At 66.0% G+C, this 57671-nt stretch carries 53 protein-coding genes and 2 pseudogenes (2 of these 55 only partly in view); 17 read left to right on the forward strand and 38 right to left on the reverse strand.

Annotation, left to right across the window (positions count from 1 at the left end):
- Together BST13_RS15725 and BST13_RS15730 are read left to right on the forward strand one after the other, a co-directional pair.
- Nucleotides 1-150 carry the end of a carotenoid oxygenase family protein gene (locus BST13_RS15725; RefSeq protein ID WP_083165033.1) on the forward strand. Its footprint begins 1350 nt before the window's first position, so only the last 150 of its 1500 coding nucleotides appear in the window; its start codon lies off the left edge, out of view; its stop codon occupies nt 148-150.
- A gap of 24 nt (nt 151-174) precedes the next feature.
- Nucleotides 175-1044, forward strand: a complete 870-nt coding sequence (locus BST13_RS15730; RefSeq protein ID WP_083165034.1) for a winged helix-turn-helix transcriptional regulator — start codon at nt 175-177, stop codon at nt 1042-1044.
- Here BST13_RS15730 and BST13_RS15735 read toward each other — a convergent pair.
- The gene (locus BST13_RS15735; protein ID WP_083164957.1) at nt 1029-1628 is read right to left on the reverse strand and encodes a GNAT family N-acetyltransferase; all 600 of its coding nucleotides are present in this window, start codon (nt 1626-1628) and stop codon (nt 1029-1031) included. The two genes, BST13_RS15730 and BST13_RS15735, sit on opposite strands and share 16 nt — an antisense overlap.
- Nucleotides 1625-2044 carry a hypothetical protein gene (locus BST13_RS15740; protein WP_083164958.1) on the reverse strand — a complete coding sequence of 140 codons (420 nt, stop codon included), beginning with the start codon at nt 2042-2044 and terminating at the stop codon, nt 1625-1627. The genes BST13_RS15735 and BST13_RS15740 overlap by 4 nt, the downstream gene beginning before the upstream one ends.
- Nucleotides 2045-2063: 19 nt before the next feature.
- On the opposite strand from BST13_RS15740, the pseudogene BST13_RS15745 reads away from it, so the two are divergent.
- Nucleotides 2064-2516, forward strand: a pseudogene (locus BST13_RS15745) (cupin domain-containing protein).
- On the opposite strand, the gene BST13_RS15750 reads toward BST13_RS15745, so the two are convergent.
- The 16 genes from BST13_RS15750 to BST13_RS15825 all read right to left on the reverse strand — a co-directional run bounded on the left by BST13_RS15750 (nt 2491) and on the right by BST13_RS15825 (nt 20929).
- Nucleotides 2491-3264, reverse strand: coding sequence for a VOC family protein (locus BST13_RS15750; RefSeq protein ID WP_083164959.1), 774 nt, complete (start codon nt 3262-3264; stop codon nt 2491-2493). The pseudogene BST13_RS15745 and the gene BST13_RS15750 sit on opposite strands and share 26 nt — an antisense overlap.
- 72 nt (nt 3265-3336) lie before the next feature.
- Nucleotides 3337-4536: a dihydrolipoamide acetyltransferase family protein gene (locus tag BST13_RS15755; protein WP_211296101.1), complete on the reverse strand. Its 1200-nt coding sequence runs from the start codon at nt 4534-4536 to the stop codon at nt 3337-3339.
- 19 nt (nt 4537-4555) lie between these two features.
- On the reverse strand, nt 4556-5539 hold the full coding sequence (locus tag BST13_RS15760; protein ID WP_211296102.1) for an alpha-ketoacid dehydrogenase subunit beta: 984 nt from the start codon (nt 5537-5539) through the stop codon (nt 4556-4558).
- A 34-nt stretch (nt 5540-5573) separates the two neighbouring features.
- On the reverse strand, nt 5574-6611 hold the full coding sequence (gene pdhA / locus BST13_RS15765; protein WP_083164962.1) for a pyruvate dehydrogenase (acetyl-transferring) E1 component subunit alpha: 1038 nt from the start codon (nt 6609-6611) through the stop codon (nt 5574-5576).
- 10 nt (nt 6612-6621) lie between these two features.
- On the reverse strand, nt 6622-8058 hold the full coding sequence (gene lpdA, locus BST13_RS15770; protein WP_083164963.1) for a dihydrolipoyl dehydrogenase: 1437 nt from the start codon (nt 8056-8058) through the stop codon (nt 6622-6624).
- A 58-nt stretch (nt 8059-8116) separates the two neighbouring features.
- Nucleotides 8117-9340, reverse strand: a complete 1224-nt coding sequence (locus BST13_RS15775) for a PucR family transcriptional regulator (protein ID WP_083164964.1) — start codon at nt 9338-9340, stop codon at nt 8117-8119.
- Nucleotides 9341-9349: 9 nt separating this feature from the next.
- Nucleotides 9350-10369: an acyl-CoA dehydrogenase family protein gene (locus BST13_RS15780; protein WP_083164965.1), complete on the reverse strand. Its 1020-nt coding sequence runs from the start codon at nt 10367-10369 to the stop codon at nt 9350-9352.
- A complete protein-coding gene (locus BST13_RS15785) occupies nt 10366-11544 on the reverse strand; it encodes an acyl-CoA dehydrogenase family protein (RefSeq protein WP_083164966.1) in 1179 nt (392 codons plus the stop codon). Before BST13_RS15785 ends, BST13_RS15780 begins: the two co-directional genes overlap by 4 nt.
- Nucleotides 11541-12431, reverse strand: a complete 891-nt coding sequence (locus tag BST13_RS15790; protein WP_083164967.1) for an acyl-CoA dehydrogenase family protein — start codon at nt 12429-12431, stop codon at nt 11541-11543. Before BST13_RS15790 ends, BST13_RS15785 begins: the two co-directional genes overlap by 4 nt.
- Complete coding sequence (locus BST13_RS15795) at nt 12428-13576, reverse strand: acyl-CoA dehydrogenase family protein (protein WP_083164968.1); 1149 nt, start codon at nt 13574-13576, stop codon at nt 12428-12430. The genes BST13_RS15790 and BST13_RS15795 overlap by 4 nt, the downstream gene beginning before the upstream one ends.
- Before the next feature lie 10 nt (nt 13577-13586).
- Nucleotides 13587-14738 carry a CaiB/BaiF CoA transferase family protein gene (locus BST13_RS15800; protein ID WP_083164969.1) on the reverse strand — a complete coding sequence of 384 codons (1152 nt, stop codon included), beginning with the start codon at nt 14736-14738 and terminating at the stop codon, nt 13587-13589.
- On the reverse strand, nt 14731-15663 hold the full coding sequence (locus tag BST13_RS15805) for an SDR family NAD(P)-dependent oxidoreductase (RefSeq protein ID WP_245839648.1): 933 nt from the start codon (nt 15661-15663) through the stop codon (nt 14731-14733). The genes BST13_RS15800 and BST13_RS15805 overlap by 8 nt, the downstream gene beginning before the upstream one ends.
- Nucleotides 15660-17504 (reverse strand): flavin-containing monooxygenase, encoded by a 1845-nt coding sequence (locus tag BST13_RS15810; RefSeq protein WP_083164971.1) that lies wholly within the window; start codon nt 17502-17504, stop codon nt 15660-15662. Before BST13_RS15810 ends, BST13_RS15805 begins: the two co-directional genes overlap by 4 nt.
- Nucleotides 17501-18673: an LLM class flavin-dependent oxidoreductase gene (locus tag BST13_RS15815; RefSeq protein ID WP_083164972.1), complete on the reverse strand. Its 1173-nt coding sequence runs from the start codon at nt 18671-18673 to the stop codon at nt 17501-17503. Before BST13_RS15815 ends, BST13_RS15810 begins: the two co-directional genes overlap by 4 nt.
- 67 nt (nt 18674-18740) lie before the next feature.
- Nucleotides 18741-20060 carry an aromatic ring-hydroxylating oxygenase subunit alpha gene (locus BST13_RS15820; protein WP_083164973.1) on the reverse strand — a complete coding sequence of 440 codons (1320 nt, stop codon included), beginning with the start codon at nt 20058-20060 and terminating at the stop codon, nt 18741-18743.
- 20 nt (nt 20061-20080) lie between these two features.
- Complete coding sequence (locus tag BST13_RS15825) at nt 20081-20929, reverse strand: SDR family NAD(P)-dependent oxidoreductase (protein WP_083164974.1); 849 nt, start codon at nt 20927-20929, stop codon at nt 20081-20083.
- A gap of 144 nt (nt 20930-21073) precedes the next feature.
- Here BST13_RS15825 and BST13_RS15830 point away from each other — a divergent pair, with 144 nt between their 5' ends.
- The 10 genes from BST13_RS15830 to frdD all read left to right on the forward strand — a co-directional run bounded on the left by BST13_RS15830 (nt 21074) and on the right by frdD (nt 30684).
- Nucleotides 21074-22663, forward strand: coding sequence for an NHL repeat-containing protein (locus tag BST13_RS15830; RefSeq protein ID WP_083164975.1), 1590 nt, complete (start codon nt 21074-21076; stop codon nt 22661-22663).
- Nucleotides 22660-23397 carry a GntR family transcriptional regulator gene (locus BST13_RS15835; RefSeq protein WP_083164976.1) on the forward strand — a complete coding sequence of 246 codons (738 nt, stop codon included), beginning with the start codon at nt 22660-22662 and terminating at the stop codon, nt 23395-23397. Before BST13_RS15830 ends, BST13_RS15835 begins: the two co-directional genes overlap by 4 nt.
- A complete protein-coding gene (locus tag BST13_RS15840; protein ID WP_245839649.1) occupies nt 23394-24881 on the forward strand; it encodes an AMP-binding protein in 1488 nt (495 codons plus the stop codon). The genes BST13_RS15835 and BST13_RS15840 overlap by 4 nt, the downstream gene beginning before the upstream one ends.
- Before the next feature lies 1 nt (nt 24882).
- Nucleotides 24883-25656 carry an SDR family NAD(P)-dependent oxidoreductase gene (locus BST13_RS15845; protein WP_083164977.1) on the forward strand — a complete coding sequence of 258 codons (774 nt, stop codon included), beginning with the start codon at nt 24883-24885 and terminating at the stop codon, nt 25654-25656.
- On the forward strand, nt 25653-27116 hold the full coding sequence (locus tag BST13_RS15850) for an acyl-CoA synthetase (RefSeq protein WP_083164978.1): 1464 nt from the start codon (nt 25653-25655) through the stop codon (nt 27114-27116). Before BST13_RS15845 ends, BST13_RS15850 begins: the two co-directional genes overlap by 4 nt.
- 77 nt (nt 27117-27193) lie before the next feature.
- The gene (locus tag BST13_RS15855; protein WP_083164979.1) at nt 27194-27436 is read left to right on the forward strand and encodes a hypothetical protein; all 243 of its coding nucleotides are present in this window, start codon (nt 27194-27196) and stop codon (nt 27434-27436) included.
- Nucleotides 27437-27458: 22 nt separating this feature from the next.
- Complete coding sequence (gene frdA, locus BST13_RS15860) at nt 27459-29198, forward strand: fumarate reductase (quinol) flavoprotein subunit (protein WP_083164980.1); 1740 nt, start codon at nt 27459-27461, stop codon at nt 29196-29198.
- 6 nt (nt 29199-29204) lie between these two features.
- On the forward strand, nt 29205-29957 hold the full coding sequence (locus tag BST13_RS15865) for a succinate dehydrogenase/fumarate reductase iron-sulfur subunit (RefSeq protein WP_083164981.1): 753 nt from the start codon (nt 29205-29207) through the stop codon (nt 29955-29957).
- A complete protein-coding gene (locus BST13_RS15870; protein ID WP_083164982.1) occupies nt 29954-30328 on the forward strand; it encodes a fumarate reductase subunit C in 375 nt (124 codons plus the stop codon). The genes BST13_RS15865 and BST13_RS15870 overlap by 4 nt, the downstream gene beginning before the upstream one ends.
- Complete coding sequence (frdD, locus tag BST13_RS15875) at nt 30325-30684, forward strand: fumarate reductase subunit FrdD (RefSeq protein ID WP_083164983.1); 360 nt, start codon at nt 30325-30327, stop codon at nt 30682-30684. The genes BST13_RS15870 and frdD overlap by 4 nt, the downstream gene beginning before the upstream one ends.
- A 12-nt stretch (nt 30685-30696) precedes the next feature.
- Here the strand turns inward: frdD and BST13_RS15880 are convergent.
- From BST13_RS15880 to BST13_RS15895, 4 genes and pseudogenes are all read right to left on the reverse strand, one after another.
- Nucleotides 30697-31722, reverse strand: a pseudogene (locus BST13_RS15880) (ABC transporter permease).
- Between the two features lie 4 nt (nt 31723-31726).
- Nucleotides 31727-33250 carry a sugar ABC transporter ATP-binding protein gene (locus tag BST13_RS15885; protein WP_083164984.1) on the reverse strand — a complete coding sequence of 508 codons (1524 nt, stop codon included), beginning with the start codon at nt 33248-33250 and terminating at the stop codon, nt 31727-31729.
- Nucleotides 33250-34263 carry a substrate-binding domain-containing protein gene (locus BST13_RS15890; RefSeq protein ID WP_245839650.1) on the reverse strand — a complete coding sequence of 338 codons (1014 nt, stop codon included), beginning with the start codon at nt 34261-34263 and terminating at the stop codon, nt 33250-33252. The genes BST13_RS15885 and BST13_RS15890 overlap by 1 nt, the downstream gene beginning before the upstream one ends.
- Before the next feature lie 390 nt (nt 34264-34653).
- Entirely contained in the window at nt 34654-36084 is a 1431-nt protein-coding gene (locus BST13_RS15895) for an aldehyde dehydrogenase family protein (protein ID WP_245839651.1), read from the reverse strand.
- Between the two features lie 159 nt (nt 36085-36243).
- On the opposite strand from BST13_RS15895, the gene BST13_RS15900 reads away from it, so the two are divergent.
- Nucleotides 36244-37452: an ROK family transcriptional regulator gene (locus BST13_RS15900; RefSeq protein WP_083164986.1), complete on the forward strand. Its 1209-nt coding sequence runs from the start codon at nt 36244-36246 to the stop codon at nt 37450-37452.
- Between the two features lie 119 nt (nt 37453-37571).
- On the opposite strand, the gene BST13_RS15905 is transcribed toward BST13_RS15900, so the two are convergent.
- Genes BST13_RS15905 through BST13_RS15925 form a run of 5 tightly spaced genes read right to left on the reverse strand, consistent with a single transcriptional unit; the run spans nt 37572 to nt 42380 of the window.
- Nucleotides 37572-38384: a mycofactocin-coupled SDR family oxidoreductase gene (locus tag BST13_RS15905; protein ID WP_083164987.1), complete on the reverse strand. Its 813-nt coding sequence runs from the start codon at nt 38382-38384 to the stop codon at nt 37572-37574.
- A 23-nt stretch (nt 38385-38407) separates the two neighbouring features.
- Entirely contained in the window at nt 38408-39430 is a 1023-nt protein-coding gene (locus tag BST13_RS15910) for a Gfo/Idh/MocA family protein (protein ID WP_083164988.1), read from the reverse strand.
- 6 nt (nt 39431-39436) lie between these two features.
- Nucleotides 39437-40708, reverse strand: a complete 1272-nt coding sequence (locus BST13_RS15915) for a Tm-1-like ATP-binding domain-containing protein (protein WP_083164989.1) — start codon at nt 40706-40708, stop codon at nt 39437-39439.
- Entirely contained in the window at nt 40708-41517 is an 810-nt protein-coding gene (locus BST13_RS15920; RefSeq protein ID WP_083164990.1) for an SDR family NAD(P)-dependent oxidoreductase, read from the reverse strand. The genes BST13_RS15915 and BST13_RS15920 overlap by 1 nt, the downstream gene beginning before the upstream one ends.
- 26 nt (nt 41518-41543) lie before the next feature.
- Nucleotides 41544-42380 carry a phosphoenolpyruvate hydrolase family protein gene (locus tag BST13_RS15925; protein ID WP_083164991.1) on the reverse strand — a complete coding sequence of 279 codons (837 nt, stop codon included), beginning with the start codon at nt 42378-42380 and terminating at the stop codon, nt 41544-41546.
- 275 nt (nt 42381-42655) lie between these two features.
- On the opposite strand from BST13_RS15925, the gene BST13_RS15930 reads away from it, so the two are divergent.
- The gene (locus BST13_RS15930; protein ID WP_245839652.1) at nt 42656-43990 is read left to right on the forward strand and encodes an MFS transporter; all 1335 of its coding nucleotides are present in this window, start codon (nt 42656-42658) and stop codon (nt 43988-43990) included.
- Nucleotides 43991-44119: 129 nt separating this feature from the next.
- Here BST13_RS15930 and BST13_RS15935 read toward each other — a convergent pair whose 3' ends face one another.
- The 6 genes from BST13_RS15935 to BST13_RS15960 form a co-directional block, all read right to left on the reverse strand.
- A complete protein-coding gene (locus tag BST13_RS15935; RefSeq protein WP_083164993.1) occupies nt 44120-44566 on the reverse strand; it encodes a type II toxin-antitoxin system Rv0910 family toxin in 447 nt (148 codons plus the stop codon).
- Between the two features lie 3 nt (nt 44567-44569).
- Complete coding sequence (locus BST13_RS15940; protein WP_029369663.1) at nt 44570-44749, reverse strand: antitoxin; 180 nt, start codon at nt 44747-44749, stop codon at nt 44570-44572.
- A 71-nt stretch (nt 44750-44820) separates the two neighbouring features.
- Nucleotides 44821-47196: a cation-translocating P-type ATPase gene (locus tag BST13_RS15945; RefSeq protein WP_083164994.1), complete on the reverse strand. Its 2376-nt coding sequence runs from the start codon at nt 47194-47196 to the stop codon at nt 44821-44823.
- A 28-nt stretch (nt 47197-47224) separates the two neighbouring features.
- Nucleotides 47225-48829, reverse strand: coding sequence for a serine hydrolase (locus tag BST13_RS15950; RefSeq protein ID WP_083164995.1), 1605 nt, complete (start codon nt 48827-48829; stop codon nt 47225-47227).
- Nucleotides 48830-48843: 14 nt separating this feature from the next.
- Nucleotides 48844-49950, reverse strand: coding sequence for an MBL fold metallo-hydrolase (locus BST13_RS15955; protein ID WP_083164996.1), 1107 nt, complete (start codon nt 49948-49950; stop codon nt 48844-48846).
- 1 nt (nt 49951) lies between these two features.
- On the reverse strand, nt 49952-50686 hold the full coding sequence (locus tag BST13_RS15960) for an enoyl-CoA hydratase (protein WP_083164997.1): 735 nt from the start codon (nt 50684-50686) through the stop codon (nt 49952-49954).
- 26 nt (nt 50687-50712) lie between these two features.
- Here BST13_RS15960 and BST13_RS15965 point away from each other — a divergent pair, with 26 nt between their 5' ends.
- Both BST13_RS15965 and BST13_RS15970 read left to right on the forward strand, forming a co-directional pair.
- The gene (locus BST13_RS15965) at nt 50713-52173 is read left to right on the forward strand and encodes a carboxyl transferase domain-containing protein (RefSeq protein WP_083164998.1); all 1461 of its coding nucleotides are present in this window, start codon (nt 50713-50715) and stop codon (nt 52171-52173) included.
- Between the two features lie 44 nt (nt 52174-52217).
- Nucleotides 52218-52901, forward strand: coding sequence for a hypothetical protein (locus BST13_RS15970; RefSeq protein ID WP_211296103.1), 684 nt, complete (start codon nt 52218-52220; stop codon nt 52899-52901).
- A 7-nt stretch (nt 52902-52908) separates the two neighbouring features.
- Here the strand turns inward: BST13_RS15970 and BST13_RS15975 are convergent, their stop codons facing one another.
- The 5 genes from BST13_RS15975 to BST13_RS15995 all read right to left on the reverse strand — a co-directional run.
- Nucleotides 52909-53355, reverse strand: a complete 447-nt coding sequence (locus tag BST13_RS15975; RefSeq protein WP_083165000.1) for a hypothetical protein — start codon at nt 53353-53355, stop codon at nt 52909-52911.
- Nucleotides 53331-53771, reverse strand: a complete 441-nt coding sequence (locus BST13_RS15980; RefSeq protein ID WP_083165001.1) for a hypothetical protein — start codon at nt 53769-53771, stop codon at nt 53331-53333. The genes BST13_RS15975 and BST13_RS15980 overlap by 25 nt, the downstream gene beginning before the upstream one ends.
- A gap of 3 nt (nt 53772-53774) precedes the next feature.
- Nucleotides 53775-55721, reverse strand: a complete 1947-nt coding sequence (locus BST13_RS15985) for a primary-amine oxidase (RefSeq protein WP_083165002.1) — start codon at nt 55719-55721, stop codon at nt 53775-53777.
- Nucleotides 55718-57184, reverse strand: coding sequence for an APC family permease (locus BST13_RS15990; RefSeq protein WP_083165003.1), 1467 nt, complete (start codon nt 57182-57184; stop codon nt 55718-55720). The genes BST13_RS15985 and BST13_RS15990 overlap by 4 nt, the downstream gene beginning before the upstream one ends.
- 85 nt (nt 57185-57269) lie before the next feature.
- Nucleotides 57270-57671, reverse strand: the end of a protein-coding gene (locus BST13_RS15995) for an aldehyde dehydrogenase family protein (protein WP_083165004.1). It continues 1098 nt past the right edge of the window; 402 of the gene's 1500 nt are visible here — the last part of the coding sequence; the start codon falls outside the window, past its right edge; the stop codon is at nt 57270-57272.

A 57671-nucleotide genomic window follows, 5' to 3' on the forward strand; every position in this document is an offset into this window, starting at 1 on the left:
ATGGTCGCCGACGCGTCCTACTGCCTGGTGTTCGACGCGGCCCGGGTCGCCGATGGGCCGGTGTGCAAACTGGCTCTGCCGGAACGTGTTTCCAGCGGTACCCACTGCACCTGGGCATCGGGTGCCGAGCTGCGCCGGTGGCGGATCTAGGTGCAGCCCAATGCCGTCGGCCGCATGCTCGGCCTACTCGGTGACGAATGGACTCTGCTGGTCGCGCAGCAGGCAATGCTGGGAGCCACGCGTTACACAGAGTTCATGGCACGACTGCCGATCTCCAACTCGGTGCTGACGCGTCGTCTGGGCACGATGACACGCGAGGGCCTGCTCGAACGCCATGAGTACCAGCAGAACCCGTCACGGTTCGAGTACCGGCTCACCAAGCGCGGCTGGTCACTGTGGCTGATGCTGGTCTCCATCTGGGAGTGGGAACGCCGATGGGTGCCCGAGCACACCGAGACACTGCCTGCCATGTATCACCGCGGCTGCGGTGCTGCGTGTTCTCCCGTCCTCACCTGCCGGGACTGCGGCGCGACGACGAACGAGAAAACCCTTACCGCGCAATGGGGTCCGAGCGGTTCGTGGCAGCGCTCGATGCCCGTCGAATCCACCCGCCGGCGCACCCACACCGACCGGGCTCACGGCCAGCCCGACCTGTTCCCCCAGACGATGAGCATCCTGGGCAACCGGTGGTCGTTCGCCATCCTGGTCGCGAGCTTCGTCGGCATCAGCCGATTCAGCACATACCAAGAGCAACTCGGACCGCCACCGGGATCGCTGACCGACCGGCTGCAGATCCTCACCTCCTACGGCGTGCTTGAGACCGGCGACGGCCGCTACCGCCTCACAGAGAAGGGCCGCGCGGTATTGCCGATTCTGGTCACTGCACTGGACTGGGCTCAACGTTGGTACACCACCCCCGAAGGACCTGCAGTCTTGTTGACCCACACCAGCTGTGGCGCGGGATTCACCGCCGCGTTGAGGTGCGACCACTGCGGAGAACCGTTGCGGGTGGGCGCTGTCGGGGTCGGTCAGTCCGCGAGCTGACCGAGCCGGAATTTCAGGTTGTTGCGTGCCGCAGGCCACTCGATGTCGAGGATCGAATACACGACGGTGTCGCGCCGCGAGCCGTCGGGCGCGATCTGGTGGCTGCGCAGCACGCCGTCCAGCTTGGCGCCCAACCGCTCGATTGCGGCCCGGCTGGCGAAGTTGAAGAAGTGGGTACGGAATTCCACTGCCACGCAGTTCAACTCGTCAAATGCGTGGCCGAGCATCAGCAGTTTGGTCTCGGCGTTGATGCCGGTGCGCCGGACATCTCGCACGTACCACGTGTGGCCGATCTCGAGCCGGCGGTTGGGTCCGTCAACATGCAGGTAGCTCGATGAGCCCACGAGCCTGCCGTCGAGGCTGCGCACCACGAAGCTCACCCCGTGGTCGGCAGCCCGCAATTCGAGCATGCGCTCGACCCACTGCTCGGCCCCACCGGGCGCCGGCGTCATCGTGTACCAGAGGGTGCCGAGCTCGCCGTCGGCGGCTGCGGCGTCGATCTCGGGGACGTGCGCGCGGGTGAGCGGCTCCAGGCGCACCCACCGCTGACCGGCCAGTTCTACGGGCTTGACGAATGCGCTCATGACCGCCCCAACGTCGAGACCAACGCCCACACCGAACACACCGCGGCACCCACTGCCAGTCCCCCTCCGACGTAAAGGCCGTAGCCCGCCGCCACGGGCGGCTTGACGTTGAGGGTGTAGTACCAGACCGTCAGCCCGATCAACATCAGCGAAACCAGCAGCGCCGCACCCGATGCCATCCGCTCGGAAAGCCCCCGCCCGGCCATGGCGCCCGCCACGATCAGCGTCGAGCCGAGCAACACGATCAACTGCCCCGCGCCGAAGCCCTGGTGTAGCACGATGCTGCCGACCGCCCCACCGATGGCATTGGCCCGTCCACCGCCGTTGGCGCTCGTGGTCAACCACGGTAGCCACGCGACCACCACCAGGACGGCCGCGCACAGAGCTACCAGCCAACCTGGACGCAGACGCACCATAGCGACGAGACTATCGGGTGTGACGTCGCTACCGGACTGGGCCCGCGCGCTCGATCTGTCCCCACACCCGGAAGGCGGTTGGTACCGCGAAACCTGGCGCAGTGACCTGACCGTGAGCGAAGCCGCGCTGCCACCGGGCTATACCGGCCCGCGCAGCGCCGGCACCGCGATCCTGTTCCTGCTCATGCCCGGGCAGCAATCGGCCTGGCATACGGTGCGCAGTGCCGAGCTGTAGTTCCACCACCGCGGCAGCCCATTGGAACTACAGATCGGCGCCGAGCAGGACAGCGCGGCCACACACGTCCTCGGTCCCGACATCACGGCCCGGCAGCACCCGCAGTTGCTGGTCCCGCCGGGCCACTGGCAGCGGGCCAGGCCGCTCGATGACGAACCGGCCCTGGTCAGTTGTGTTGTGGTGCCGGGCTTCGACTTCGCCGACTTCGCGCTCAGCCCGGCAGAGACGTCAGATTGAACGCCGCACCGGTCGGGTCAGTCACGGCGGCCAGCCGGCCGTAGGGCGTATCCTCTGCCGGCCGTACCACCGAGCCGCCGTTCTCCACGATCAATTCGATGGTCTTGTCCACATCGTCAGCCCCGAAGAACACCGTCCACGTCGCGGGCGCACCCTCGGGCAGGAACGCGCTGCCGTCCATCACCCCGAGCTTCGGCACCCCGTCGAACAATGCTGTGCTGTACCGGAATTCGTCGGTATCAGACACCGTAGCGGTGCTCCAGCCGAACACGGTGCGGTAGAAGTCCAGCGAGCCGGCGTAGTCGCGGGTGGTCAACTGGAAGTAGGCAGGCGCACCCGCCTCGTCGGCGGCCTCGTAGCCGTCGTGCCCCGCCGGTTGCCACAGCCCGAAGAACCCGCAACCGGGGTCACTGAGCAGCGCCATCCGCCCCTTGTCGGGAATGTCCATGGTCGCGACGCAACTCTGGCCACCGGCCGCCGTCGCCGCGGCGACAGTGGCGTCGGCGTCGGCGGTGTGCAGATAGGTGGTCCACGCGTCCGGTGCGTTCCACTGCGGATCATTGCGCATGAGTCCGGCGACCGGCCGGCCACCGAGGGCAGCGTTCACGTAGCCGCCGTACTCGGGGCCTGCGGTTTCGAACGTCCAGCCGAACACCGCCCCGTAGAACTGCTGTGCGCGCTCGACGTCGGAGGTGGTCAGGTCGATCCAGATGGGCGCGCCCAGCGGCGCGCGGTCACGGGTAGCCACGATGAGGTCTCCTTCACGGTGAGTCGGTCAAACGTATCGACCGGCACCGCCGGAAAAACTCATCGCAAGCAGTCAGGTCACGATGCGCAGCGGGTTCTGCAGGAGCGCCGTCAGATCACGCAGGAAGATCGCACCGGTCGCACCGTCGATCGCGCGGTGATCAGCGGACAGCGTCAACCGCAGGATCTTGCGGGCCGCCACCTCACCGTCGATCAGGCGTAGCTCGTCGGCCGCCGCTCCCACCGCGAGGATCGCGGCCTCCGGCGGATTGATCACCGCCGCGAACTGCTCGATGCCGTACATCCCGAGATTGGAGATCGTGAAGGTGCCGCCGGACATCTCGTCGGCGCGCAGCTTTCCGATGCGGGCCCGCCCGGCCATCTCCTTGGTCTCGGTGGCGATCTGCGACACCGTCTTACGGTCGGCGTCGCGCACCACCGGAACCACCAGGCCCGCATCGACAGCGACTGCGACGCCGATGTGCACGCCGTGATGGCGGAGCAGGGTGTCACCGCCGAAGGACACGTTGACGCCCGGGTTGTTCCGAAGCGCCGACGCGACAGCGCGGACGATGAAGTCGTTGACACTGACCTTCGGGCCACCACCCGCCTGCAGGCTGTCGTTGACGGTCTTGCGGAAGGCCAACAGCTCGGTAACGTCAACGGCGGCGGTCAGATAGAAGTGCGGGGCGTTCTGCTTACTTTCGGTCAGGCGCTTGGCCGCGACGCGCTGCAGTGTGGTCAGCGGCACCTCATCGGCCGCGCTGTTGGCGGGCTGGCTTGGCGCAGCAGGGGTTTCGTCGCGGCGGGCGGCGGCGTCGACGTCCTTGCGGATGATGCGGCCCCCGGGGCCGCTGCCTGCGACGGTGGCCAGGTCGACCCCGTCGGCGTCGGCGACCTTGCGGGCCAGCGGTGATGCCTTGGGGCGGTTGGACCGCACGGCCGGGGCGGAAGGCGCCGGCGCGGAGGCGGGTTCGGGTTTCGGCGCAGCGGCCGGCGTCGACGCGGCGGGTGGCGCCGAATGCGGCGCCGTGCCGCTGCCGTCGCCGATGACCGCGATCGGGACGCCGATCGGCACTCGGTCGCCCTCGCCGGCCAGCATGTGCTCGAGGATGCCCGCGTCGTACGCCTCGAGCTCCATGATGGCTTTGTCGGTCTCGATCTCGGCGAGCACTTCACCGCGCTCTACTCGGTCACCGATCTTCTTGTGCCAGGCGATGATTACGCCGTCCTCCATGGTGTCGGAGAGGCGGGGCATGGTGATTTCAGGCACGTATGGTCCTCAACTTGTATCAGAGCCGGCCGACGGCGGCGAGTGTTTCGCGGGCTGCGGTGTAGAGCGATTCGGCCGACGGCAAGGCTGCCTGCTCGAGCGGTTTGGCGTAGGGCAGCGGAACTTCGGCGGCGGCGACGCGACGCACGGGGGCGTCGAGGTAATCGAAGGCACCGTCCGAGATCGACGCGGCGACCTCCGCGCCGATGCCGTAGGTGAGCCAGTCGTCTTCGGCGATGACGGCGCATCCGGTCTTGCGGACCGACTCCACCAGGGTCTCGCGGTCGAGCGGGCGCAAGCTGCGCAGATCGATGACCTCGGCGTCGATTCCGTCGTCATCGTGCAGTCGTCGCGCGACCTGCGTTGCGACAGCGGCCATTCGGGAGTAGCCGATGAGCGTGATGTCAGTGCCCTCCCTGCGGACGGCGGCCTTGCCGATCTCGGCGGGCTCCAGGTCGGTGGGCACTTCGCCTTTGGTGTTGTACAGCGCGAGGTTCTCCAGGAACAGCACGGGATCGTCATCGCGGATGGCGGCCCGCATCAGCGCCCGGGCGTCGGCCGGGGTACTCGGCGCGACGACCTTGAGGCCCGGCACGAAGGCGTAGTAGAGCTCGATGTTCTGCGAATGCGTTGCGCCGAGCTGTTGCCCACCGCCGCCGGGGGTACGGATCACCATGGGCACGCTGGTCTGGCCGCCGAACATGCCGTAGATCTTGGCGGCATGGTTGACGATCTGGTCGAGCGCCAGCAGCGAGAAGTTGATCGTCATGATCTCGACGACGGGACGCAGCCCCAGCATGGCCGCGCCCACTGCGGCACCGACGAAACCCTCTTCGGCGATGGGAGTGTCGCGTACCCGCTTCTCGCCGAACTCTGCGAGCAGGCCCGCGGTAATCTTGTAGGAGCCCTCGAAAACGCCGATCTCCTCACCGATCAGGAAGACCGAGTCGTCGCGATGCATCTCCTCACGCAGAGTTTCGCGCAGCGCTTCACGATAACTGATGACAGGCAACGGTTTTCCTTCTGCTGAAGTGCGGTCAGAACAACGGGTCGGCGGGTAGCCGGCGGGACTCGCCGGGCACCGGGGTGGCGTAGGTGTAGTCGAACAGCGTCGACGGATCGGGATGCGGGCTCGCATCGGCGTACGCCACGGCGGCGTCGGCCTCTTCCTGGGCCGAGCGCTCCAGTGCCGCTGCGCCGTCCTCGTCACATGCGCCGACTCGCAGCAGGGTCGCCTTGAACAGCGTCAAGGGATCCGCGTCTTGCGCTGCGGCGACATCGGTTTCGCTGCGGTACTTCGCGGGGTCGACGACGGAGTGTCCACGCAACCGGTGGCTGACCGCTTCCAGCAGGGCTGGTTTGCCTTGCGTGCGGGCCGCCTCGACCAGGCGGCGCGCTGTGTCACGCACCGCGAGCACATCGGTGCCGTCGACGCGCTCCCCGACCATGCGGTACGCCGCGGCCCGTTTGTACAGCTCGGGTTCGGCCGACGAGCGCTCGACCGTGGTGCCCATGCCGAGGTTGTTGTTGATCACCACGAACACCACGGGCAGGCGCCACAACGCGGCGATGTTGAGCGACTCGTGGAACGCGCCGATGTTCGTGGTGCCGTCGCCCATCTGGCACATCACCACGTCGTCGCCGCCGCGGTAGTCGATGGCCAGCGCCGCACCGACGGCCAGCGGAAGTTGGCCTCCCACAATGCCGTAGCCGCCGAGCAGACGAGTGTCGGTGTCGTACATGTGCATCGAGCCGCCCCAGCCCTTGGACGTGCCGGTGCTGCGGCCGTACAGTTCGGCCATCACCCGCTTGGGGTCGATACCCTTGGCGATCGCGTAGCCGTGTTCACGGTAGTTGGTGAACAGGTAGTCGGTGGGCCGCAGGGCGGCCATGAGCCCGACCACGGTGGCCTCCTCACCGAGGTTGAGGTGGCAGTACCCACCCACTTTGGCCTGTGTGTAGCCCTGCGCGGCCCGCTCCTCGAAGCGCCGGATCAACACCATCTGCCGGTAGTAGGCACACAGGGTGTTGAGGTCTTCTCCGGCGAGAGCGGGCCGGTCGATCGTGTCCGTCATGCAGAACTCCTCAGCGCTTCGGTGGCGCGATGTGTACGGGCAGCCCCAGCGCAGCGAGCGCGGCTTCCATACCGATCTCGCCGAGTGTCGGGTGCGCGTGGATGGTGTCGGCCAGTTCGTCGAGCGTCGCCTCAAGCGCCATTGCCAATGCGCCCTCGGTGATCAGGTCACTGGCTGCGGGTCCGATGATGTGCATGCCGAGCACTTCGCCGTACTTGGCTGCGGCCACGATCTTCACGAAACCTTCGCTGTCACCGAAGGTTCGGGCCCGGCCGAGCGCGGCGAACGGGAACTTGGCGGTCACGGGATCGTGCCCGGCCGCCTTCGCCTGCGCCTCGGTGAGCCCCACACTGGCGATCTCGGGATGGGTGAACGTGGCCGCAGGCACGACGTCGTAGTCGATGCGCTTGTCGTGTCCGGCCAGCACGTCGGCTGCGGTCAGCCCTTGATGCGACGCGACGTGGGCCAGCAGCGCCTTGCCGGTGACATCACCGATGGCGTAGACGCCCTCGACGTTGGTCCGCAGTTGCTCGTCGACCACGATGAAACCGCGCGCGTCGGCGGTCACGCCGGTGGTCTCGAGGCCGAGTTCGGCAGTGTTGGGTTTGCGTCCCACACCGAAAAGCACGACGTCGGTATCGATCTCCTGCGGCTTCGGGCCATCGACGGTCACCCGCAGCGCAGCTGTCTGGGCGATCGCGCTGACGGTCGAGCCGCTGAGCACCGTGATGCCGCGCTGCCTGAACGAACGGCCTAGGGCCGCACCGATATCGGCGTCCTCGGCAGGAACGAGCGAGTCACGCATCTCGACGACCGTGACGGCCGAGCCGAACGCGGCGAACAGGCTGGCCCATTCGGCGCCGACGGCGCTGCCCCCGACGATGACGATTCGCTCTGGCACCTCGGTGAGCCCGAACGCGCCGTCGGACGTGATGACGCCGGGCAGGTCGGCGCCCGGGATGGGCAGCGGAATGGGGGTGGATCCGGTCGCGATGATGATGTCGCGCGCGGTGGCGCGGTCGACGACCTCGGCCGGTGTCGCCGCGTACCGGGGACCGTCACCTGCAGGAACGTCGCAGATCTCCACGGTGGTGGGCCCGGTGAATCGCGCGTGACCCTCGATCACGGTGACGCCGTTGGCTTTCAGCAGGCCGGCCACGCCGTCGGTCAGCCCGGTGACGACCTCGGTCATGCGCCGTCGCACCGCGGTGTAGTCGAATCCGACGTTGTCGGCACGTATTCCGTACTCGGCGGCGTCGCGCACGGTCTGCAGCACCTCGGCCGACCGCAGCATGGCCTTGGTGGGGATGCAGCCCCAGTTGAGGCACACGCCGCCGGGGCGCTCCTTTTCCACCAGCCCCACCGAGAGCCCATGTTGGGCCGCACGGATCGCTGCGACGTAGCCGCCGGGCCCGCCACCGATCACCAGAAGATCGAACTCACGCACGCAGTTGAGTCTGCTGGCGTGTGAGCGCCGCCACCATGCGCGTCGGCCCAGCGTTGGATCACTCAGATTGGGCAGAGTGCCCAATCTGAGGCAAATCGAGCGCGGACAGCGCGAGGGAGAGTTCGACGTAGGCGGCTCGACCGTGCAGCGGCCTGCCGATCAGTTCGGTGATCCGGTTCAGTCGGTTGAGCACCGTGTTGCGGTGACAGTGCAGCCGGACGGCCGCGTTGGCCGTCGACCGGTCCTCTTCCAGCCAGACGACCAACGTCTCGAGCAGAACATCGCGTTCGCGGACCGGGCGGTCCAGGACACCGCCGAGATTGCGGGCGACGAGTCGCTGGGCGAGGTCGGGCGATCGCACCAGCAGAGCCTCGGGATAGTGGTCGCCGAACGACACCAACTCTGTCGTGTTCGGCGGCACCATGCTCAAGGCGATCAGTGCCAGCGTGTAGGCCGAGCCGGCCTCGGCGAGCCCCGACACTGCGGGCGAAGCCGCGGCACGTCCCCGGGCCAGCGGCCGCAGGCGGGCGATCACGCCGTCGGCGTCGCGCTGCTCCAGCGCCACCACGCCGATGCGGGTGTCGACCTTGGTCTGCCACACCGACCGGAAGCCGAGCGCATCGAGCGCGGTTCCCGGGCTCGCCAGCGCAGGGGTGCCGTCCGGCCGCACGTCTGCCACTATCACCAGGTAGCCGCCCTTGGCGGGCAGTTCCAGCTCCCGCGCCACCCGCGCGGCGAAGCCCGCGTCGCCGGCGCGCCGACCGAGCAGATCCTCGATCAGGGCATTGCGGCGCTGCTCGTCGTGGCGCACCCGCTCCTGCTCGCTGTCCCGGTAGGACGTCGACAGTGCCGAGGACAGCTCGTCGATCACCGTCCATGTCGCGGTGCCGGCATCGAGCACGTCATTGGGTGCGACACCACTGTCCTCGGCGCGCTCCAGCAGCGCCTGCCAGACGACCCGGCCGCCGAGCCGAAAGGTCCGCAGCATGACCTCCAGCGGCACGCCCTGCTCGGCGCGGTGTCGGGCGATCGCGCCCACCACCTCGTCGGCATGGTCGAGGTCACCGCCCCGGCCGCTCAGCAGCTCCAGCACGCGGGTGAGGTAGTCCCGGCAGCCGTCCCGCAAATCCTCGCGGGGCACGCTGGCGTAATCGGTCCACTCAGGGTTGTCGGTGAAGATCGCCGACAGCAGCCGATCGATCAGTGTCTCGACGTCGGGCAGGGTGGCTTCGGCCAACTCACGGGTGACCTCGGTCGCGAATCCCGGGTGTCGCTTCTGCACAGCCGCACCCTACTGGTAGCGCTCCGCGAGCCGGGCCCGATGAGCCGCAGAGGAGCCGAACAGCGCGCGGTTGAGCGCGGCCCGTTTGAGGTAGACGTGGACGCCGCTCTCCCACGTGTAGCCGACGCCGCCGTGCAATTGCATGGCCTTGCCCGTGACCTCGACCGCGGTATCGCATGCGTACGCCTTGGCCATGGCTGCCGTGATCTTGTTGGGGTCGTCGACTGCGGACATCACCAGCTGCCGCGCCACCGCGATCCGCACCAGCATGTCGGCACAGGCGTGTTTGACGGCCTGGAACGCACCGATCGGCTGACCGAATTGACGGCGCACGCCAACATAGGACACCGTGGCGTCGAGCATCGCCTGCGCGAGGCCGAGGCTGTCGCAGGCCACGGCCAGTGCTGCGCGGTCCCGCAAGCCCTGCAGCCGCGTGTGCGGATCCCCGTCGAATCGCCACACCGCCGCTGCGTCCACCTCGACGCCGTCGGCGGTCACGGTGGACAGCCTGCGGGTCTCGTCGAGCACCGGTTGATCGGCGATGTGCAGGCCGACGGCATCCGACGCGACGTCGACGAGCACCGGCGTCCCCTGGGCATCCGTGGCGGGCAGCAGAAGTCGTTGTGCGACAGCCGCATCCGGTACGAAGACGGCGTGGCCGTGAATGCGGCAGCCGGTGGCGAGTTCGAAACCAGGCGAAGCTCGCTCGGCGGACAACGCGAGCGCGACGCTGGTGTTGCCTGCAGTCGCATCCCGCAGTAGTCGGTCGCGGAACTCGCCTTCCTGCACCGCAAGCAAGGCGCTGATGCCGAGCACCGCACCGCCCAGATAGGCGGTCGGCGCGGCAGCCCGGCCGATCTCCTCACAGATCACCGCGACCTCGGCGAGGGTGGCACCCGAGCCGCCGAACTCCTCCGGTGCATCCACACCGACCCAGCCTGCCTGCACGAGCAGCGGCCAGTCGGTGTCCTTGGCGAGAAGATCGCGTGCCACGGAACGCAATTCGTCATGCAGCTCTGCGAAACTCATCGGGGCAGCCCCAATCCTCGCTCAGCGATGATGGTGCGCTGGATCTCGCTGGCCCCGCCCGGGATGGTCCACTCCCACGAGCCGATGAAGTCGAGCATTAAGTTGCCGGACTCCCAGCCGCTGGAAACCGGTTTGGTCAGGACGGTCTGTGCGGGCAGGCCGCCGATCTCGGCGCCGAACCCGGTCATTCGCTGCAGCAGTTCGCTGTAGTACAGCTTGGCGATCGATGCATCGGCCGGGCCGGCCTGCCCCATCGCGCTGCGTTCCACCAAATCGCGGCACAGACCGCGCAAGCCGGCGAGTTCGATCTCGAACTGCGCCAGTCGATCCGCCACCAGCGCATCGTCAACTGGAGCACACGCTTGCACGAGCCAGCGGAAACCCGCATTGCTCAACCGCTCGGCCAACTCCAGCATCGTCATGCCCCGCTCGGCACCCAAGGTGGCCTGAGCGACCCGCCACCCGTCGTTGACGGGTCCGACCAGATTGGCCTCCGGGATCACGACGTCGTCGAGGAAGATCTCGCAGAAGTGCGACTCGCCCACCGCATTACGGATCGGTCTGACCTCTATGCCCGGTGTCGTCATGTCCATCAGGAAGTACGAGATGCCATGCCGTTTCGGCGCATCCGGATCGGTGCGGGCCAGCAGCAGGCACCAGTCCGCGTGCATCGCGCCGCTGGCCCAGAGCTTCTGCCCATTGACAACGAACGTGTCGCCGTCGCGTCTCGCACTCGTGCGCAGCGCCGCCAGATCAGATCCGGCGTCCGGCTCGGAGAACCCCTGAACCCAGATCTCGCCGTCGAGGATAGCCGGGAGGTGACGCGCCTTCTGCTCGTCCGTCCCGGCGAAGAGCAGGGTCGACGCCGCGTGGTGGATACCGACGAAGGCCAGTACCAGGCGCGGTGCGTCGTGCGCGGCGAGCTCCTGATACAACACGATCTGCTGGGGCACGCTCATCTGCCCTTGTGCTCCTCGCGTCCGCATGTTGCCGCCCCATTCGGCCGGCCAGTGCGGCACCGCGTAACCGGCGCCGTGCAGCTCGGCGAACCAGAACTTCTGGAAAGCCACGAATTCCTCATCGCTGACGCCGGTTTGGGCGGTCCGCCAGTCGGTGGGGACGTGCTGCGCGCACCAGTCACGCACCGTCGCACGGAATGCGTCGAGTTCGGTCACGAGAACAACCCGGTCAGTCCACGCCGGCCGAGACGTCGGGTGAGGATGTCGCGGGTCTGGGACAGTCCAAATGGCAAGCGGCGCAACGGCTGGCTGTACCGCGACAGCCAGGACAGCGTGGTCTCATCGCAGAAGCCGACCGCGCCGTGCAATTGATGGCATACGCGGAACACCACCTCGGCGGCCTCGATCGCGGCGAGCCGCAGCGCCAATGCGTCGTTGATCGCGGTCGTGCTGTCGGAGGTGGCCAGGCTCCACAGCGCGTATTTGGCCAGGATGTCGACGCCGCTGCGCTCGACCTCCGAGTCGGTCAGCTGGAACTGGACACCTTGGAACGACGCCAAAGTCTGGCCGAACTGCTTGCGCAGGCTCACATGTGCGACGGTCACGTCGATGGCGCGGTCGAGCATGCCGAGCAGCGTCCAGCACGGCAACACCAAACCCAGTGCGACGTCAGCGGTGCCGTCGTCGGCCGTGAGCTCCAGCGCCGTGCTGAAGGCCGGACCGACCGCACCCAGCCGGGCGACACGGCTGCGCCCGCCGTCCAATGTCACCGCGTACCAGTCTGTTCCGAGACCGGCGAGCGGCGCTTCAGGCGCGGTGTCGGAAACGACGACTACGCCGGCCAGCCGTTCGGCCACCGGGTACGGCAGCGCCCAGTAACCTGCACTGCGGCACAATGCCGCCGCCGATTGCAGTGCATCGGGACCGCTGCGGGGGTCGAGTTCCCACGCCCCGAGGCCGTCGAGCACAGGCGCCACCAACGCTTCGCGCGTCTCTGGCTTCGCCTCAGCTTGTTGCAGCAGCTGATCCCCGCCCGCTGCCGCAATAGCCCGAACGGCCTGGCGGCCATATTCTCTCGCGATGTCGCCGAGATCGATGATCACGCTCTGGCCTCGGTAAGCATGGCGCGGGACAACAGGATGCGTTGCATCTCGATGCTGCCCGAGGACACCGTGGAGGCCTGTGCGTAGCGCCAGTGGTCCTCGACTTCTTGGCGGAAGTGCTCACTCTCGCCGCGTGGCAGGGCCGCGATGATCTCCATGAGCACCTCGGCGCTGTCCTGATCCAGCTTGGTCACGGCGATCCGATACGCAGCCGTGTCACCGGGTTTCACCCGGCCGGTGCTCTGAAGCGAGACGACGCGGTACGCCATGAGCCGGGCTCTTCTACAGTGCGTGAGCATGCGGGTCCAACGGCCCCGCAATTCGGCGGGCAGGGTGTCCCAGGCGTCGCCGAGCACTGCTGGCGCGGCCTGCAACAATTTCTCGCACCTGGCGTAGCGCGCGATGCCGACGCGTTCGAAGGACATCACGTCCTGCACGATCGACCAGCCCTGGTCGACGGTGCCCAGAACGTCAGCCTCGGTGACCTTGAGCTCGTCGAAGAACACCTCGTTGAGATGGTGCGGGCCCATCATCGTGCGGATGGGCCGCACGGTGATGGCCGGATCCGACATGGGCACCAGGAAGATCGTCAAGCCCTGTTGTTTTTTCTCCCCCTTGGAGGTGCGGGCCAGCAGGAAGCACCACTGCGCCATGGTTGCGTACGACGTCCAGATCTTCTGCCCGTTGATGCGCCAGCCGTCGCCCTCGCGGCGCGCCGACGTGCGCAAGGACGCCAGATCGGAACCGGCCTCCGGTTCGGAAAAGCCTTGGCACCAGATCACTTCGCCGTTGGCGATGGGCGGCAGGTGTTTGCGTTGCTGCTCTTCGGTGCCGTGCCGCATGATGATGGGGCCGACCCAGTTGACCCCCATGTACTGCGCGCCGCGGGGCTCGTGATGGGCCCACATCTCTTCGCGCACGACAGTCTGCTCCCATACCGATGAGCCGCCGCCACCGAATTCCGTGGGCCACGACATGCACAGCAGATGCCGCTGCGCCAGGGTTCGGCAGAACCGCTGCGCCACATCGAGATCGGCGGGGTCGTCGGTGAATGCGCCGAGGAAGCCCGCGGGTATCTGGTCGGCGATCAGCCCGCGCAGTTCGCCGCGCAGCGTGTTGGCAGCCTCACCCAGGTCGAAGTCCACTGATCGTCCCCTATGCGGTCTTGTGATCGACGCCGAGTTCGGCGAGTATCGCGGCGGTGTCGGCACCGAGCTCCGGCGCGAACCCCTGGACGCGGCCGGGTGTCCGGGAGAACCACGTCGGCACACCTGGAAACCGCACCGGCCCGTGCGGGGTGTCGACGGTCTCGAACAGGCCGACGGCGTTGAGGTGCGGATTGTCGAACAACGCGTCCGGCGTGTGCACCCCGGCCGCGGGAATCTCCAAGTCCCGGAACAGCTGCAGCCACTCATCGGTGGTGCGTTCCTTCAAAGTCTGCGCCAGCAGGCCATATACCGTGTCGATCTGATGAGCCCGCTGCTCCAGCGTCGCGAACTGTGGTCCGTTCCAGGCGGGTTGAACCCGCTCGATGAACGCATTCCAGTGCTTGTCGTTGTAGATCAACGCCGCGATCTGGCCGTCCTTGGTGTCATAAGGCTTGCGGTTGGGCGCGACCGCACGCGGGTAGACCGCGGGGCTCAGCGGCGGATCGAACATGGCGCCGTTGGCGTGCTCGACGAGCATGAACGAGGCCATGGTCTCGAACATGCTGACCTCGACCTCCTGCCCCTCGCCGGTACGTTCACGGTGGAACAGCGCCATCATCGTCGCGTACAGCGCGGTCAGACCTGCGACCTTGTCGGCCATGATGGTGCCGACATAGCTTGCCTCGCCCGTCAATTGCGCTTGCACGGCGGGCAATCCGCATTCGGCCTGGATGGTGTCGTCGTAGGCGGGGCGATCGGCATCCGGCCCGCGCCGGCCGTAGCCATAGCAGTTGGTGTAGACGATCGCCGGGTTGATCGCGGTGACGTCGTCGTAGCCGAAGCCGAGTTTGACGATCGCCTTGGCCCGCATCGAATGAATGAACACGTCGGCGGTTGCGATCAATGCGCGCAACGATTCCCGGCCCGCGTCGGTCTGCAGATCCAGCACGATCCCCCGCTTGCCGCGGTTGACGTTCGCGAACACGCCGCTCATACCCGGTGTTGGACCGACCGAGATGTACCGCGTGTTGTCCCCTTGCGGCGGTTCGACCTTGATCACGTCAGCACCCATGTCGGCCATGATCTGCGTGCAGTACGGGCCCATCACCATGGCGGTGAGGTCCACCACGCGCACGCCGCGCAGAGGTCCGCTAGACATGGGCTCGCCCGTCTCTGCTCCTCGCGTCCGCGGCCCCGAAGCTGTAGCGGATGTGTTCGGCGTGGCCGTCGGGGACGACCGGGAACGTCACGGGCGCGCTCAGATCCCGGATCGCGTCGATGTCGGCGGCGACCTCCTCGATCGTCCACTCCGGCCGGTAGACACCCGTCGACTCCGAGACGACGGCGCGGGCCACGCGGCCGGCGATCGCGACGAGCACTTCGCCGGTGACACTGCAGGTTTCGTGGGCGAGCCAACCCACGACAGGTGCTACCAAATCCGCGCCCATCGGCGGATAGGCCGACGTATCGAGGCCTTCGGCCATGCGCGTCACGGCACCGGGCACGATGGCGTTGCACGTCACGCCCTCCGCGGCACCTTCCAGCGCGACGACGTTGCACAGTCCGACGATGCCCGCCTTGGCCGCCGCATAGTTGGCGACTCCGTGATTTCCGTACAGGCCGCCGATCGAGCTTGTCAGCACGATCCTGCCGTATCCGGCGTCGCACATGAGCGGAAAAGCCTGCCGCACAACATGAAATGCGCCCCGGAGGTGAACGTCGAGCACGGCATCGAAGTCGTCGTAGCTCATGTCCTTGAGAGAACCGCGCCGCACGATGCCGGCGTTGTGGATCAGGATGTCGATGCGGCCGTAGGCCTCCAGCGCGGCGTCGACGATGGCGCGGCCACCGGCAGCGGTGGCGACCGTATCGGTGTTGGCGACGGCTTGTCCACCGTCCGCGCGGATTTGGTCGACCACCGCGTGCGCCGGGCCGGGATCGGTGCCGTCGCCGGCGAGGCTGCCACCGGGATCGTTGACGACCACCTTGGCGCCACGCGATGCCAGCAGCAGCGCGTACTCGCGGCCCAAGCCGCGGCCGGCTCCGGTGATGACGGCGACGCGCTCGTCGAAGCGCAGGTTCACGTGGTTTCCAGGCCTTCGAGATCGCCCTTGTCCCGCCATGCCTTGAGCAACCCGCCGAACGCGTAGAACCCGGGACCATAGGGCTCACCTAAATGAGATCGAATCCCCTCCGCGTCCTTTCCAACCCCGCCGCCTTCGTTGTTGTAATAGCCGGGTGTGCATTCGGCGTCGAACGCCGAGGTGTCGATGTATGACTCCTTGATGGTCTGGCACCAGCCGTCCTGTGCCTGCCGGCTGGGTTCGACCGTGGTGATGCCGCGGCGCAGCGCCTCGGCGATCACGTAGGCGATGTGCTCGCCCTGCAGTTCGTAATTGGCCGCGATGTTGGCCGAGATGCCGACCTGGGTGAACCCGGTGAAGAACTGGTTGGGGAATCCGCGGCTGGTCATACCGTGCAGTGTCTTGTAGCCGTCGGCCCACGCGTCGTACAGCGACAGACCGTCGCGGCCCTTGATGGCGTCGATGGAGTAACGCCTGCTGATCTCGGTGGTGATCTCGAAACCGCTGGCGAAGATGATGCAGTCGACGTCGTATTCCTGGCCGTTGGCGACGATGCCCTCGGCGGTGATCCGTTCGACGCCTTTGGATTCGGACACGTCGACCAGGGTGACGTTGGGCCGGTTGAAGGTCGGCAGATAGTCGTCGTTGGAACACGGTCTCTTGCACAGGAACCGGTAGTACGGCTTGAGCGCCTCGGCGGTGTCGGGGTCCTCCACCAGGGCCTCGACCCGGCGGCGCAGCCGCTCCATGACCTTGTAGTCCTCTTCTTCGCGCAGACCCATGAACTGCTCGGGCGTCATCGCCGTCGGATCCGGCAGGGCCAGCACCCGGGCAGCGGTGTTGCGCCCCAGCTCGGTCCAGAAGTCGCATACCAGATCCGGCTGGCCGAGTGCCATGCCTTCGAAGGTCCAGGCGTGGAAGTTGCGTTGGCGTTCCTTCTGCCAACCCGGCTGCAGCGTCTTGACCCACTCGGGGTCGGTCGCGGTGTTGTTGCGTTCGTCCACGGTGGACGGCGTGCGCTGGAACACGTACAGGTGCTGAGCATCTCGCCCCAGGTGCGGCACCAACTGCACACCGGTGGCGCCGGTGCCGATCAGCGCGACCTTCTTGTCGGCCAGCTTGTCGAGCCCGCCGGAGCTGTCACCCCCGGTGTAGTCGTAGTCCCAGCGCGACGAGTGGAAGATGTGGCCCTCGAAGTCCTTGATGCCGGGGATGCCGGGCAGTTTGGGTCGGTTGAATGATCCGGACGCCATCACCACGAACCGGGCGCGGATGTCGTCTCCCCGGTTGGTGCCGATGCGCCACCGCCGGATGTCGTCTTCCCACGTCAAGTCCTTGACCTGGGTGGAGAAGATGGCGCCGTCGTAGAGCCCGTAGTGCTTGCCGATGTTGCGGCAGTGCTGCCAGATCTCCGCCCCGTCGGCGAACTTCTTGCTCGGCATGAAGTCGAGCTCTTCCAGAAGGGGTATGTAGCAGTAGGACTCGTTGTCACACTGGATACCCGGATAGCGGTTCCAATACCAGACCCCGCCGAAATCTCCGCCCATCTCGATGATGTGCACGTCCTCGACGCCGGCCTTCTTCAAGTAGGCACCGGTGAGCAGACCGGCGAAGCCACCACCGAGCACAGCCACGTCGATGTCGACGTCGATCGAGTCCCGCTCGACGTACGGGGTGTGCGGGTCGACCTCGCCGAATTCGGAGAACTGCGCTCCGGTCTGCAGATATTGCCGAGAACCCTCTGCGCGCAACCGCTTCTCGCGTTCGACGCGGTACTTCTCCCGCAGCGCAGCGATGTCGATGTCGGTGGGGGTGTCGGTGGGCCCGCAGTCGTTGGTCATACGTTGGCCTTTTCCGGCAGCGCGGCGGGGTGCAGCGGGGCGTCCATCTCGTGAACGGCGGGCAGCACCTCTTCGGCGAACAGCCGGACGCTTTCGAAAGCCTTCTCGTACGGCATGGTGCCGAACTGCGGGACGATGGTGACCTCGCAGAACGAGCATGCCTCCTGCGCGGCCTTGAGCTTCTCGAATACCGTTTGCGGCGTCCCGATCAGCAGGTTCGAGGCGTGGTATCCGGGCGGGCCGCCCTTCTTCTGATTGCCGACCTCCGATGCCAGCAGAGCAGTGGCACTGGCCTCGCGCGCGGCATAGGCCTCATAGCCCTTGACGCCCTGGAAGTTCGACGCGTCGGCAAAACCGTAGTGCACGTTGACGTCCCGGTTGGCGGTCCAGATCCATTCCGCCGTGTCTTGAGCCTGGTCTTCCGATGGCACGCAGTACATGAACATCACGTTCTTCGGCTGACACGGCCCCAGACCTTCCTCGGCACGGTAGGTGTTGACCTTGCGGACCTCCTCGCCGGCGTCCGTGATCGGCTTGTTGCCGACGAAGAGCGGCACCATGCCGCGCCGCGACAGGATCTCCAGCGATTCCGCGGTCGAGGACGAGCTGTAGATGCGATCGAACAGATCGGTGCTGATCGGTTCTGGGCGCAGCGACATCTCCGGGAACGAGAAGATCTTGCCGCCGTAGGAGAACCGCTCGCCGGAGAACGCCAGCTTGAGGATGTCCAGCGTCTCGTTGAACCGGTCGCGGCTCTCCTCGCGCGGAACGCCGACGGCCGCGAACTCGGCCTTGGACACGCCGCGGCCCAGGCCGATGGTGGTGTAGCGGCCGTTGGAGACGATGTCGAGGTAGGCGATCTGCGTCGCCAGCCGGATCGGGTTCCACCACGGCACCACCGCGACGAAGGTGCCCAGGCTGACCCGCTCGGTGCGCCCGGCGAAATAGGTGAGAGCCTGAATCGGGTTGGGCGTCATGCCATATGGCGTGCCGTGGTGCTCGGGGAACCAGATGCCGTCGAAGCCGAGTGGTTCGGCCATGTCGCCGAGGGCCAGCGCGGCCTGCACGCACTTGTAGTCGGGCGTGACGGGCGGGCTGGCGAAATCGCCGGCGAGCACGCGGTCCCAATCGTGGGAGTTCTGGGCCCCCGTACCGAGATTGACCTTCATGTTCTCTCCTCAAACTGAGTGATCTGTGGAGTCTCAGCCGTGCCGAGGACGGTTGAGACTCCACAAATCACTGGATGTCGTGGGGTTCTCCGACGCCCATGTACTTCGACAGTTGGTAGTGCAGGTTGACGGTGCTGCGTTCGCGGTACGGGTTGGGTTTGGTGCCGGGAAAACCGGCCGATTTCATGCCCCGCTGGACGGCGGCCATGTTGGAGAAATCCTGTGGCAGCACCGACAACCAGTCGGGACTGTCGGCCGGGGTGTACACCCATTCGGTCTGGGGTTCTTGGCCTTTCGGGTACAGCTCGAACACCGACACCTCGAAGATGCACTTGTCGGGGTCGTACGTCGGATCGGGCCTGGCGCTGTAGCACAGGGCGCTGGTGAGGCCCTGCCCGATCTGGAAGTTCGGGAAGAGCTGCCAGGCGGTGCCACTCTGGCCCAGGATGTCGGGCGGGATGGTCGGCCAGATCACGCCGCGCGCCTCGTCGTCGCGCCGGGCCGAGCTAAGCCAGTGCTCGAGCACCTTGTCGGCCGGGGTGCCTTCGGGCAGTTCGTCGACCAGGCGCTTGGCGGCGTTGACGAGCGTCTGCGTGGTGGTCGCGTTGGTCTCTTCCATGGTGTAGACCTGCATCTCGGCCGTCGAGATCCGCGGGTCCCCGGTGCCGAGCCGGATCTTGGACTTGGTCTCCTCCAAGTCATCCGGGGCGTCGTAGCCGATGTTGGAGTGCCGGCCCTGCGCTTTCGCCCAGCCCTTGAATTCGCCGAACTTGTTGAACTCCGGATGCGTGGTGAACACGTGGTAGGTCTCGTTGAAGGCCTCCATCGCGACTTTCCAGTTGCAGTCGAAGTTCAGCCATTTGCGCCACTTGTAGCGCATGTTCTCCAGCCCGAACGGGTCGAGGATCTTGGCGGCGGGAAACAGATAGTCCGCCAACGGTTCCGGGTCGGGGTCCATGTTGATGAACAGCCAGCCGCCCCAGGTGTCCACGTGCACACGGCCCAGATGAGTGTTCTCGCGCGTCAGTGCGCCTTGCCAGTCGTCCTGTTCGCGGATGTGGGTACAGGCCCCGCCCAGATCGTAGGTCCAGCCGTGGAATCCGCAGACGAACGACTTGCGGGTGCGGGCACAGGCGTTCTTGGCGCCCTTCGGGGTGTCGATCAACCGTCGACCGCGGTGCATGCACACGTTGTGGTGGGCAGCGAAGTCGTCGGCGCCGGTACGCACGACGATGATCGAGTCGTCGAGGATGTCGTAGGTGAGGTAGCTGCCGACTTCGGGCAGGTCCTCGACGCGGCCGACCTGCTGCCACACCTTGCGCCACAATCGGTCTCGTTCGGCGCGCGCGTAGTCGGGTGAGATGTAGGCGTCGACGCCGATGGTCATGGGCGTGGATAGCTCTTCGGTCACTCATGCCTCCTCATGGCGGCGCGGAAGTCGTCGTCCTTGAGGAACACCGACGTGTTGTCCGCACCGAGATGCGTCCACCGCAGGTTGAGTCCGCCGTCGACCAGCAGGGTCTGACCCGTGATGTAGCTCGACAGATCCGACAGCAGGAACAGAATCGCGCCGGCCTGCTCTTCGGGCGTGCCGCGTCGTCCCATCGCGATGGCGCGGCGGTCCCGCTCCGGGTCGGTGTCGACATACGTTGCCGAGGCGGCTGTTTCGGTGACACCGGGTGCGACGGCATTGACGCGGATACCGTCGGCGGCGAGTTCGGCCGCCAGCGTTCGGGTGGCTGCGACGATCGCGGCTTTCGCGGTGCCGTAAGCGATGTGGTACGGCGCGGAGTTCATACCGCTGATCGACGAGACCGAGACGATCGAGCCTGCATTGCCCTGCGCGCGGATCTCCGCCGCGACGGCCTGGCTCATGAAGAACATGGTTTCGAGGTTCGCGGTGAACAATTCCCGCCAGTCGGCCCGGGTGACCCGCGTCGCGGGCATCCATGTCGACGGCGCGGCACCACCGGCGACATTCACAAGGCCGTACAGCGGCACTCCGGCGCGGCGTACCTCGTCGAGCACAGTGGCGATGCCGGCATCGGTCGCGGCGTCGGCGACCACCGGCAGCACGGTCAGGCCCTGGTCCACCAAAGGCCCGACATGGGCATCGAGGTTGTCCCGCGACCGGCTGACCGCGACGACGGTCGCGCCCGCCTCGGCCGCCAACCGCGTGACGCTGGTGCCGATGCCGCCGCCACCAGCACCCGACACCACCACGACACGGCGGGCCAAACTCAGTGGACTGTCCACGCGCGGCCTATTTGTCCGGACAACATATGTTGCTCTTCATAACAGAGAACACTATTCCGCAGGGATTATTCGCCCGTCAAGGGCACCGGCGAGGAGCATCCGGCCTATTGTCTGGACTACAACGGCTTGCTAACGTCCGACATCATGAGCCCGGATGCGCGGTACCCGTCGACCCCGTCCACGGACGCGGGCTGGCATCTGCAGCGCGTCACCGCCCCGAGCCGCTTGTTCGGCGCGAACGGCCTGCGCACCGGACCCGACGGCCGCATCTACGTCGCGCAGGTGACGGGCAGCCAGATCAGCGCGGTCGATGTCGACACCGCGCGCGTGGAAACCGTCAGCGCGAAGGGCGGCGACATCATCGCGCCTGACGACGTGGCGTTCGACACGGACGGGAACCTGTATGCCACCGAGGTCATGGACGGCCGGGTGAGCGTGCGCGAACGCGCCGGCACCACCCGCGTGCTGCGCGATGACGTGCCGTCGGCCAACGGCATCACCTTCGACCGCGGTCGGCTGTTCATCGGGGAGTGCCGCGACGGCGGCCGCCTGATGGAGTTCGATCTGGGCGGCGGCGCTCCCCGGGTGCTGCTGGAGAACGTGCCGTCACCCAATGCGATGGAGGTCGGCCCGGACGGGATGTTGTACTTCCCGGTGATGGGGGCCAACGAGATCTGGCGCATCGACCCGTCCGGGGGCCAACCGCAAGTGGTTGCCGCCGGTCTCGGCGTGCCGGATGCGGTCAAATTCGATGCGCAGGGGTTCATCGTTTCGACGCAGGTGGCCAGCGGCCAGGTGCTGCGGATCGACCCGCGCACCGGCGATCACAGCCTGCTGGCTCAGCTTTCTCCCGGCCTGGACAACCTGACGTTCGTCGACGGCCGGCTGTTCGTGTCGAATTTCACCGGGGAGATCACCGAAGTCACGCCCACGGGTACGTCGACACTGCTGCCGGGCGGGCTGAACTGGCCGCTGGATCTGACGGTCGATGCCGTCGGCGATGTCTATGTCGCCGACGGCACCTACTTCTACCGGGTGGGTGCCTGCGGTGAACTGCAGACCGCCGGGATGCTCTTCACCGCAGGCTATCCGGGCTTTCTGCGCGGTGTAACTGCCTGTGGTGCAGGGGAATTCGTGGTCACCACGGCGGCCGATACGGTGGCGCGATACCGCCCGGGCGCGAGTGAGAGCGACGTGATCGCCGCGGGCGTGGACCAGCCCTACGGCGTGGCGCTGGCACCGGACGGGACGCCGGTGGTGGTCGAGCAGGGCGCGGGGCGGCTGCTGGCGATCCGCGCCGGCGCGGTGGACGTGTTGGCCGACGGTCTCGACCATCCTGTCGGGGTGACATTCGGGCCCGACGGAGCACCGCTGGTGTCGGTCGCGGGGGCCGTGGTCCAGGTGACCGGCTCGAACGTGGCGCCACTGGTCGACGGACTGGACACCCCGCAGGGGATGGTGGTTCGCGACCACGCGCTCTACATCGTCGACGCCGGGGCCAAGGCCCTCATCGAGTACGACCTCGGCACCGCGCAGCGCCGCACCATCGCGACCGGGCTGCCCGTCGGCCCGCCACCGGGTGTGGTGCCCAAACCGCTCAAGGGCATGCCGCCGTTCTCCGGGCCCCAGGGCCCGTTCGCCGGGATCACCGCCGGAGCCGATGGGACGCTCTATATTTCGGCCGACGGCGACGGCAGCGTGCTGGCGCTGCGCCGTGGCGGGATCGCGTCATGACAATAAGCCCCACGGAGCACCGCTACCTGCAGGTGGCGCGCACGCTGCGCAAAGAGATCGTCGACGGCGTGTACCCCGTCGGCTCCCAGCTGCCCACCGAACACGAACTGTGCGAACGCTTCGAGGTGAGTCGCTACACCATCCGCGAAGCGTTGCGACGCCTGCGCGATGACAACCTGGTGTCCTCACGACCACGCGCAGGCACGCTGGTGGTACCCCGCGCCGCGACGAATTCCTATGCCCAGGACGTGATGTCGATCAACGACCTACTGGCGTTCGCCACCGGCGCGCAGTTCACCATCGAATCGAACGCCATGGTGACCATCGACGACGACACGGCCGAGCGCACCGGGCTCACGGTCGGCGAACAATGCCTGGCGGTCCGCGGTTACCGGCAGGTCGACGGGGCGCCGGTGTGCTGCACCGAGTACTACATCAACCGGTCGTTCGCCGCGGTCGGCCGGCTGCTGCAGCGCCACACCGGACCGATCTTCCCGCTCATCGAGGACCTCTTCGGGGTGAGCATCATCGAGGTGCACCAGGAGATCTCCGCCGTGCTCATCACTCCCGGTCTGGCCACGGCGCTGAACGTCGCCCCGGCCAGTGCAGCGTTGCGGATGCTGCGCACCTACACCACTTCCGACGGCGAGGTCGCGCAGGTGACCGTGAACACCCACCCGGCGGATCGGTTCCGGCACTCGATGACCATGCGGCGGGTCAAAGGCCAGCCGTGAGAACCCTGGCCGACGCTCTGGCCGACGCAGCCCGCGACACGCCGGACCGGGTGTTGCTGATCGACGGCGACATGCACCTCACCTGCGACCAACTGCACTCGCGGGCAATGGGGTTGGCGCATCACATGGCACACCGGATGCCTGCCGGCAGCGTCGTCTCGTTCATGCTGCCGAACTGGCACGAGGCTGCCGTCATCTACCTGGCCGTCACGCTGGCAGGCATGGTGGTAAACCCGATCCTGCCGTCCCTGCGCGACCGGGAGCTGCGCTACATCCTTGACGACGCCGACAGCCGAATGATCTTCATCCCCCGGCAGTTCGGCGGACACGACTATGCGGCGATGCTCGCCCGGGTGACCACCGAGATGACGGCGCCGCCCGACATCGTCGTGGTGCGAGATGACACCGAACTGCCGAGCGACGAACCCGTACCACTGCCGGGCCTCGATCCCACCGCGGTGCGTATGGTCCTCTACACCTCGGGCACCACCGGACGCCCCAAAGGAGTGCTCCACAGCCATGATTCGATCGCCGCACTGATCGAGCAACTGCGCGTGCACTGGATGGTCGAACCCGGCGACACGTTCCTGGTGCCCTCCCCCATCGCCCATATCGGCGGATCCATCTACACGTTCGAATGTCCGCTGTTGTTGGGCAGCACCGCGGTGCTGATGGACCGGTGGGATGCCGATCGCGGAGTCCAGCTGATGACCGCCCACCGCTGCACCCACATGGCCGGCGCGACACCGTTTCTCGACCAGCTGTTGGCCGCTGCCGAACAGGCCGGCACTCGGTTGCCCGACCTGAAGGTGTTCATCTGTGGTGGCGCTTCGGTGCCGCCCTCGTTGATCCGCCGCGCCACAGACTATTTCGACAACGCCGTGGTGACCCGGGTGTACGGCTCGACCGAGGTGCCGGTGACCACGGTCGGTTCACTGCGGCCCGGGGACGACGATCACGCCGCCGAGACCGACGGCCGTGCCGGTGCCGCCGAGATCAGGCTGGTACGCGGCGAGATCCGGGCCCGCGGCCCGCAGATGCTGCTCGGCTACCTGCACCCCGACGACACCGCCGCGGCATTCGACGCCGACGGCTTCTTCCGTACCGGAGACCTCGGCCGGTGGGTGGACGGCGACTATCTCGTGGTGAGCGGGCGAGCCAAAGATCTCATCATCCGCAACGGCGAGAACATCTCTCCCAAGGAGGTGGAGGACGTCCTGGTGGGCGAACTGGGCATCGCCGAGATCGCGATCGTGGGCCTGCCCGACGAGCGCACCGGGGAACGGGCCTGCGCCGTAATCGTGCCTGCGTCAGGTCCCGGCCCGGATGTCGCCGCGGTAGGGCGCCTGCTCGCCGAGCGCGGCCTGGCGAAGTTCAAAACACCCGAACGCGTGGAGATCTGGGAGGCGCTGCCCAAGAACGCCGCCGGCAAGGTGTTGAAGCACCAGATCCGGACGGCACTGCTGGCAGGGAGGAACGACTGAGATGCGAGTAGCGATCGTCACCGGGGCCAGCAGCGGCATCGGCTTCGGCTGCGCCGTCACCCTGGCTGAGGCCGGTATGGCAGTGCTGGGAACCGGGCGCGACGAAGCACGCCTGGCGGAGTTGGCCGCTGCCGTCGGCGACCCCGACCGAGTCGCGACGCTGGCGGTGGATCTGACCGACGACGACGCACCGCGCCGCATCGTCGACACCGCGTTGTCGCGGTGGGGGCGGATCGACGTGCTGGTCAACAACGCCGGGGTCGGCAGCCCCAAGCCCCTGCACGAGACCGACGACGAAACCCTGGACTATTTCCTCGGTTTGATGCTCCGGGCACCGTTTCGACTGGCGCGCGAAGCGATACCGCACCTGACGCCCGGATCGGTAATCATCAACATCTCCTCGACGTTCGCCGTGGTGGGCGGGCTGCGCGGCGGGGCCTACTCCGCGGCCAAGGGCGGGTTGACGGCGCTGACCACGCATATCGCGTGTCAGTACGGCGCGCAGGGAATTCGGTGCAATGCCGTCGCACCCGGCGTTACCGTGACTCCCATGGTGGCCACCCGGCTCGAAGACGAGCGATTCCGCAAGATCAACACCGAGATGACGCCGCATCAGCGGCTCGGGCGCGTCGACGACATCGCGGCGACCGTGGCTTTCCTGTGTTCGGACGGAGGCAGTTTCATCAACGGGCAGACCATCGTCGTCGATGGCGGCTGGAGCTCGACCAAGTATCTGTCCGAACGCGCGTTGACCTCGGAATGGGTTGCCCGGTGAACCTATTCGACGTCCTGGACCAGGCGGCGACCCGGTTCGGCGATCGGGGCGCGTTGTTCTGCGGCGAACGTCAGCTCTGCACCTGGTCGCAGTTGCTCGAGCGGGTGCTGCGGCTCGCGGCGTCGCTGCAAGGCCACGCGGAGCGCGGCAGCAGAATCGCCGTGGCCAGTGAAAACCGGCCGGAAATCGTGGAACTCATGTTCGCCATCTGGGCCGCCGAGTGCGTCTTCGTCCCGATCAACTACAAGCTGCATCCGCGGGAGATGGCCGACATCGTCGCCAATTCCGGGGCTTCGCTGGTTTTCGCCTCGCCCAGGATCGCCTCGTCGTTGTCCCTGGACGTACCGGTCGAGGTGATCGGCTCCGCCGCCTACACCGCGCGCTTCGACACCGAGCCCGCCAGGTCGCCCGATACCGCGCCGGAGGAGTTGGCCTGGCTGTTCTACACCAGCGGCACCACCGGAAAGTCCAAGGGCGCCATGCTGTCCCATCGCAACCTGATGGCGATGACGGTTGCCCACCTCGCTGACATCGATGACCCGGACGAGACCTGCAGCCTGATCCACGGCGCCCCGATGTCGCACGGGTCAGGCCTGTACGTTGCACCCTACGTGCTGCGCGGCGCCCGGCAGGTGGTCCCGGAATCCGGCGCGTTCGACCCGGCGGAGTTCCTCGATCTGTGTGCCCACCATCCGGGTGCGTCGGCGTTCCTGGCGCCGACCATGGTCCAGCGGCTCGTCGAGACAGGCCGTCCCGCACCGCAATCCCTACGCACCATCGTCTACGGCGGCGGTCCCATGTATGTCGACCGCATGCGCAAGGCGCTGGACGCGTTCGGTCCGGTGTTCGCCCAGATCTACGGCCAGGGCGAATCCCCCATGACCATCACCGGGTTGCGCCGCGCCGACCACGACGACGCGGACGACGCCGCGCTGGGCTCCGTCGGCTACGCCCGCTCGGGGATGCACGTCGCGGTGCTGCGCAACGACGGCAGTCAGGCCGACATCGGCGAGATCGGCGAAATCGTGTGTCGCGGCGACGCCGTCATGTCGGGTTATTGGAACAACCCGGCGGCCACCGCCTCGACCCTCAAGGACAGCTGGCTCTACACGGGCGACATGGGTTCGTTCGACGGGCGCGGCTACCTCACCTTGCGTGATCGGTCGAAGGACGTGGTGATCAGCGGCGGCAGCAACATCTATCCGCGGGAGGTGGAAGAGGTGTTGCTGACTCATCCCGGCGTCGTCGAGGCGTGCATCGTGGGAGCCCCCGACCCCGACTGGGGCGAAATAGTGGTGGCCTTCGTGGTCGGCGACGTTGACGCGGGCGCACTCGACGCGCATCTGCTGGAGCGCATCGCGCGGTTCAAACGGCCGAAACGGTACGAGTTCGTCGACGCCCTGCCCAAGAACAGCTACGGCAAAGTGCTCAAGCGGGAGCTGCGCGCCCGGCTCACCTAGGGGATGGCGCCCTGGTCTCGACGGGAATACCATTATGTGACCTGCATCACACGCCTCAGACCTGAGGAGGCGGGGCAATGGCCGCAACGACCACACATTTCCCCAGCCAGAAGGCTCCGTGCGGGCGCGCGGCAGCGGGCGATCACCACATCGAAAGCGACGACGATGGTCTGAGCTTCGATGATGTCCGATTCTCCTGCGGCTGCCGCGAAACCCGTCACACGTACCACGACGGCTGCATACACGTGCGGACCGTCCGCCACGACGGCAAAGTTCTGCGCGACGAGCGCTCCACCGAACACGAGGCCTTCGAAGTGTGAGCGTCCGCAGTGAGACGCTGCAATGACGGCCTCGTACGACATCGTGGTGATCGGCGGGGGCGGTGCAGGCCTGCGCGCCGCGATCGCCATCGCCGAAACGAACCCGAAGCTGTCGATAGCCATCGTGTCGAAGGTGTACCCGATGCGCAGCCACACCGTCTCGGCGGAAGGTGGTGCGGCAGCCGTCGTCGGCGCAGACGACACGCTTGACGAGCACGCTTACGACACCATCTCCGGGGGCGACTGGCTGTGCGATCAGGATGCGGTGGAGGCGTTCGTCGCCGAAGCCCCACGCGAACTGCTGCAGCTCGAACACTGGGGCTGCCCGTGGAGCCGCACCGACGACGGACACATCGCCGTGCGCGCGTTCGGCGGCATGAAGAAGCTGCGCACCTGGTTTGCCGCCGACAAGACCGGATTTCACCTGTTGCACACGCTCTTTCAGAGAGTACTCAGCTATCCGGACATCGTCCGCTACGACGAGTGGTTCGCCACCACCCTGCTGGTCGACGACGGTGTGGTGCGCGGGCTCGTCGCCATCGAATTGGCCACCGGCAGAATCGAAACCATCCTCGCCGACGCGGTCATCATCTGCACCGGTGGTTGTGGACGGGTGTTCCCGTTCACCACGAACGCCAACATCAAGACCGGAGATGGTATGGCACTGGCGTTTCGGGCCGGCGCGCCGCTGAAGGACATGGAATTCGTCCAGTACCACCCGACTGGCTTGCCGTTCACCGGGATCCTCATCACCGAAGCAGCTCGCGCCGAGGGTGGTTGGCTGCTGAACAAGGACGGCTACCGGTACCTGCAGGACTACGACCTGGGAACCCCGACGCCCACCCCCAAGTTGCGCAGCATGGAGCTCGGGCCGCGTGATCGGTTGTCCCAAGCCTTCGTCCATGAGCTCGACAAGGGACGCACCGTCGAAACCCCATATGGCCCTGTCGTCTATCTCGACCTTCGGCATCTCGGCGCGGAACTCATCGACACCAAGCTGCCGTTCGTGCGTGAACTGTGCCGCGATTACCAGCACGTCGACCCCGTCACCGAACTGGTACCGGTGCGCCCGGTGGTGCACTACATGATGGGCGGTGTGCACACCGACATCCAGGGTGGCACACCGGTTTCCGGCCTGTACGCGGCCGGCGAGACCGCGTGCGTGAGCATCAACGGCGCCAACCGGCTCGGCTCCAATTCCCTGCCCGAACTGTTGGTGTTCGGTGCGCGGGCCGGTCACGCCGCCGCCGAGTACGTGGCAGGCAAGCCGTGCGGCTCGTCGGCGGTCGCGGCGCAGGCGCGTACCGAAGAACAGCGCCTGCAACGCGAACTGCAGCGCCACGGCGACGGCACCGACCGCATCGCCGACATCCGAACCGAGATGCAGACCATTCTCGAAACGGCAGCCGGGATCTACCGTGACGGGCCGACCCTGGCCCGGGCCGCCGAACAGATCCGGGCCCTGCAGGAGCGCTTCGCCGTCGCGGGTCTCGATGACCACAGCCTGACCTTCAACACCGAGCTGACCGGCTTACTCGAACTGCACGGGATGCTCGACATTGCGCAGACCATCATCGAATCAGCCATGCAGCGCACCGAATCCCGCGGCGCACACCAACGCACGGACTTCCCCGGGCGCAACGACGACCAGTTCCTGGCGCACAGCCTGATTCACCGGAAGCCGGACGGCTCGACACGTGTCGACCTGCTGCCGGTCACGATCACGCGCTGGCCGCCGGGCGAGCGTGTGTACGGGAGGTGAGACGACATGGCCGAGACATCAACCGACCGAATCGTCATGGAGGTGGCCAGGTATCGGCCGGGCGCCGACACTGAACCGGTGTTGCAGTCCTACGAGGTGCCGGTCACCCGGGAATGGGCGGTGCTGGACGGGCTGAACTACATCAAGGACCGCCTCGACGGGACTCTGAGCTTCCGCTGGTCGTGCCGGATGGGGATCTGCGGCAGCTGCGGGATGACCATCAACGGTGACCCCAAGCTGGCGTGCGCGACCTTCCTCGTCGACTACCTACCCGGCCCTGTGCGGGTGGAACCCATGCGCAACTTCCCGGTGATCCGCGATCTCGTCGTCGACATCAGTGATTTCATGACCAAGCTTCCCAAGGTCAAACCGTGGATCATCCGCGATGACGAACAGCCGCCCGACAGCGAATACCTGCAGACGCCAACCGAAATGGCGGAGTACAAGCAATTCAGCATGTGCATCAACTGCATGCTGTGCTACTCGGCGTGTCCGGTGTACGCGCTCGAGCCTGCGTTTCTCGGTCCGGCGGCCATCGCGCTCGGTCAGCGTTACAACCTGGACTCGCGAGATGAGGGAGCAGCGGATCGCGCCGACGTGCTGGCCGCCGCCGACGGCGCATGGGCTTGCACGTACGTCGGTGAGTGTTCCACGGCGTGCCCGAAAGGGGTCGATCCGGCGGGCGCCATCCAGCGGTACAAGCTCACGGCGGCAACACATTCCGTGCGAGATCTGGTCTTCCCGCGGGGTGCCCGATGACCACGTATCGGCAACCGGTGCCCCGGTTCTGGTGGGTCAAACGCCGGTCCTATCTGCTGTTCATGCTGCGGGAGCTCAGTTGCGTGGCCGTCGCGTGGGCGGTCGTGTTCCTGCTGGCCGGCGTGGCGGCCGTCGCCGGTGGCGATTTCCAGGGTTACTTGAATCTCGCCGCGCGCCCGGTGGTGGTACTGCTGAACATCGTCGCGCTGGCCTTCCTGCTGCTGCACGCCGTCACCTGGTTCGGCCTGGCCCCGCGCGCCATGGTCGTGCATCTGGGCGGTCGCCGGGTGCCGTCGAGCACGGTGCTGGCCGGTCACTACGGCGCTTGGCTGGTGGTCTCGGCCGTGATCGTCTGGGTGGTGCTGCGATGAGAACATCCGCGCGCCGCACACCCGAACCGTACTTCTGGCTGCTGTTCTCCGCAGGCGGCATGGCGGCCGCGTTGACGCTGCCCATCCTGGTACTGCTGTTCGGCGTGCTGGTTCCGCTCGGCGTGGTCCATGTGGACCCCGCACATCTGGAGGCCGTGGTGCGCAATCCGGTGACCAGGATCGTGCTGGCCGGCATCTTCGTGCTGGCCCTGTTCCACGCGGCGCACCGATTGCGCTTCACCGTCGAGCACGGTTTGCAGCTCGGCCGGTTCGACCCTCTGATTGCGGTGTGCTGTTACGGCGCAGCGGCTTTGGGTTCGATCATCACCCTATGGATCGTGCTGGTTATGGTGTGAGCCGCAGGTCGTTCACCGCTTCTTCGCCAGCGTCACCGCGAGAATGATGATGGCACCTTGAATAATCGCCTGTTGACTGATGTCGAGGCCGGCGAGGACTAGGCCGTTGTTGAGTAGCCCGATGAATATCGCACCGAACACTGACCCGAGTACTCGCCCATATCCACCGAAGAGACTGGTGCCACCGAGTACCACAGCAGCGATGACAGACAGTTCGTCACCTGTCCCCCACTGATACCGGCCGGATTGCAGACGGCCGGCATAGAGCATTCCTGCGATGCCGGCCACCACACCAGAGACGAACAGAACAGTGAAAGTGATTCGCCTAGTACGCACTCCGCTGAATCGGGCAGCAATCTCGTTGCCGCCGGTGGCAAGTACCTGGCGCCCAAATGTGGTCTTGTTCATCACGACGACACCGATAACAACAGCAGCCGCGGCCCAGATCAAAAGAGACGGTACGGGACCCAGATCGCCGGATCCGAAAACGTCGGTGAAAGTCTGGTCGAGAATGGGTTACGGCTGGAATCCGGACATCCATTGCGCGACGCCGATGGCGACTCCCATCATGGCAAGAGTCACCAGAAACGACGGTAGCCGCACCAATGCGACGAGGCTGCCGTTGATCGCGCCCACCACTGCGCCCGCTGCCAGTCCGCTCAACACACCCAAGACCCAACTGTCCGAAGACGATATCGTCATCGCGGTCACCACACTCGCGAGTCCTGCCGTGGCACCGATCGACAGGTCGATTTGTGCCGCGGCGATCACAAACGTGCCTGCTACCGCCATTATCGCGATGATCGCCGTCTGCCTGACGATGTTGAGCAAGTTGCCGGGCTGAAGGAATCCGTCGTCACGGAGCATCACTGCGAAAAGTGCGAAGACTACGACGAAACCGATGTAGATGGCGAAGTCGCGCCAGTCCAGGCTGCCCGGCCAGGACCGACGGCCGGTGCGCTTCTCTGCGCGCTCGCCAACGGGCCCGGGCAGCGACGAATTCTCCTTGGTTTCTTGCTGTGTCAGTGGTGTCGACATGAGTTCACACTCCTTGGATTGCCAATTGCAGGGACTCCTCGTTTGCGATATCGGCCCTGTCGAGGGTGGTTTCGATACGGCCGTGGCGCATGACGAGGACGCGGTCGGTCACCGCGAGAAGTTCTTCGAGCTCGGACGAAATCAGCACGATCGCGGTTCCACTGTCAGCGAGATCCAGCACCAGCTGCATGATGTCGACCTTCGACGCAATATCCACACCGGCGGTGGGCTCGTCGAGAATCAATACTTCTGGCATGATTCCGACCTCAGCGAGCGCCAGCCATTTCGAGAAGACCACCTTCTGCTGATTACCACCCGAGAGCCGGAGTACGGGCTCGTTGAGCGCACTTGCCCTGATGTTGAGCCGTTGCGCAATTCCATGACACACCTGGCGGCCCCGTCGGTCATCGAGGAAGGGCCGTCGACCAAGGTGAGACAGGCTCGGCAACAGCATGTTGGTCCGCACGCTGTGCTCGCCAACCAGACCTTCGCATTTTCGGTCCTCCGGCACGAGCATGATTCCCGCGTCGATTGCGTCCTGCGGACGGTGGGCCGGGATTGCGCGACCACGCACTCTCACTGTTCCGGACCTGCGCGGATCGATACCGAACAGGCAGCGTGCAAGTTCTGTTCTGCCGCTGCCGATCAAACCCGCCAGCCCGACCACTTCGCCCTCGGCGACAGTGAAACTGATATCTGTCAGCTGGTCAGTGGTCATCCCGTCGAGCGACAGCACGGTGGCGGCCGTGCTGTCGGCGTATGCGGTGCGATGAAACCCATACAGGATCTCGCGGCCGACAATCGTTTCGGCGATACGGTCCGATGAGACCGCGGCAACCTGATCGGTGAGCACCCGCCGGCCGTCACGGAGCACCGTAAGCCGATCGGCAACACGAGCTATCTCGGCCATCCGATGACTGATGTAGATGATCGAGATGCCCTGCTGCTTAAGCCTGCCGATGAGTTCAAACAGCGTGTCAACCTCCGAGTAAGGCAGGCTTGCGGTGGGTTCATCCATCACCAGGATGCTGGCTTCCGAGCTCAGTGCCTTGGCAATTTCGGTGACCTGCCAATACCCCACCGGCAGATCGGCAACAGTTCTGCGCGGGTCGAGATGTGCGCCCATCCGGCCGAGCAGAGTTCGAGCGCGCCGGTTGATCTCGTGGTCGTCGACGAGGCCAAACCTGCGTGGCTCGCGTCCGAGGAAGATGTTGGCGGCGACAGACAGACTGGGAATGAGACTGAACTCCTGGAAAACCATGCCGATTCCGGCCTTGGTCGCATCCGCTGGTGAGTTGATCTCAACCGGTGAGCCATCGATGCTTATGTGACCCGCATCAGGACGATGAACTCCCTGCAGGATCTTCATCAACGTCGATTTCCCTGCCCCGTTTCCTCCGAGAAGCGCATGCACCTCGCCGCGCTTGAGGTCGAAATCCACACCACGCAGAACTTCGTTGGTGCCGAATGATTTACAGACTCCCCGCATCTGGACTGCCAGGGCGGGATCGGTTGTCGTCTCGGCCATCAGTACGCACCCAGCGCTTTCTGAACATCCGCCGGCGGCTCCGTGCGGTATACGGTTTTCCACGCCTCGGTCAGGTTGTGCCGGTCCACCGGCAGTGCTGGAACCTCGACGAACGGTGGTGCCGCCTTACCGATCAGGGCATAGCCTGCCAACCGGGCTTCGACGATGCCCTGCCAGTACGGCTGAGCGGCGGCGATGCCGGAAACGAAGGCTCCGCGCGCCATGTCGACGGCGACATTCGTTCCGAGGTCAATGCTGTTTACTACCAGTCGATCCCGGACAGACGACCGCGCCGCGTCGATGGCGCCCTCGCACGGCGCGTCGAACCAGCACCACACTCCGCCCAGATCCGGGTGCTTGGTGACCCAAGCGTTGACTGCCGAGCCAGCCTCGACATTCCAGTTCGGGCCTAGCAGGCCCTTTCGTCCGACAATGTCGATATCCGGATAGTCACGCTCGATCGTTTCGACGAATCCCCGTTCCCGAAGTTCATTGGTCGGCACCTGCGCAGCATGGAACAGCACGCCCACACTGCCTCGTCCGCACAACGCCTTAGCCATCTGATGCGCGTTGACAACCCCGGCGCCGTAGTTGTCTGTGGCGACGACCGATACATAGTCGGGCCCCGGCTGGAAGCTCCTCGCCGGGTTCTCCATGAACACCAGCTTGATGCCGGCAGAAACCGCCTTGCGGTATGCCGGCGCCAAGGCCGCAGGGTCCAGCGAAGGGATCGAGACGATCACGTCCGGCCTTGCGGCGACTGCGGTTTCAATATCGGAGAACTGTTTGGCCGGGTCGGCCTGCGCATCGCTCTGCGCGACAACGGAGATGCCCAGGTGGTCGAACTCAGATTTCAAGCCGGCGACCTGAGCTCCACTCCAACTGTCACCAGAGAAGTGCATGACAATCGCTGCTGTGGCGTTACGTCCACGTACGTGCTCGATCTCGTTGCCGGACAACTGGATCGAATCGGCAGATACGGGCGCCTCACCGTATGGCCCCAGCCCGATCACTCCGTGTGCGGTGACCGCGGCGATCGCGTCGTCATACGGCGCCGGGTCGCATTCCGGCCCGCCTGCGGCGGTCGGCGGTGGACTGCACGCCGCGCCGGCTGCGATTGCGACGAGTGCGATCGCGCACGATTCGCGAACTCGAAACGGAACGCCTCGTCGGCGTACGGGCAGGGCACATAAGGGCATGGCTCACCTCGCTGCGTGTGGATTCCGGATTCGACTGAGTTGCGTCGTAAATCGACGTAATAATGACTTTCTTCAATCTAAATGTGGTCGGCGCCGCCGTCAACGGTCGAATGCGAACCACATCACACCCATCCGCTCCACGAACGCACGTCAGGCCGCAGCGGCACGGGGCCGCTGCGGCCTGACTGTCCGAAAGACTGTTATTTACAACGTGATGCACTTCATCTGGGTCAAGGACAACAGTCCCTCCGGCCCGCCCTCACGGCCAAAGCCCGATTGCTTGACGCCACCGAACGGCGCCGCCAGGCACGGGAACGTCGCATTGACGACGAACACGCCGGACTGCACGCGGCGCGCCACCTCCAACCCAACCTCGGGGTCGGAGGTGAACACCGACCCCGATAGGCCGTAACGAGAATCGTTGGCGATGTCGATCGCCTCGTCGATCGTGTCGAAGGGGATCACGCAGTACACCGGCCCGAAGATCTCCTGTTGAGCGACCTCCATGTCGCGCGTGACATTGGTCAGCAACGTCGGTTCGAGGAAGTACCCGTCGAATCCCGCGGGTCGTCGACCCCCATACGCGATCGTGGCCCCCTCGGCCACCGCCCGATGGATGTAGCCCTCCGCACGCTCAAGGAATCGCGGGGCAGCCAATGGGCCCCAGTTCGTTTCCGGATCAGTCGGATCACCGACCTTCAGAGCCTTCAGGCCGGCGACGAGGCCCGCGACGACCTGGTCGTGGATCTCTCGTGCTACGACGAGCCGAGTCATGGTCAAACAGATCTGGCCGCTGTAGAGCGCCATGGCGTCGACCAACGCAGGGACGGTCACTTCCAGATCGGCGTCGGCGGCCACGATCGCTGCCGATTTGCCGCCCAGCTCGAGCACCACATTGGCTACCCGGTCAGCACAGGCGTGCATGACCGCCCGCCCGACCTCGGTACCACCCGTGAAGTGCACTGCCGCAACGTCGTTGTGCTCCACCAGATACTGGCTGACGTCGGCATCACCCGCCAAAATGCTGAGCACACCCGCCGGAAACTCGGCCTCGGCAGCCGCGGCGGCGAACAGATAACCCAACATCCGGCTCTCGGGAGCCAGCTTGATGATCACCGTATTGCCGGCGAGCAACGCTGGAATCATGGCCAGCGCGAACTGCATGTGGGGTCCATTGAAGGCAACGACACCCACTACCGGGCCGACCGGCTCGTGGCGCACCTCGACCTTTCCCATCGGCGTATCGCGAACCTCGACCCACGGGGCAGTGAGCGCCTCGTCGAGCGCACGGTGCCAAAACACTGACGCGTCCGTGGTCAGGGCCAAGCCATTGCCGTGCGGCATACCGGCTTCCAACGCCCACATCGCGACGATGTCGTCGATCCTCTTGTCGAGACCGGCGCAGAACCTCGCGACTACCTCGTGCCGCTCTTCCAGGGGCAGGTCATGCCAGGCGCCGAACGACGCAACCGCACCCTCGACGGCGTCCCGCGCATCCTCGACGGAGGGACGTGGCAGCTGCGCGACGGTCTTGCCGGTGAACGGCGCGACGACGTCAGTCAGTTCGGTTCCGTGCGGTTGCACCCATCGGCTCCCGATGAACAGTTCACGTCCGTGCGGAACTTCGATATCCATTGCACTCCTCTTGTGGTGGCTTACTCGGCGGTGACCGCCTGATATGCACGCCGCATATCGCGCACATTCACAAATATACGTTGATTTTCGACGTATATCGACCCCTTATTGCTGCAGCAGTGAGCAACAGAGGCTCTTCCCGCCGTATACCATCGCGCCATGACCTCTTCGCACGACCGTCCGAAGCGGGTGCTCGGTCGCACAGCACGCGCAGGCGAGATCCTCGAACTGGTGCGCTCGGGTGAGGCCGAGACAGTGACGCAATTGGCCAAATCCCTCGGCGTGGCCCGGTCCACCATCAACGAGCGCATCGACCTGCTGCAGCGAATCGGGTTGCTGTCCACCGCCGGTGAGGCTACGTTCGGCCGGGGGCGGCCCGCCAACATACTCGCGTTCAACGCGAAAGCCGGTGTGACGCTTGCAGCGTTGGTCGGTATGAGCGGAACTCTGCTGGCGATCACCGACCTCGAGGCAGGGGTGCTGTGGCGCACACAGGTACAGTTCGACATATCCCGTGGGCCTGAGGCCTTCGTCGAGCTCCTTTGCACCGAGTTCCTTGCGGCACTGACCGATCTCGATATCCCCCCATCCGACGTCTACGGTGTGGGCATCGGGGTGCCCGGAGATGTCGAAATCTCGACAGCACCGCCTGTCAGTTCGGATCTGCCCTCCCAGAAGTGGACGAATTTCCCTCTGGCCGAACGCGTATCGCAACGCCTCAATGCGCCGACATTCGTCGATCGCGATGTGAACCTGATGGCACTCGGTGAACACCGTACCGGCTGGCGCGATGCCGACGTGCTGGTGTCACTCAAAGTTGGCACGGTGGTCGCCTGCGGCTTGGTGATCGGCGAAAGCGTGGTGCGAGGCTCGTCATTGATGGTGGGCGAGATCGGCCACACCAAGCTCGCGGGAGTTGATCGTGCCTGCCTGTGTGGGAGCCGCGGTTGCCTCAATACCGTGGCCGGTGGACCGGCAATGGCCGAAGAGATTGCGGCGCAAGGCTATGACGCGCACACCGCACGAGATGTCGCCGAACTGGCCAACGCCGGAGTGGTCCCCGCCGGAGTGGCTGTGCGCGAAGCCGGTCGGCGCGTCGGCGAGGTGATGGCAACGGTGGTCAACCTGCTGAACCCGGACGTGATCACAGTGTGGGGCTACCTCGTCGACGCCGGCGACCAATTTCTCGTTGGTATGCAGGAATCCATCTACAAGTTCGCGCTGCCCACCTCTGCGCGTGCCGTGACAATCGCCCGCGCCAGGCTCGGTGACGACGCCGGCCTGCGCGGCGCCGCACTAACCGTCATCGAGCATGCGTTGTCGGCAGATGCTGTCGACAGACTCGTGACAACCGCACAGACCGGCTGACCGCTTGGGCCAACTCCTGTCCCTTGACCGCGAAATGGGTCGAGAAAAACATCCGGTGTTCGTAATGCTCGTGGAACGCGTCCGGCGCCGGCTCCACCGAGAAGACCGGCGTCTCCTCACTACTTTCCGGCGAAGCCTGCGTCGACAGGCAACGCCACGCCGGTGACGTAGCGCCCTTCTTCAGACGCCAGCCAGACGATGGCGTTGCTGATGTCTTCTGGTTCAAGAAGATCAACCGGCAGCGCGTTAGAGATGTTCGAATCCCATTCGGGGTGTGCGGCCAGGAAGTCGCGAATATGGTCATTGTCGAGCAGTTTCGTACGGACGCCCGTCGGGTGGATCGTATTGACCCGAATCGAGTGCTCGGCAAGCTCATTCGCCAGCGTGCGCATCAGCCCGACGACACCGTGCTTGGCGGTGACATAGTGCCCTAGGTTCACCATTCCTTTGGTGCCTGCCGACGAACTGGTTATCGCGATACACCCACCGTTACCCGCGGCGATCATCGCCGGGATCGCCGCTGAAACCGTCTTCCAGACACCGGTCAGGTTCACGCCCAGCATGTCGTTCCACTGCGCCTCGGTTATCGACCACGTATTGGGCACATAGCAGGTGAACGCCGCATTCGCGCAGATGATGTCCAGCCGTCCGAACTCCTCGACGGCGTTCTGGATGAGAGCAGAGATCGCCGCTCGGTCGCGGACATCGGCTTCGGCCGTGAGCATCCGCCGACCCAGACTCTCTACCAGTCGCTGGGTCTCCTTGAGATCTTCGGTTGTCGCCAACGGGTAGGGTGCGGTTGCGACCTGCCCGCAGATGTCGAAGCCGACGATGTCGGCCCCTTCTTCGGCGAATCGCACAGCATGCGAACGGCCCTGCCCGCGCGCTGCGCCCGAGATCAGGGCGACCTTGCCCTCAAGCCGACCAGCCATATGTATTCCCTTCGTTTCAGATGTCACTTGTTGACGCTCGGGGTGCCAAGGTCCAACTCGACGGGTACCCCACTGGACTGAGAGTCGTGAACGGCCTGCATGACTGCCACCACTGTGCGCGCCTCGGCCAATCCGGACTGCGGTGTGCGCTTCTCCCGGACGGCGGTCACGAACTCGATGAACTGCTGTTCGAATGCGCTGTCACCGTTGATGTACGGCACGACCTGTTCACTGACGACGAGATCTTCTCCCACCCAGAGGTTTCGGTCGTCGGTCAACCGCATGCTGCCGTCCGGGCCGTTGATGAGCCGGTCGTTGACGGGAATCCGAGTGTTCAGCGACAGGTATCCGGTACCAAGACTGCCGTCTGCGAACTCGACCAGCAGAACGGCCTCGTCTTCGCCCTCCCAGCGGTCACGCAATCGGCGGGTCTGCGCATACACGCGTATCGGCTGGGAGCCGATGAGCCACACCATGGTGTCGATGACATGGGGCCCGTTGAGCCCCACAGCGAGGCCGCCGGCCTGCGCTGCTGACTTCCACCAGCCGACCGCGGCATCCTCGACGTAGACACCGAGGTTGTGCACCACACTCACCGGCCCGTTCAGGGTCTGCATGCGTTGCTTGGCTTCTTGGGCGCCCGCGAAGAACCGCCGGCATTGTCCGACCATCACCGTTTTGCCCGAAGCGGCTGCCGCAGCGGCTATCTCGTCGACTTCGGCTACCGTGTTGGCCAGCGGCTTCTCGACGAGAACGTGTTTGCCGCTGTCGAGGATCGCTACCGCGAGCTCGCTGTGAAGATGGTTGGGAACAGTCAACACGATGCCGTCGATATCGTCGGCGGACAGGATCTCGTCGAAATCATGTACCGCTCGTTGCGCGCCGTAGCGCAACGCTAGTTCTTCCGTGCGCTCTCGCTCCTGGGGCAGGCCGGCGACCGCAACGAGCTGCGCCTCACCTTTGGACGCAGCGATAGCTTCGAGATGCGCCGTCGCGATCCGGCCGGGGCCGACGAGTGCAACACGCATTATGTTGTTGTCAGACATGAACTCTCAATCCTTTGCCGGTATCGAGGGCATAGCCGGGAGCAGGTCCAGCAGTCTGCGCGCGGCCATCTTGGCAAATGTTCGGTCGTTGATGTGCTGGGCGGTTTCGATAACCCGCACAGCAGTCCCGGTCAGCTCCGCTGTCACGGCGTCCTGGAGCACTCGTCGCGCCACCGGATCGTCGAACGGCTGACCGGCGGCGTCGAGCGCCGAAGTTCCAGCGGACGGGATGAGCACCGTGCACGGCCCCGCACAATTACGGAGCTGAGCACCGATCGCCCGCCCGATCCGGCGTGCTTCCTCGATGTTGACGCGCATAAGTGTGTTCTCGGCGTTGTGCTGATAGAAGTTTCTGCCTGTGAACCGATCCGGAATCGTCTCCAGCGGACCGAAGTTCACCATGTCGGTCGCGCCGAGCGATACCACCTGAGGTACACCCGAATGTGCCGCGGCACCCAGCCGCTGCGGCCCTGCCGTGAGAATGCCGCCGACCACTTCGTCGGCCCACTCCGTGGTGGTCAGATCCAGCACTCCGTCAACATGGCCATCGGCGATCAGTCGCTCCATGGTCCTGCCACCCGCACCCGTCGCGTGGAAAACCAGCACCTCGCATCCGGCGTCCTCCAGGACGGCCTTCGCCTGCGTCACGCACTCTGTGGTGACGCCGAACATCGATGCCGCTATCAGCGGGCGGTCGGGCACAGCGTCGTCATCGGCCGCTGTTTCCGCGCCACCCAAAACCATGCCCGCGAACGCGTCGGCAGCGCGCCGATAAGTGATCGCGCTGATGCGATTGACGCCCGTGAAATCCACGATCGACGGGTACATCACGATGTCCGACGTGCCGACGTAGGGAGTCGTGTTCCCGGCCGCGACCGTCGACAGAATTGCCTTCGGTAATCCCAGGGCAAGGTCACGCATCGCGAGAGCTCCGATTGTCGTGCCCGCGCCGCCGCCGATCGCGAAAACTCCACTCAGCAGGCCGGTTTGAGCCAGGTCAGCGACTACCGAACGTGCACCGTGGGCCATGGTGGCAACTGCCGTCGACCGGTCGCGTCGGGCAATCAGTTCCGCGATCGTGGTGCCCGCCGATACCGCCACGGTATCTCGCGAGATGTCAGCCTCAAGGTGAGGTGTGCCCAGCACACCGATGTCGATGAGAACGGTCTGGAGCCCACGCCGGCGAAGACGGCGCAGGATGAAATCGGCGTCCTCGCCCTTGGTGTCGAGGGCACACAGCACGGCGACCGTGGGCGGTATCGAAGGCGCGGCAGCCATCAGATCGTCAGAATCCCACCGTTGACATCAATCGTGGCTCCGGTGACGAACCGGGATAGATCTGACAGCAGAAACAACGTAACCGCAGCGACGTCCTGCTCATACACGTTGCGGCCCAACGGTGTCTGAGTAGCGAGATCGGCCAAGTCCTGCTCGCGGTGCAGTTCGGTGAGCAGATCGGTCATCCGCGTTCCGACGATTCCGCCAGGGCATATCGAGTTCGCGCGGACGTTCTGCCCGCCGAACTCCTTTGCGAGATGGCGGGTAAGGCCGAGAATGCCAGCCTTCGCCGCCGAGTAGTGGCACCCGAGAAACGGGCTCGAGGTCCGGCCCGCCAGCGACGAGATGCTGACCAATGCACCCCCGCCTGCTGCGATGATATGAGGAAGACTTGCCTGGTAGGTGACGAAGGCACCCTTGAGATTCGAATCGACAATCAGGTCCCACTCGTCGGAACTGACCTCGAGTGTCGGCCGTTGTGCCCGGTACGCGCCTGCCGAGTACACCACGTTATGCAATGCGGTGAAGGTGTCGGCCGCGTGCGCCGCGACCCTACGTGCATCGGTGGAATCCGTCGCATCTCCGACGATTGCGGTGAATCGCGGACCATAGCACTCGAATTCGGTCGACACGGCCTCGATGCGCTCGGCGCTGAGGTCAGAGACTGCCACCCTGGCACCCATCTTGAGCAGGTTCTCGGCGATAGTTCGCCCGGTGCCCCTCGCGCCACCCACGACGAGGGTGATGGATTCGGAAAGGTTGTCTCCGATGACCTTCCAGTCGAGACTTTCGTGCAACGAAGTGCTCATATACGGTCCTCCTGTGGTCGGGCTGCTCAAGCGACTGCCGTCGCTTTGAAGGCGGCGGTCACGTCGATCAGGGCCTGTTCGACAGGAAGGCGCTCCATGCTCGACGCGCCTACGAAACCGACTGCCCTGGTGCGCTTCATGACGTATTCGGCATCGGCCGGCTCGGCGATGGGTCCGCCATGACACACGACGATCGCGTCGTCGCGCACGCCGTGCGCAGACGCGGCGATAGCGTCGACCCGCTGGCAGGAGTCGTCCAGTGAGAAGGCCCCGACAGTCGACATCCCCACGCTGCCCCCGACAGTCAGACCCATGTGGGCGATCACGACGTCCGCTCCCGCCTCGGTCATCGCGGCTGCCTCGTCCGGGGTGAACACGTAGACGATCGTGAAAAGGCCGAGTTGGTGTGCGGTCCGGATCATCTCGACCTCCCGTTGGAAGCCCAGCCCGGATGCCTCCAACTCTTTCCGAATGCGGCCGTCGAAGAGGCCAACCGTAGGAAAGTTGTTGACACCGGAGAATCCGGCCGCCGCCACCGAATTCAGTAGGCGACCCATGTCCCGGGTCGGATCGACGCCGTTGACGCCGGCGACAACGGGCGTTTTGCTGACGACCGGCAGCACTTCCCGCTCGCCCATCTCCAGCACGATCGCATTGGCGTCACCCAATGGCAGCAGACCGCACATCGAACTGTGCCCGGCCATCCGGAAGCGTCCCGAGTTGTACACGATGATCAGGTCCGCACCGCCACGCTCGATGAACTTCGCCGACAAACCTGTGCCGGCGCCCGCACCCACGATCGGGCGTTGCGCAGTGATCTGCTCCCGCAACCGATCAACGACTTGATCTCGTGTGAACACCACTCGGTCAGTCCCTTCTCCACTACTTGTGATCACGGTCACTCATGAATATGTCGAAAATGAACGTATATCCGCCGTCGGCGGATGTCAACCCTGCCGCAGTTGCCGACTCACTACACGGCGCCATGAGGTGCTACCTGCAGAAATCCCGCACCATCCGCAGTACCCGGCCTGAAATCAGAAAACTTGCCGCAATCCTTGACACTGCAAGGCGGTATCTATACGTTGATTTTCGACATATTTAAGTGACCGTGGTCACCTACCTAATGAGGGCGCACGTGGCACATCAAACTTCACCGACGCAGGCCGCCAGCCAGGAACGGCGCACCGGCCTGCTCCGGGTCGTGGCGGCAAGCAGCACCGGCATGGCGTTGGAGGCCTACGACTTCTTGTTGTACGGTTCGGCGGCCGCCCTGGCCTTCAACAAGTTGTTCTTCCCCACGGCGGATCCCTTGATCGGGACATTGCTGGCATTTCTCAGTTACGCCCTCGGATTCTTCGCCCGCCCCTTGGGCGGGCTGGTATTCGGGCATTTCGGTGATCGAATCGGTCGTAAGCCGCTATTGATCATCAGCCTGGTCATGATGGGTACCGCGACGTTCGCAATCGGCCTGTTGCCGACCTACGCGGCCGTCGGCATCTGGGCTCCCCTCATGCTCAGTGCCCTGAGACTGATTCAAGGGTTCGCACTGGGCGGGGAATGGGGCGGCGCAATGCTTTTGGTTGCCGAGCGGGTGCCCGCTCACAAGCGCGGAATGTGGACCAGCCTGCCGGAGGCAGGCATCCCGCTGGGCAACCTCATCGCGACGGCGGTACTTGCGGTACTCGCGGCCACGCTTGACGACGCTGCGTTTCTGCAATGGGGTTGGCGCATACCGTTTCTGCTGTCGGTCGTGCTGCTCGTGCTGGGCTACTGGATCCGAACCACCGTGCAGGACACACCGATCTTCGCCGAGGCTCGAGAGAATGCCGCCCATGAAGCGCCTGTCAAGGTGGTGCTGCGCTCCCGTCGCCGTGAACTGGCCCAGTGCGCCAGTGCACGACTCACCGAGAACGTGTCCTACTACATTCTGACGTCGTTCGTCATCGTCTATGCCGTCGAGAACAGCGGAGTCGACAAGAGCGTGGTGTTGAACGCGCTCGTGGCCGCCAACGTCGTCCAGTTGTTCGCGACACCATTGTTCGGAGCGCTCTCGGACCGCGTGGGACGCCGCCCAGTGATCATCGCCGGTGCGCTCGGCACCGCGATCTGGATCTGGATCTTCTTTCCGCTCTTGGAAACCCGCGGCTCAATTGCCGTGTGCGCCGCCATCATGGTCGGCCTGGTTTTTCATTCCGCGCTCTATGGCCCCCAGGCCGCGTACTTTGCCGAACACTTCGAGACCAGCTGCCGTTACACCGGCATGTCCATCAGCGCTCAGGTCACGACTGTCATCGGCGGCGCTATAGCACCGCTCATCGCCACAGCGCTTCTGGCGGTATACGATTCGTCGACTCCGATCGCGATTTACATCGTCGTTGTTGCTGCAATCACCGTGGCGGGAGTGTGGTGGTCTAGGGAGACCTATCGGAGTGATCTGGGCGAAATGCCGGCAAAACATGGCGGACGCTGAGCATCAAGCCAATGCGGGTAATTTGCGGCGGGTCACCCTGTGGATCGTGCTGACCACATAGCGCGAGCAGACACATAGGTACCGCAACACCGGCGTGTCGCGGACCTACGTGTCTGCTCGGCGGGGAACTTACGGGGCGTAGAGGGCCTTGAACTTGTTCAGGGACTCCTGAATGTCACCCTTGAGGGCGGCCGCCACGACCATGCCGATGGGCCCGAACAGCGCCGGGCCGCCGAGGTGCACGTCGAACGTGACGCTGGCGCCCTCTCCGCCGTCGACCGGCGCAGGCTTGATCTTTCCGATCAGCTTGACCTTGACCCCGCCCCGGCCGTCACCGTTGAGGGTCAGCGAGTGCGGGGGCTTGTAATTGACGAGCGTCCACTTGACGCGGTTCAGCATGCCCTTGACCTCGACGATCGAGTCGATGACGGTGCCCTTTTCCAGGGTTTCCGGCAGCTTCGACCGCCACGCCCGGTGAATGCTCAACCATTCGTCGTACCGGGAGAGATCGGAGGCGTACTCCCACGCCTTCTCGGGCGGGAGGGGAACATCAATGGAGACAGAAAGTTTCGCCATAGGTTACTGCGTCGGTTCGTCCTTGTGGATGGCGTTCTTGGCGGCATCCTGTGCCTTGTCCACAACGCCCGAGAACTTGCCCTCGGTCTTCTCGTCGACCATGTCGCCTGCCTTGTCGATCGCGGCGTCCACCTTGTCGGCGTTCTGCGCCAGCAGATCCTTGGCCTTGTCCAGGAAACTCATGTGCCCACCCTATCGCTTGAGATTCGGCTGAAACGCGGCACGCATTTCGTTGCCAGTCTGCCGCGTCTCAGCTATCTCCACAAGCGACGCCGTTCGCCCAGCACAGCGCCCTGTACCCACCACAGCACCTCGATCATCGCGGCCCCGATCAGCCCGATCCCGAGGGCCACGGAGGTGACCTCGAGGTTGGACGGATCCAGCATGAACAGGCGCTGCGCCAGCGGCAACGAGAAGATCACCACGTAGGCCAGCCCCGACGCCGCGACCAGCGCGACCCGCCACCACTCATACGGCCGGGCCACGACCGAGAGCACCCACAGCGAGGACACCAGCAACGTGATCAGGGCGGCGGTGGACGCCTGCATCTGCTCGGCTTCACCGGCCTCGCGGCCCTGGTAGGCGATCAGATACGAGACGAAGGTGGCAATCCCCACCACGAGCCCCGACGGCAGGGCCGCCGTCATGACGCGACGCACGAACCCGGGGTGCGCCCGCTCGGTGTTGGGTGCCAGCGACAGGATGAACGCCGGGATGCCGATGGTGAACCAGGCTGCGATGGTGACGTGGATGGGCTGGAACGGGAACAGGAGTGGGTCGGTGCCGAAGAACCGCGGCGACAACCCGGCGCACGCCACCAGAATGGCCAGCAGCACCGAGTAGACGGTCTTGGTCAGGAACAGGTTGGACACCCGCTCGATGTTGCCGATCACCCGGCGCCCCTCACCGACCACATACGGCAGCGTCGCGAACTTGTTGTCCAACAGCACGATCTGTGCCACGGCCCGCGATGCCGAGCTGCCCGAGCCCATCGCGACGCCGATGTCGGCGTCCTTGAGCGCGAGCACGTCGTTGACCCCGTCGCCGGTCATCGCGACGTTGTGGCCGCGGGACTGCAAGGCATGCACCATCGCGCGCTTCTGGTCCGGCCGCACCCGGCCGAACGTCGTGTACTCCTCGAGAGTGTCGGCAAGCTTGTCAGGTTCCTCGGGAAGCCTGCGGGCATCCATGGTTTCGCCGTGCAGGCCCAGCTTGGCAGCCACCGCACCCACCGACACCGCGTTGTCGCCGGAGATCACTTTAACCGTGACATGTTGCGAGGCAAAGTATTCCAAGGTGTCGCGAGCGTCGGGCCGCACCCGCTGCTCCAACACCACCAACGCGGCCGGGGTGACGGTCCCCGGGGCGCGGGCATCGTCCACCGGCAGGTCGGATGACCCGAGCAGCAGCACCCGCAGGCCCTGCGCACCGATCTGCTCGGCCTCTTCGGCGACCGGAGAAGCCGGGTCCAGCAACACATCCGGTGCGCCGATGACCCAGTTGCCGTGCTCACCATAGGACGAGCCGCTCCATTTCGTGGCCGACTTGAACGGTGCCGTCGCGGTGGCCGTCCAGTCCGGCGGCATGCGGTACGCATCGCCGATGGCGGCCATGCTGGCGTTGGGCCGGGGGTCGTCGGCCGCGAGTTGGGCCAGTACCTCCGTCACCTCTGAACGCTCGAGCGTCTTCAGATCACTGACCCGCATACCGTTCTCGGTCAGCGTCCCGGTCTTGTCGGCGCACACCACGTCGACCCGCGCCAGCCCCTCGATCGCGGGCAGCTCATTGACCAGGCACTGTCGACGGCCCAGCCGAACGACGCCGACCGCGAACGCGATCGAGGTCATGAGGACCAGGCCCTCCGGAACCATCGGCACCAGGGCTCCGACCATGCGCAGGATCGCGTCCTGCCAGTCGGCCCGAGTGGTGAACAGCTGCGTATAGATGGTCAACAGCCCGGCGGGCACCAGCAGATACGTGATGAACTGCAGAATCTTGTTGATGCCGTTGCGCAGTTCGGATTTGACCAGGGTGAACTTGGATGCCTCTTCGGCGAGCTTGGCGGCGTAGGCCTCGCGGCCGACCTTGGTGGCCTGGTAGGCACCGCTGCCTGCCACCACGAAGCTGCCCGACATCACCGGGTCACCGGCCTGCTTGACGATCGGATCGGCCTCACCGGTGAGCAGCGATTCGTCGACCTCGAGATTCGCGTCCTCGAGCACCTCGCCGTCGACGACGATCTGGTCGCCCGGCCCCAATTCGATGATGTCGTCGAGGACGACCTCGCTGGGCGCCATGGGCTTGCTTCCGGATTGCCTGCGCACCTTGGGTTTCGCCTGCCCGACGATGGCCAGCTTGTCCAGAGTCTGCTTGGCCCGCAGCTCCTGGATGATGCCGATCGCGCTGTTGGCGATGATCAACAATCCGAAGGCACCGTTGATCACCGAGCCGGTGGACAGCACGATGAGAAAGAGCACGCCGAGGATGGCGTTGATGCGGGTGAAAACGTTGCCCCGCACGATCTCCGAGACGCTGCGCGCGGCGCGCGTCGGCACATCGTTGGTCTTGCCTTCGGCGATCCGCTGCGCGACTTCGGCATCGGTGAGCCCAGTGGCTGTCATCGTCGTCATCGCAGCTCGATCTCTTCGCGCAAGCGGCTCATCGGAAAAATGTCCCCGTCCTGTCCTCGTCATAGTATTCAAGCGTCAGCTTGTCACCGGCGAACGTCGCCTTGGAAACCGTTCCGGGCGGCGCGTTCTCGGTGACGAACATGAACGTGAAGACGTCACCGTCCCAATGGTCGAGTGGTACCCACAACTTCGACCCGAGCGCCAGCATCAGCTTGCCGTCGGCTTCGGTGACGGTCGCGGGACCCCAGTAGTCGTTGCGGTACACCCCGGTGTATGCCGAAAGTGGTTTGGCTGGAGTCGGATTGGCCGGTGGTCGATTGCCCACGAGAGCACCCTCGGGGGCATCCATCGGCGCGAAGGCGTCGGCGTAAAGCTTGCGCCAATCCTCGCGGACCTCGCCGAATTGCACGAGGTCGGCGAACTCGGCGGTCAGTGTCTCGGGGACACCCACGGGGGTGGAGTTGGTCAGCGCGATGATGGCGACGTCAGCGGACGGGATGATGAGGAAGTTGGTGGCCGCACCGAGGTCGAAACCGCCGGAATGGCTGAGCTGCATGCGGGCCGCCGAGGTCGAGTTGACGTTGAATCCGTAACCGTAGAAGCCGGACCGCATGGCCGGTTCGGTGGCCGGGGCCGAGACCACCTGCGGCGTGACGGCCGGCAACAGCGCCTTCCCGTCGACGATCTGATGCCCCTCGAAGCTCCCGTTGGCCAGCACCATCGTCAACCAGCGGGCCATGTCGTTGACCGATGAGCTGGCCCCACCGGCCGGCGACTGCGCGTCGGCGTCACGCACGTAGTCGGGCTCGTACCGGTCACCGATCCGGATGTGCCCGACGGCGCGGTCCGGCCGGGCTGCGTAATCGGCGAAACGTGAACTCGTCGCATTCATCCCAAGCGGGCGGTACAGCACGTCCTGCGAGAGGTCCTCCCAGCTCTTGCCCGCGGCGCTGGCGACCGCCTCGGCACCGGCGGTCAAGCCGAAGTTGGTGTAGGCGTACGAGGCCCGAAACGGCGCCAACGGCAGCAAGCGCAGCTTGTCGAGCACCGCCCGGCGGTCATAACCCAGGTCTTCGAGTCGGTCGCCGGCGTGATCGGGCAGCCCGGATCGGTGGGCGAACATGTCACCGACCGTGACCAGGCGGGTGGTGGTGGGATCGGACAGTGCGAACCACGGGAGCTTCGAGACGATCGGGGTGTCCCAGCTGATCGCCCCGACCCCGACCTGGTGCGCGACGACCGTGGCCGACAGTGATTTGGACAGCGACGCCAGTTGGAACACCGTGTCGGCGTCGACCCGGTTGTCCGGACCGTCACCTTTACGCACATCCCGCACGCCGAAGCCCTTGGCGTACACAGTCTTTCCCCCGTGCACCACGGCCACGGCGAGGCCGGGTATGCCCGACGAGCGCATGAGTTCGTCGGCGATGCCGTCGAGTTTGTCCACCGCCTTGGTGACGGCGTCGTCCGGCAGCGGCAAAGCAGGCACCAGCGGTGGCGGCACGTCGCTGAGGTGTTGGGCCGGTGGCGTCGATCCGGTGCAGCCGGTGATCAGCGCCAGGCCGAACGCGAGGCCGGCGAACGCGCGAAAGGTGTTCACAGCACGCGAGTATGCCCGCAAATCTGCGGGCATTCGGGGCAATGGCGTTACAGCTGCCACCACGGGTCCAGCGCGGGCGACTGGTGATCGACCCGCTGGCCCGGCCGTGGCACCGCCACCTGGACCCCCGCCGGATCGGCAGCGGCCAGCAACCGCTGCACCGGCTCGGCCCAGGGATGCGGCGCCAGCCGGAACGTGGCCCAGTGCACCGGCACCAGCAGCCCGGACTCCGTGACGTCCAAGTGCGCGCGCACCGCCTCCTCCGGGTTCATGTGGATGTCCGGCCAGGCCGGGTGATAGGCCCCGATCGGCAGCAGGGTGAGGTCGAAAGGCCCATGGTCCGAACCGATCTCGGCGAAACTCTTGGTGTAGCCGGTATCGCCGCCGAAGAACGCACGGTGCCGGGGTCCGGCGATCACCCAGGACGCCCACAGCGTGGTGTTGCGGCGCAGCGTTCGGCCCGAGAAGTGCCGGGCGGGCGTGCACACCAGCGTGAGCTCACCGATGCGATGGCTTTCGTTCCAGTCCAGCTCGACGATGCGTGCCTCCGGGATGCCCCACTTGCGCAGGTGCGCGCCGATCCCGAGCGGCACCACGAACGGTGCGCGCTGCGTGCGGGCCAACCCGATGACGGTCTCGATGTCGAGATGGTCGTAGTGGTCGTGGCTGATCAGCACCGCGTCGATGGCCGGCAGTTCGTCCAGGGCCACGGGCGGTTCATGCAGCCGCTGCGGACCGACGACCCGCGACGGTGAGCAACGTTGGCTCCAGATCGGATCGGCCAGCACCCGGTACCCGTCGACCTCGACGAGCACGCTGGAGTGGCCGTACCAGGACACCGCGCACTCCCCCGCGGGCCCGTCGTCCGGGGCGGCCAGCGGGATCGGGCCGCCGGGCCAGCTGGCGCCCCGCGAACCGATCATCTCCCGCAGCAGCAGGCGCCGCTCCTCGCGGCCCATGCTGATGCCCGGCGACGCCGGTTCGATGTTGACGAACGCGCCGCCCGCGTACTGCGGCGACCGCTGGGCGACCGGCCGGATCGCCCGGGTGCCTGCGCCCACCGCCGCCGAGGTGCCACTGAGTGCACGCACCAGCCAACCCCCGGCGAGCAGCGACGCCGACCGGACCCCGAACCGCAGGGCAGCGCGCAGCACCTCAGGCCCCGGTGAAGTTCGGCGGCCGCTTCTGCAGCCGGGCCACCTGCGCCTCGATCACGTCGTTGCTGGACCACGCCTTGTCGAACAGTTCCTTGTGCTCGGGCCACTGGTCTTCGTAGGCACCGTCGTCGTTGAGCACCCGCTTGGCGTGCTGTAGGGCCAGCGGCGCGAACCCGGCGATCTCGGCGGCCCACTTCTGCGCGTCGGCCAGCGTGCCGATGCGGTTGGCCATACCGGTCTGCAGCGCCGTCTCGGCGGTGAGCTTCTCGGCGGCCAGCAGCATGCCGCGAGCCCGGCCGTAGCCGACCAGCGACGTCAGCCGACGGATACTCCAGTTGTCAAGCGCCAGACCGTATTTGGCTACAGGAAACTGGAAGTACGCGCTGGCGTCCACCACGCGTAGATCGCAGATCATGGACAGGATGACCCCGGCGCCGATCGCCGGGCCGTTGATCGCGCCGATGACGGGCACCGGAGTCTTGTCGATCGCGAGATTCAACGCCAGGGCCTTGTCCGGCAGCTTCTCGGCCATGCCCGTCGCGTCAGTCAGGTCTGCGCCCGAGCTGAACACGTGCCCCGCGCCGGTCAACACGATCGCGCGGACATCCTCAGTGGCGGCCTTCTCCACTGCTTCGCGCAGGCTGTCGACGAGTTCGCAGTTCAGCGCGTTGCGCCGCTCCGGGCGCTGCAGTTCCAGGGTCAGGACATTGCCGTCCCGGGTGACACCAATCATGTCGCCAGCCTATATACGCTCACCGTGTGAGTCGTGCCGTGGCACTACGTGACGCCGTCCTGGACACCGGGTCGTTCCGCAGCTGGGACGGCCCTCCGCTTCAGATAGCGACGTCGGAGTCCTACCGATCCGAACTGGACGCCGCGGCCGCCCGCAGCGGCCTCGACGAGTCGGTGATCACCGGCGAAGGCACCGTGTTCGGCCGCCGCGTCGCGGTCCTGGCCTGTGAGTTCGACTTCCTCGCCGGGTCGATCGGGGTGGCCGCCGCAGAACGCATCACCGCCGCGGTCGCGCGCGCGACCGCCGAGGGACTGCCGTTGCTGGCCTCGCCGAGTTCGGGCGGCACCCGGATGCAGGAGGGCACCGTTGCGTTCCTGCAGATGGTCAAGATCGCCGCCGCCGTCGAGCTGCACAAGCGGGCCCACCTGCCCTACATCGTCTATCTGCGCCACCCCACCACCGGCGGGGTGTTCGCGTCGTGGGGGTCGCTGGGCCACGTCACCGCCGCCGAACCGGGCGCGCTGATCGGATTCCTCGGTCCCCGCGTCTACGAGCAGCTCTACGGCGAAAAGTTCCCGGCGGGTGTGCAGACTGCGGAGAACCTGTTCCAGCACGGCGTCATCGACGGCGTCGTGCCGGTCGATGCGCTGCGCTCGGTGCTGCACCGCACCCTGACGGTGATGTGCGACTCCCCCACGGCCCCGCCCCCCGAACCACCTCCTGCCGGGCCGCGCGACGTGCCTGCCTGGGATTCGGTCACCGCGTCACGACGGTCCGACCGCCCCGGTGCCGAGTACGTGCTCAAGCACGGTGCGACCGACCGCGTGCTGCTGTCGGGGACCGGTGGAGGTTCGGGGCAGATGCTGCTGGCGCTGGCCCGGTTCGGCGGGCAGCCCGCCGTCGTGCTCGGCCAGCAGCGCATCGGCATGGTCGGCCCGGCGGCGCTGCGTGAGGCGCGCCGCGGCATGGCGCTGGCAGCCGACCTGCGCCTGCCGCTGGTGTCGATGATCGACACCGCGGGCCCGGCGTTGTCGGCCGAGGCAGAAGAGGGTGGCCTGGCCGGTGAGATCGCCCGCTGTCTGGCCGAATTGGTGACGCTGGACGTGCCGACGGTGTCAGTGCTGCTCGGCCAGGGCAGTGGCGGCCCGGCACTGGCGATGGTGCCCGCCGACCGCGTGCTGGCCGCCGCCAACGGCTGGCTGGCCCCACTACCACCTGAGGGGGCCAGCGCCATCGTCTTCCGCGATACCGCCCATGCCCCGGAATTGTCTGCTGCACAAGGCATTCGGGCCGCCGATCTGCTGCGCAACGGCATCGTCGACGCCATCGTGGCCGAGCAGCCCGATGCCGCAGATGAACCCGAGGAGTTCACCGCTCGCTTGTCGGCGAGCATCGCAGGCGAACTGCACCGGCTGCGCACGGTGCCCGACGCCGAACGTATCGGCATGCGGCTGCACCGCTACCGGCGGATCGGGCTGCCGGGCTGACGTTCGCGTTCGTGACGCAGTGGCATCCTGGGGTGGTGGAGCCGATGCTGCAGTTCGCCGGGAACTTCTGGTGGCTGATCTTTCCGCTCGGCGGCGCGATCGGTGGCGGGATCAAGGCGGTCGCCGCGGCCAACGAACGCCGCGCCGAGCGGCGGCTGGAGCGCTACCGGATCAAGCAACAGACCAAGATCGAGCTGGCCCGCGCCGCAGGCAACGCGAAGATGACGGACGCCGCCGCGCAGCGGGAACTCAAGAAGCTGCTCGAACAGCACGACAGCACCAACGCCCGGTGGCTGGACTACGAGATGGACATCGCCAAGCTGCTGGATTTTCCGCTGATGACAGATATGCGGGAGCCGCTGACCATCGCGTTCCACAAGGCACGCAGCCGCGCCGAGTGGCTGCGTCCCGACAAACTCGAGGACATGCTCGGCGACCGCGAGGCGCAATTGGAGTATCGCGACGCCGTGCACGAATACACCTCGGCCTTCGACGTCGCCGAGGCCGAGGCCATTCGGCGGCGGCGCAGCGACTTCTCCCCCGAGGACCAGGAACGGCTGGCCCGCGCCCAGCAGCTGCTGAGGCTGGCCTCCGACGCGGCCGCCACGCCCCAGGAGCGGCAGAACGCCTACAGCAAGGCCCGCCGCGAGCTCGACGGGTTGTTCGTGCTGCCTGCCAGCGCGCGGGCGGCCATCGAGCGTGGGATCGCCGGCGAACTCGAAGCGTGAACGCGCCTCAGGCCACCGCCAGGGCCGTGAGCAACGACCCTGCGGTGACCAGGTCCAGCGGCAGCCGCAACAGGCTGAGCCGGGTCCAGCGCAGCGCCGCGGACTCGTCGACCTCGACCGGATCGGCCTTCTCGAAGGCGACCGCCTTGGGCACGAAGTAGAGCAGCGACCAGATCCGCGTCACGGCGTGGCTGACCAGCGCGACCAGCAGCGCGGTCCGGACGGCGGCGTCACCCCACGCGGCGACGATGGCGACGATGAGAACCAGTTCGAAGAGGCTGTGTGCCGGAACCCAGAACCGTCGGCGCGAGATGCCGCCGTTGCGGGCCTGGATGATGCCGGGCCGCTGCGGCCAGGCCGGATCGACCACCAGCTTTTCGTAGAGGCCGCCGCCCACGAGAACACAGGCGAGCAGCGTTGCGATAGCGATCAGGACGAGTGCCGGGATCCCCACGCATTCCGATTATCCAGCGAGATCGCGTCGAGCGAGCGGCGCCGAGTGCGGTACGCCAGCACCACAGCGGCGATGACGACCTCGACCAGCGCCAACACGGTCGCCATCGCCATCGGGTCCACTGCGGCCGATGGTGCCGACGGGACGCCAACGCCGTGGTGATGCCCAGGCATCGGCATGTGCAGCGCGATCATCGCGAGGTTCATCAGGGCCACCGCACACCACACCCCCAGAGACCCGCGCAACCACAGATCCCGCGCGCAGAACAGGCACGCGATCATCATCGCGACCATGGTGGCCATCATCGCGGGGTTGGCCGCATGGCCCAGCAGCACGCCGTGCAGAGCCGCCGAGCAGGCAGCCAGCACGGCGCACGCCCGCCGTCCGAGGACAGCGGGCGTGCGACCGATGGACATGACCTAATCCTCGCAGCAGTGCGACTTCGGCGCGGCCGGAACGTTGAGAGCGGGATTGCGATCGAAGAACGACACCGGCTTGAGCTTGAACCCGGCGTAGTCCACCGGCATCACGGGCCAATCCTCGGGCCGCGGGAAGTGCGTCAGCCCGAAGGTGTGCCACAGCACGATGTCCTCGTTCTCGATATCGCGGTCGCCTGCGACGAAGGCCGGCAGGCCGTCCCCGCCCGGATGCTGGTTGACCAGGTGGCCGGCCGGGTACCGCTGGGCCGGATCGTATTTCGTCACCCACAGATGCTTGGTGGTGAACGCGGCCCGCGCGGCCACCGAGCTCGACGGGTCGGCCAACAGCGTGGGCTGCCCTTCCGGGTACAGCGCGTAGGAGACGTTCTGGCCCAGTCGGTTCTGCTTGTTCGGGTTGACGATGTGCCAGACGCGGGCCTTGAGATTGTCGGCCGTGCGCATCGCGCCCAACTCGTGGGTCAGCTTCGTCTTCTGCTGTGTGAACCCGTTGCCCCACGGGTTGTCGGGGCCCATCGGCGCGGCGACGGCGTCGACCTCCTCGACGGTGTTGGCATGCCCGTCGACGGCCATGTCCAGCCGGGCCGAGAAGAGGTGCTGGTGATACGGCGCACCCAGCCCGGGCGCCAGTTCCGAGGCAAATCTGTCGGGCGCCCGGTAGCCCGAGGCGAACACGACACCGGTGGCCTTGACCTCCATCTCGATGGTGCCGTCGAGGTAGAGGTACCAGTAGAAGCCGTAGTCGTAGTTGCCGATGGTCAAGAAGAACGAGATCACCAGGCGCCGCGACCGGCGGACCTCGGACATGCCGTTGAACATGTCGACGTGCTTCCACAGCACGCCGTAGTCCTCCTCATGCAGGCAGATGGCGTTCTTGATCAGCCGCGGCTCGCAGTGCTCATCGGCGATGGTGACGTCGAAGTACTTGATCTCACCGAGGCAATCGCAGCCCAGCTCAAGGGAATTCGTGTACCGGGCGAACATGTACTCGCCCTGGTCGAAGTAGTTGATCCAGTACCGCGACGGCGACGGGTGCGCGTAGGGCACCACCATCTCGGCGATCGACGCGCGGTAGATCACCGGGCGCTCGGCATCGCCGTCCTTGAGCGAGAGCTGGTGCAGCGTCAGACCCTCGCGGACGTCGAAGCCGAACCGGAACGACCAATCCGCCCAGGTGATCTTGTTGCCGTCGACGGTGAAGCTGGGGCCCTCAGGCTGGGTGATCTCGATGGGCTTGAGGTCGGTGCGGGTCGGTGTCGCGTGCGGTGCGGCATCCCACTCCGACCGCTCACCGGGGAAGGGCAGCTCATCGTGATCGACGACCGACATGACTGACTTGGCCGTGAGGTCGATATGGGCGACGACGCCGTCGATCGGGTGTCCCCACGGCAGGTCGGCCTCGTCGAACTGGTAGAAGCCCAGCACGCGTGCTACCCGCTTGCCCACCTCGTCCTCGTGGCCGAATGCCCCGGCCGACAAGGGAAGTGCGCGCACCTTCTCCGGTTCCAGGCCGCGCTTGCGCATCGCGGCCAGCCACTCGTCGCACTGCAGCAGGATCGCTTCGACATCGCCGAATTCCTCGTCGAGAACCGGAACCTGGCCGTCGGTCACCGGATCGACGTCGTGGCGGTACACGATCTGCCCTTCGGTGATCGACACGATCAGGTCGGTGCCCTGACCGCTGTCGCGGTCCAGCATGATGACCCTGGCGCGGCGCTCGATCGGATCGCCTGGCGTGAACGACAGCACGACGCTCTTGTGCGGTTCCTCCAACGCGGCGTAGACGAACCGGCCGCTCTCCCCCAGCAGTCCGTTCTCGTCGATGATGCGGCGCACAGCGCGGATCTCGTCGGCGCTGAGCGGGGTCAGCGGATGGTCGGGCGCGGCAACGGCGGAATCGGTGCCTGCCCTCTCTACGGTTGCGGTCATCGTGCGATCTCCTTTGCGATATCAGGGTTTTCGTCTTGTTGCGTTCCGGCGTGTGGGCGCATGACCGCGACCACGATGCCGCCGAGGAAGGCGCCGACCAGCAGGACGCCGATGATGGCGGCCAAGGTGTCCGAACCGCCCACCAGCAGGGGCAGATTCACCGCGGTCATCACGGAAAGCACTGCCAGTCCGGCGAATCCGAGCGATGGGGCGATCAGGGTGTTCCACGGCCGGGTGTCCAAGCGGGTGCGGCGGAAGTACACGACGACGGCTGCCGAGGTCACCGTCATCAGCACCACGATGCCCACCGATGCGGCGCCGACGAACCAGGTGAACACCTGCGTCACCGGATCCAGGCCCGCCGCGACAGAGGCGGCGACCAGCACGAGGGCCGACACGGTCTGCACGGCCGACGCGATGTGCGGGGAGTCGTGACGCAGATGTGAGCGACCGCACCGCTCGGGCAGCGCCCGGGTGTTGCCCAGCGAGAAGATGTAGCGCGCGAGCACGTTGTGGAAGGACAGCAGGGCGGCGAAAAGGCTTGTGATGAGGAAGATCTGGACCAGGTCGCCGGCGACGGCCCCGACGTAGCGGGTCGCGGTCTCGGTGAGCATGGTGGCCGGATTGTTGGTCGCCTCGGTGACCGCGTCCGCGTCGCCCCACGCGGAGACCAGGGCCCAGCTCGACAGCGCGTAGAACCCGCCGATGACCAGCAGTGCCACATAGGTGGCCCGCGGGATGGTCCGGGCCGGGTCGCGGGCCTCGTCGCGGAACACCGCCGTGGCCTCGAATCCGATGTAGCCCGCCAGCGCGAAGATCAGCGCGATGCCCGGGGCGCCGGAGAAGAAGTTGCCCGGGTGCAGCACCGCGGTCGACAGGCCCGACGCGCCGCCGTGGCCGATCACCGCGCCGTTGATCACCAGGACGATGCCGACCTCGCAGACCAGCAGGACACCCAGCACCTTGCCGGACAGCTCGATGTGCCGGTAGCCGAGGAATCCGGTGATGCCCATCATCACCAGGGCGTAGACGTACCACGGCACCGACGGTCCACCGTGGCTCGTGACCAGTTCGTTCAGTGATGCGCCGATGTAGCCGTACACGCCGCCTTGCACTGCGGTGTAGGACAGCAGCGCCAGGAACGCCGCGCCGAGGCCGGCGTGCCGACCGAAGCCGTGCGCGATGTAGGTGTAGAAGGCGCCGGCACCCGGCACGTGGCGGGCCATCGCGGTGAAACCGACGGCGAACAACAACAGCACGACGGTGCAGACCCCGTAGGACGCCGGGAACGCGGCCCCGTTTCCCGCGGCGATGCCGATGGGGAAGGTACCGGCGACCACGGTCAGCGGCGCGGCTGCCGCGACCACCATGAACACGATGGCGGTGGGCCCGAGCCTGCCCGCCAGTCGGTGGGCCTGATGCCCGGCGGTGACGCCGGGGCTCAGAACTGCGTCAGTTGACATGGCATTTCTTTCGGTGGAATTTGACGTGACGAGTCCAAATGAGAATTGCGCTGGTACCGAATTCTCATTTGACGGCTGCGGGAATCTAGAGCGCGATATTCACAGCTTTGGTCTGGGTATATTCGGCGATCGCCCCCTCACCGAGTTCGCGGCCCCAGCCCGATTGTTTGTATCCCCCGAACGGCAATGCGGTGTCGAACGCGTTGTGGCAGTTGATCCACACGGTGCCTGCCTTGATCTGGGCGGCCACCCGATGCGCGGTGGACACGTCGCGGGTCCACACACTGGCCGCCAGACCGTACGGCGTGTCATTGGCCGCTTCCCGTACGCCGCGGTCCCGGTTGAACGGCACCGCGACCGCGACCGGCCCGAAGATCTCCTCCTGGTAGACGCTGAACTCGCGGTCGACGTCGACCAGCAGGGTCGGCTGCACGTAGAAGCCCGTGTCGCCGTGCCGACCACCGCCCGACAGCGCGCGGGCCCCCTG

It is taken from the genome of Mycobacterium aquaticum, from assembly GCF_002086485.1.
Classification (GTDB): Bacteria; Actinomycetota; Actinomycetes; order Mycobacteriales; family Mycobacteriaceae; genus Mycobacterium; species Mycobacterium aquaticum.

What these genes read in the sequence shown, in the direction of transcription:
- BST13_RS15730 (WP_083165034.1), top strand. Translation starts at nt 175, where the DNA reads ATGCTCGGCCTACTCGGTGACGAATGGACTCTGCTGGTCGCGCAGCAG.
- BST13_RS15735 (WP_083164957.1), bottom strand. Translation starts at nt 1,628, where the DNA reads ATGAGCGCATTCGTCAAGCCCGTAGAACTGGCCGGTCAGCGGTGGGTG.
- BST13_RS15740 (WP_083164958.1), bottom strand. Translation starts at nt 2,044, where the DNA reads ATGGTGCGTCTGCGTCCAGGTTGGCTGGTAGCTCTGTGCGCGGCCGTC.
- pdhA (WP_083164962.1), bottom strand. Translation starts at nt 6,611, where the DNA reads ATGACGGACACGATCGACCGGCCCGCTCTCGCCGGAGAAGACCTCAAC.
- BST13_RS15780 (WP_083164965.1), bottom strand. Translation starts at nt 10,369, where the DNA reads ATGAGTTTCGCAGAGCTGCATGACGAATTGCGTTCCGTGGCACGCGAT.
- BST13_RS15800 (WP_083164969.1), bottom strand. Translation starts at nt 14,738, where the DNA reads ATGTCTAGCGGACCTCTGCGCGGCGTGCGCGTGGTGGACCTCACCGCC.
- BST13_RS15810 (WP_083164971.1), bottom strand. Translation starts at nt 17,504, where the DNA reads ATGACCAACGACTGCGGGCCCACCGACACCCCCACCGACATCGACATC.
- BST13_RS15815 (WP_083164972.1), bottom strand. Translation starts at nt 18,673, where the DNA reads ATGAAGGTCAATCTCGGTACGGGGGCCCAGAACTCCCACGATTGGGAC.
- BST13_RS15820 (WP_083164973.1), bottom strand. Translation starts at nt 20,060, where the DNA reads ATGACCATCGGCGTCGACGCCTACATCTCACCCGACTACGCGCGCGCC.
- BST13_RS15830 (WP_083164975.1), top strand. Translation starts at nt 21,074, where the DNA reads ATGAGCCCGGATGCGCGGTACCCGTCGACCCCGTCCACGGACGCGGGC.
- BST13_RS15835 (WP_083164976.1), top strand. Translation starts at nt 22,660, where the DNA reads ATGACAATAAGCCCCACGGAGCACCGCTACCTGCAGGTGGCGCGCACG.
- BST13_RS15845 (WP_083164977.1), top strand. Translation starts at nt 24,883, where the DNA reads ATGCGAGTAGCGATCGTCACCGGGGCCAGCAGCGGCATCGGCTTCGGC.
- BST13_RS15855 (WP_083164979.1), top strand. Translation starts at nt 27,194, where the DNA reads ATGGCCGCAACGACCACACATTTCCCCAGCCAGAAGGCTCCGTGCGGG.
- frdA (WP_083164980.1), top strand. Translation starts at nt 27,459, where the DNA reads ATGACGGCCTCGTACGACATCGTGGTGATCGGCGGGGGCGGTGCAGGC.
- BST13_RS15865 (WP_083164981.1), top strand. Translation starts at nt 29,205, where the DNA reads ATGGCCGAGACATCAACCGACCGAATCGTCATGGAGGTGGCCAGGTAT.
- BST13_RS15870 (WP_083164982.1), top strand. Translation starts at nt 29,954, where the DNA reads ATGACCACGTATCGGCAACCGGTGCCCCGGTTCTGGTGGGTCAAACGC.
- frdD (WP_083164983.1), top strand. Translation starts at nt 30,325, where the DNA reads ATGAGAACATCCGCGCGCCGCACACCCGAACCGTACTTCTGGCTGCTG.
- BST13_RS15885 (WP_083164984.1), bottom strand. Translation starts at nt 33,250, where the DNA reads ATGGCCGAGACGACAACCGATCCCGCCCTGGCAGTCCAGATGCGGGGA.
- BST13_RS15895 (WP_245839651.1), bottom strand. Translation starts at nt 36,084, where the DNA reads ATGGATATCGAAGTTCCGCACGGACGTGAACTGTTCATCGGGAGCCGA.
- BST13_RS15900 (WP_083164986.1), top strand. Translation starts at nt 36,244, where the DNA reads ATGACCTCTTCGCACGACCGTCCGAAGCGGGTGCTCGGTCGCACAGCA.
- BST13_RS15905 (WP_083164987.1), bottom strand. Translation starts at nt 38,384, where the DNA reads ATGGCTGGTCGGCTTGAGGGCAAGGTCGCCCTGATCTCGGGCGCAGCG.
- BST13_RS15910 (WP_083164988.1), bottom strand. Translation starts at nt 39,430, where the DNA reads ATGTCTGACAACAACATAATGCGTGTTGCACTCGTCGGCCCCGGCCGG.
- BST13_RS15915 (WP_083164989.1), bottom strand. Translation starts at nt 40,708, where the DNA reads ATGGCTGCCGCGCCTTCGATACCGCCCACGGTCGCCGTGCTGTGTGCC.
- BST13_RS15920 (WP_083164990.1), bottom strand. Translation starts at nt 41,517, where the DNA reads ATGAGCACTTCGTTGCACGAAAGTCTCGACTGGAAGGTCATCGGAGAC.
- BST13_RS15935 (WP_083164993.1), bottom strand. Translation starts at nt 44,566, where the DNA reads ATGGCGAAACTTTCTGTCTCCATTGATGTTCCCCTCCCGCCCGAGAAG.
- BST13_RS15940 (WP_029369663.1), bottom strand. Translation starts at nt 44,749, where the DNA reads ATGAGTTTCCTGGACAAGGCCAAGGATCTGCTGGCGCAGAACGCCGAC.
- BST13_RS15945 (WP_083164994.1), bottom strand. Translation starts at nt 47,196, where the DNA reads ATGACGACGATGACAGCCACTGGGCTCACCGATGCCGAAGTCGCGCAG.
- BST13_RS15950 (WP_083164995.1), bottom strand. Translation starts at nt 48,829, where the DNA reads ATGCCCGCAGATTTGCGGGCATACTCGCGTGCTGTGAACACCTTTCGC.
- BST13_RS15960 (WP_083164997.1), bottom strand. Translation starts at nt 50,686, where the DNA reads ATGATTGGTGTCACCCGGGACGGCAATGTCCTGACCCTGGAACTGCAG.
- BST13_RS15970 (WP_211296103.1), top strand. Translation starts at nt 52,218, where the DNA reads ATGCTGCAGTTCGCCGGGAACTTCTGGTGGCTGATCTTTCCGCTCGGC.
- BST13_RS15980 (WP_083165001.1), bottom strand. Translation starts at nt 53,771, where the DNA reads ATGTCCATCGGTCGCACGCCCGCTGTCCTCGGACGGCGGGCGTGCGCC.
- BST13_RS15985 (WP_083165002.1), bottom strand. Translation starts at nt 55,721, where the DNA reads ATGACCGCAACCGTAGAGAGGGCAGGCACCGATTCCGCCGTTGCCGCG.
- BST13_RS15990 (WP_083165003.1), bottom strand. Translation starts at nt 57,184, where the DNA reads ATGTCAACTGACGCAGTTCTGAGCCCCGGCGTCACCGCCGGGCATCAG.